Raw genomic sequence first — 48,978 nt, 5'->3', positions numbered from 1 at the left:
CAACCCGCCCGACCCGCCCGACGGGGTGCAGCTGCCGCAGCTGCGCCTCGACCTCGGCGGCCGCCGACGGCGACAGTCCGGCGAGGTAGGCGTCGTAGCGCTCGGTGGCGATGGACCCCAGCGCGACGGCGTTGGCGCGGATGCCGCGGCCGCCGTACTCCACCGCCAGCGCGCGGGTCAGCCCTTCAACGGCCGCCTTGGCCGTGGCGTACGGCAGCGAGCCGGGGACCGCTCGCTGCGCCTGGTGCGACGACACGTTGACGATGGCGCCCCCCTGCCCGTGGGCGAGGAAGCGGCGCACCGCCGTGGTGCAGCCGACCACCACGGGGTCGAGGTTGAGCGCGATGAGCCGCGACGTCTCGGCCGCACCCGTCGAGTGGACCGACGCGTCGCGGAACACCGCCGCGTTGTTCACCCAGCCGGCCAGCGGCGCGGCCGACTCCGCGAGGTCGGCGGCGTGCCAGGCGACGCCCTCGTCGGACGCGCTGCCGGCGACCGCCAGCGCCCGGGGGCCGGCCGGGTGGTCGCGCAGCCAGCCGAGCGCCGTCGGGTCGAGGTCGAGCGCCACGACCGTGCCGCCGGTCTCGAGCAGCCGTTCCACGACGGCCCGGCCCACGCCGCGGCCGCCGCCGGTCACCACATACGAGCGGTCCATGCGTCCACCCTGCCACGAGGGCCCGACGGTCACGGCTCACCCGCCGCGACCACAGCGGTAGCCGCGCGATCACCCGCCCCGGCGGCTCACCGCCAGCCCGCCAGCACCGCGTCGACATCGGCACGCAGCCGATCGACCAGTGACCCGTCCGGACGCATCGCCCAGTCGACCTGAGTGCCGTGGACCAGCGCCGCCAGCACGCGGGCGACCACGTCGGCCGGCGGCGCTCCAGCAAGGCCACCCGCGCCGACGGCCTCCGCCGCCAGGTCGGCGAGCACGCCGCGGACCAGGTCCCGCTGCTCGGCGACACCGGCACGCAGCGCCGGGTCGGCGAGATCGGCACCGAGCTGAGCCAGATGGTTGGCGGCGGTCGCGGCGTCGGCGACCTGCTCGGTGCCCACGAGTGCGGCTGCGCGCAGCACTTCGACCGGTCCGGCCCCCGCGCGGGCCGCCGCGGCGCCGGCCGCCCGCATCCGGCCGGCCAGACCGGCGTTCTCCGTGGCCAGCATGGTTTCGAGCAGCCGCTGCTTGGACCCGAACCGCTCGGCGACAGTGGCCGTCGCGACCCCCGCCTCCTGCGCCACCTGGGCGAGAGTGAACCGCGGGCCGTGCCGCCCGATGGCCCGGCCGCAGGCGGCCATCAGCTGCTCGTCGGTGACTTTGCGCGGCCGTCCCACGACCGTTATTGAATCACAGTTCGGAAACGAGCTACTATCCGAATGTGAATTCGGAAACGAGACGGAACACGTTGCTCCTCGCCGTGCTCTGCGCGGCGCAGTTCGTGCTGATCATCGACGTCGTCATCGTCAACGTCGCGATCCCCGCCATCCAGGCCGATCTCGGCATCCCGGCGCGGTCGCTGCAGCTGACCGGCGTCGCGTACACCGTGACGTTCGGCAGCCTGCTGATCCTGGCCGGCCGCCTCGGCGACCTGTTCGGCCGGCGCCGGCCGCTGGTCACCGGGCTCACCGTGTTCACGGTCGCGTCCCTGGCCTGCGCTCTGGCGGCGGACGGCTGGCAGCTGTTCGCCGCCCGGGCCGCGCAAGGCGTGGGCGCCGCGTTGGTGTCGCCGAACGCGCTGGCGCTGCTGGTCGGCAGCTACCACGACGACCGCGAGCGCCACCGGGCGCTCGGGGTGTGGGCGGCCGTCGCGTCCGCCGGCGCGGTCGCCGGGCAGCTGCTCGGCGGAGTGATCACAGAGGCGGTGGGCTGGCGCGGCATCTTCCTCGTCAACCTGCCGATCGGGGCGGCGGCGATCGTGCTGATGCTGCGGGTGGTGCCGGCGACGGCGGCCGCCTCCGGCGGCGCACGGCGACGGCTGGACGTCACCGGCGCGGCACTGCTGACCGTGGTGCTCGGCGGCGTGAGCCTGCTCCTGGCCGACGTCGTCGAGCTGCCGGCCGCGGGCCTCGCCGCCGTCGCCGTCGTGCTCGCGGCCGCCGTCGTCGCCCTGGTCCGCACCGAGCGGCGGCACCCGGATCCTGTCGTTCCCGGGTTCCTGCTCCGTGCCCGGCCGGTCCTGGTGGCGAACGCATCACTGCTGCTCAGCGCCGGCGCGCTGGGCGCCACCTTGTACGTCGCGTCGGTGGTGATGCAGACGTCGATGGGCTACGGGCCGCTGCACACTGGGCTCGGGTTCGCGCCGATCACCGTCATCGTGCTGCTGGTGTCACCGCAGGCCGGAGCCCTGATCGAACGCTTCGGAGCGCCGCGGCTGCTGGTCGCCGGCGCGGCGCTCGGCGTCGCGGGGACGGTGGTGCTCGCGGCGGGCGCGGGTGTCGCCGACGACTACTGGACCGGCGTGCTCCCCGGGCTGGCTCTGCTCGCGATCGGCAGCGGCCTGTCGTACGCGCCGACGTTCGCGCTGGCCACTGCCGTACCCGCGGAGCAGCACGGCCGCGCGTCCGGGCTGGTCAACACCGCGCAGGAGATCGGGTCGGCGGCCGGGCTGGCGACCTTGGGCGCGCTGGCCGCGGCCGCGGCGTCCGGCGGCGCGCTGGTCGAACCGGTGGTCGGCTACGGGGGCGCCGCGGCGACGCTCGCGGTGGCCGGGCTGCTCGCGCTGACCCTGCGCGACGGTCAGGACGGCGGCGCCGGTGGCTCCAGGAAGACCACGGGGATGACGCGGTCGGTGTTGGATTCGTAGAGCCGGTAGCCCTTGTAGGCGGCGAGCACCCGCGGCCACCAGACCGCCCGCTCCTGCGGCGTCGCCGTCCGGGCCCGGGCCGGCCACCGCCGGCCGCGCACCTGCACGGTGACGTCGGGGTGCGCGACGAGATTCGTGTACCACTGCGGATGCTGTGGCCGGCCGCCCCATGACGCGATGACCACCAGGTGCTCGTCGTCGTGCAGGTAGAGCAGCGGGACGGTGTGCGGCCGCTCGGTCCGTGAGCCGGTCGTGGTGAGCAGCAGCATGTCGTTGTGGACGAGGCGCCGGCCCAGCACGCCGCGGGTCGCCCGGTACAGCCAGATGTGCAGCCGGGACAGTCGCCGGGCGGTCACGTCGCGCACGGCTGTATCCCTTCCCTCGTGGGCCTCGCCGCCGTCCGGGACCTCGCGGTCGGCTTCGGCTAGGTGTCGTAGACCTCGTCGAGCGGCACGGCGGGGTTGGCGAGCTTGACCTCGTCGACCGGGTTCCCGGACCGGATCAGCGCCTTGATCGGCTCACCGACGTCCCACACGTTGACGTTCATACCCGCGACGACCCGGCCCTCACGCAGCCAGAACGAGACGAACTCGCGCGCTGCGACGTCGCCGCGGTAGGCGACCTCGTCGTAGTTGTCCGGCGTGACCAGGCCGTGGAACTCCATGCCGAGGTCGTACTGGTCGGTGTAGAAGTACGGCAGCTCGTCGTAGACGGCGTCGCCGCCGAGCATCGTCGACGCCGCGACCGCCGGCTGGTTGAGCGCGTTGGCCCAGTGCTCGACCCGGATGCCCGCCCCGAGCAGCGGGTGGTCGGCCTCGGCGATGTCGCCAGCGGCGACGATGTCCGGGTCGCTGCTCTGCAGGCGGGCGTCGACGACGACCCCCGAGCGCACGCGCAGCCCGGCCGCGGCGGCCAGCTGCAGGTTCGGAACGGCGCCGACCCCGACGACGACGGCGTCGGCCTCGAGGCGGCCGCCGTCGGCGAGGACCGCGCCGCTGACGCCGTCGCCGTCGACGGTGAACCGCTCGATGCCGACGCCGGTCCGCAGCGTGACGCCATGCGCGGTGTGCAGGTCGGCGAAGACGCGGGCCAGCTCCGGGCCCAGCGGGCCGAGCAGCGGCAGCTCCTGCGCCTCGACGATGGTGACCTCGACGCCGGCCGTGCGGGCGGCCGCGGTGACCTCGAGGCCGATCCAGCCGCCGCCCACCACGAGCAGCCGCCGCACCGACCCGACGGCCGCCTTGATGGCGTCGGAGTCGGGCAGCCTGCGCAGGTAGTACACGCCGGCGGCGTCGGCGCCGGGGATGCTCAGGCGGCGCGGGCTGGAACCGGTGGCCAGCAGCAGCTTCGCATAGCGCACGGTGCCGCCGTCGTCCTGGACGACGGTGTGGGTGCGGGGATCGATCTCGACCACCGTGGTCCCGAGCCGCAGGTCGACGTCGTGCCGGGCGTACCAGCCCTCGTCGTGGACGAACGCACTGTCGCGTTCGTCGTTGCCGAGGAGGTAGCCCTTGGACAGCGGTGGGCGCTCGTAGGGGCGGTCAGGCTCGTCGCCGATGAGCACGAGCGGGCCGTCGTAGCCCTGTTCGCGCAGCGCCTCGGCGCCCTTGGCCCCGGCGAGTCCGCCGCCGACGATGACGAATGGCTGCTCGGTCACCCCGCCACGCTACCGGTCAACCGCTCGGCCAGGACGGCGGTTCCCGGAGCATGTCGGCCGCCCGGTCCCGGCCGGACGGTGACGGCGTCGTCGGTCAGCTCGCCTCCGCACCGGTCGCAGGCGACCACCGGGGTGGTCCGGTGGCCGCAGGTGTCGTGCACCAGGAGCATCGGCGGGCCGTCCGGGGCGAGGTGCCGGTCGCCCCACGCCATCAGCGCCAGGACGACGCCGTAGAGGTCGCGGCCGGCGTCGGTGAGGTGGTAATCGTGCCGCACCGGCGCCCGCTGGTAGACCTCACGGACGACCAGCCCGGCGTCGACCAGCCGGTCCAGGCGGTCGGCCAGCACGTTCGTGGCGACGCCGAGGTCGCGGCGCAGCTCGTCGTAGCGGGTGAGGCCGAGGAAGAGGTCGCGCAGCACGAGCAGCGCCCATGGATCGCCGACGACGCCCGAGGTGCGGGCGATCGAGCAGGCGACGGAGGCGAACCGTTCTCTGTCCACGGCTCGAGCCTAGTCACTTGCGGTTCGCAAGTGATGACTTCTAGGGTGGCTTGCAATTCGCAAGCGAGGAGGTTCCCGGTGTACCACACGATCGTCCGGGCCAAGGTGCGCCGGCTCTGGGCCCGCATCGCCGAGACCGGGGACTACCGGCTCGCCGTCGCGCAGGCGGCGCCGGACGTGCGGTTCCGCTTCGTCGGCGACTCCTCGTTCGGCGCGGACCTGCGTGGGCGCGACGAGTTCGCCCGCTGGTTCGCCCAGGCGGCCGAGACGCTGCCCGGCCTGCGGCTGCGACCGACCGAGATCGTCGTCAAGGGCTGGCCGTGGAACACCACCGTGGTGGTGCGGCTCGCGGTCAGCGCGACACTGGCCGACTGCAGCGCGTACACCAACGAGGGCGTGCAGTGGGTCCGGATCCGCTGGGGCCGCATGGTCGACGACTACGTGCTGGAGGACACGGCTCGGCTGGCGGCCGCGCTGGAGCGGCAGCGGGCCGCGGCCGGGTGAGCGTCGACGACGGAAACCCGCCGGACATTGTCGGACCCGGCTGATTCACTGCGGTCATGACGACTCTTCCAGACACCGCTGAGCTGTTCGGGTCGCTGCATCGCCCCGGGTCGCCGTTGCTGCTGCCGAACGCCTGGGACCCACTCAGTGCCCGGCTGGTGGAGGCCGCCGGTGCGTCCGCGGTGGCCACCACCAGCGCCGGGGTTGCGTGGGCCCTCGGCACGGCCGACGGCGACCACATCGACCGCGACAGCGTGCTGGCGCTGACCCGCCGCATCGTGGCGGCGGTGAGCGTCCCCGTCACCGCCGACGTCGAGAGCGGGTTCGGCGCCAACCCCGACGAGGTCAGCGTCACCGTCGACGGCGTCCTTGCCGCCGGCGCCGTCGGCGTCAACATCGAGGACGTCCACCCCGACGACCCGAGCGCGCTGCGCGACCCACGCGCGCAGGCCGAACGGCTGGCCGCCGCCCGTGCGGCCGCCGACGCCGCCGGCGTGCCGTTCTTCGTCAACGCCCGGATCGACACCTATTTGCGGTCCGTGGGCGACCCGGCCGATCGGTTCGCCGACACCGTCGCGCGGGCGCGGGCCTATCTGGCGGCCGGTGCCTCCGGCATCTTCGTCCCCGGCGTCGTCGACCTGCCGACGGTAACCCGGCTGGCCGCAGAGATCGACGGTCCGCTCAACGTGCTCGCCGGCCCGAGCGCTCCGCCGGTCGCCGAGCTCGCGGCCGCCGGAGTGGCCCGCATCAGCCTCGGCTCGTCCGTCGCCTCGGCGGCGTACGCGGTCGCCCAGCGGGCCGCGCGGGAACTGTTCGCAGACGGCACGTACACCTCACTGGAGGGCGGGCTCGCCTACGGAGAGCTGAACGCACTGATGTCGTGAGACCGGCGGGTCGATCATTCAGGGCTCTCCGACCGATCCGTGGGTCATCTCACCTGTGAGCGGCTGCGGTGGATGACGACGGTCGAGGCGTCGCGGCGTTGGTGACGTGACCGTGCCAGTGTCGTGGGCTGTTCGGTGCTGTCGGTGACGCGGTGTTGCCGGTCTCGCCTTCTACAGAGCGCGTGACACGTTGCCGGTTCGCCGGGTGGCTCGCCGCGTTGGCCTGGGAGGTTCGTTCCCTTGGCCGTCCCCTGCTGCCCATTCTCTTGGCCGCGCGCGGAGTGGGCTCGGATTCGTGGGCGTCTGTCACGCCGGAACGGGCCGGCGTACGTCGCCCCCAGCGCCAACCACCGACAGTCTCTCCCCCGTTGATCTTGGAGTTGTTCGGCCATCGTGGGGCGATATGTCCGATAGATGGCCGAACAACTCCAAGATCAACGAACGGGGCGGGGGAGCGGGAGAACGCCTAGTGAAGGGTGGCGCGCACGGGAGCCCTGTTCAGCGCCGGTAGAGCTCCGGGTTGAGCGGGCTGGCCGCTAGGTCACCCGGCTTCAGTCCCGGGAACGACGCCGCGAGGTCGCCTGCCTGGTTCTCGTTGACCGGCTCGGCGACCACCATGTCGGCGTCGATGTAGATGATGGTCATCACGCGGCGCGGGTCGGCGGCGACGTTGGGGCCGGCGTGGTGGAACGTCCAGCCCAGGTGGAAGCTGGCGTCGCCCGGGGCGAACGGCTCGTTGACCACGGGCAGGTCCTGCTCGGCCAGCGCCACCTGCATGGCCGCCTCTGACTCGTCGCTGATCGGCAGGTCGCGGCCGAACTCGAACCGATGGCTGCCGGCGGCGAACGACAGCGGCCCCAGCTCCAGCGGGGTGTCCTGCAGCGGCAGCCAGATCGTGCCGCACCGGTCGGTCGACAACGGCCAGTAGTACTGGTCGGCGTGCCAGGGCGTGATCCCGCCGCCGGGCTCCTTGTACAGCGCCTGGTCGTGGTAGAGCCGCACGCCCTCGACGCCGAGGAGGTCGGCGGCGATCCGGGCCAGCCGGCGCGAGTACACCAGCTCTCGCACCAGGTCGCTGTGCCGCCACAGGTTACCCACCTGCAGGAACGCCTTGTCGTACGTCGATCGCTCGGCCATCGGCAGGTGCATGGTGTTCAGTTCGATCACCTTCGCGGTGATCTCCGGCTCGAAGTGCCGGACGACGTCGGGGTCGAACACGCCGGGCAGGTGGACGAAGCCGTCCCGCTCGAACGCGGCGATCCGGTCCGGCGCGAGGTCGTAGGGGGTGTCGAGGGCGGTCGGCGACGTGGTGGTCATCGGTCCTCCAGGGAGCGGTACGGTCTCGGCTGGGCCCACGTCCATGCTCCGGGCCCGCGCCCGGCCACACCACGTCACCGATGACGACTTCCGGTACTCTCACGCTCGGTTCGGGCGGCGGGATCGCCGTAAGGCGCTCGCACCGTATCGTCGAGCCCATGCGTCCCGCTCTGGAGCACGTCGGCACCACGGGCGGCCTGTCCTGGAAGCGGCACCTCTACCGCACGTCTGCGTTCCGGTTCAGCTGGCACTTCCACCCGGAGATCGAGCTGACGCTGATCACCGCGGGCTCGGGGACGCGGTACGCGGGCGACAGGATCGAGCCGTACGACCCCGGCCAGCTCACCCTGCTCGGTGCCGGCGTGCCGCACGCGTTCGTGTCCGCGGCGCCGGGACGCCACGAGGCGGTGGTGATCCACTTCCGGCCGGACTTCCTCGGCCCGCGGCTGTTCGACGTGCCGGAGTTCGAGGCGGTCGGTGCGCTGCTTGCCGCCGCCGGGTACGGACTGGAGCTGCCGGCACCGGAGCCGACGATCCACCGGCTCGTCGCGCTGACCGGGCGGACCGGCGCCGACGGCACGCTCGGTCTGCTGGACGTACTGGTCGGGCTGGCCGACGGCGGGCCAGGACGGTCGCTGGCCAGTCCCGGCTACCGCTCGCCGGACCGTCCGGACGGCCGCCGCCGGATGGACGACGTGTTCGGGTTCCTGCACGCCCGCTACGGCGAGCCGATCGCCCTCGGCGACGTCGCCGCCGTCGCCCACCTGTCGCCGGCCGCGTTCAGCCGGTTCTTCCGCCGCGCGACCGGCCGCACGTTCACCGCTTACCTCACCGAGCTCCGCATCGGCGCCGCCTGCCGGCTGCTCACCGAGAGCGACCGCGCCGTCGCGGACATCGCCGCGTTCTGCGGGTTCGGCAACCTCTCGAACTTCAACCGGCGCTTCCGCGAGCTCAAGGCGATGACGCCGCGCGAGTACCGCGCCCGCTTCGGCTGACGGCGGCGCGTGTCGGTGCCGGATGGCACAGTGGAGGTATGTACCGCGAGCGACCGTCCACCATCGCGCACGCGGTGGTCTGGTCCTCGACCGTGGCGACGGCCGAGGAGCACCGGGTGCTGCCCGACGGCTGTCTCGACCTGCTGTGGTCCGGTGGCCGGCTGATGGTGGCCGGGCCCGACACCGTCGCGCACTTCGCGTCGTGGCGGCCCGGCACGCCGTTCGTCGGGCTGCGGCTCGGCTCCGGGGTCGGCCCGCGGCTGCTCGGCCTGCCGGCGCATGAGCTGCGCGATCAGCGGGTCCCGCTCGACGCGCTGTGGTCCGGCGCCGAGGCGCGCCGGTTGGCCGAACGGCTCGCCGACGCGGCCGACCCGGGCGCGCTGCTGGAAGAGGTCGCCGTGGCCCGTCTCGACGACGCGCCGCCGGCCGACCCCGTCGTGGAGCGGGTGGCATCGCGGCTGGGGCAGGGCGCCACCGTCGGCGCCGTCGCCCGCGAGGTCGGGCTGAGCGCGCGGCAGCTGCACCGGCGCAGCCTCGACGCGTTCGGATACGGGCCGAAGACGCTGGCCCGGATCCTGCGGCTGAACCGCGCGCTCGAGCTGGGCCGGTCCGGCACGCCGGCGGCCGACGCCGCGTATGCGGCCGGGTTCGCCGATCAGGCGCACCTGTCCCGCGAGGTGCGCTCGCTGACCGGCGTCACGCTCATGGCGCTGGTCGCCTAGCCCAGGCCGGCCGCGAGGTTCCAGGCGGCGGCGAGTCCCACAAGGGGTGAGGAGCCTAGCCGCCCGGCAGGGCGGCGTAGAAGTCGACGCCGTTGCCGTCGGGGTCGTGCACGACGGCGTAGCGCTGGCCCCAGAACGCGTCCCACGGCTCCAGGTGGCCCTTGGCGCCGGCGGCGATCATACGCTCGTAGGCGGCGTCGACGCTCGCCGGGTCGCCGCAGTCGAAGGCGAGACTGCCATGACCGCCCGTGGTCGGGGTGAAGCCCGAATCGAACGAGGCGATGGTCTCGTGGGTGTCGAGCAGCAGCCTCACGCCCGGCGCGAGCGGGATCTCGACGTGCGGCTGGGCCTCGGCGCCGTCGGGCACCTCGAGACCGAGGGACCGGTAGAACTCCACCGAGCGGGTCATGTCGGCGACCGCGAACCCGATGGCGGTGAAACGTGGCTGTGTCATGCCCTCGACGTTACGGGCCGCCGCTCGTCGCCGTCTTGAAGGAATCGGACGCCGCTACGCTGACGGCTGTGGCGCACCCGCGGATGTACAGCGACGACGACCCGTACCTCGCCGAGCTGCGCGCGGCCTGCCTCCGATTTCCCGAGGCGGTCGAGGTCGAGGCGTGGGGCCGGCCGACCTTCCGTGCTGGGAAGAAGATGTTCGCCGTCTTCGAGGGCAACGACGCGCACCCGTTCGGGCTGATCTTCAAGCCCGACCCGGCGGACCGCCCGGCATTGCTGCAGGACCGGCGCTTCTACGTGCCCGCGTATTACGGCCCCAGCGGCTGGCTGGCCCTCGACTTCACCGCCGCCGACGTCGACTGGGCCGAGGTCAGCGAGCTGCTGGACGGCTCGTACCGGCAGGTCGCGCTGCAGCGGATGCTCAAGGCGCTGGACGCTCGCTGAGCCGGCGCCGCGCCAGAGGTAATGTCGAGGGCGTGGCAGTGCGTATCGAGCAGGTCGATCTGCCGGGCATCGGGGTGCGGCACGACGTGCTGACGGAGTCCGGCCGACGGGTCAGCGTCCTGACGCAACGCTCCGGCGAGCGCACGCTGGCCGTGTTCGACGTCGATGACCCCGACTCCTGCCGCGACCCGATCACGCTCACCGACGACGAAGCCGAGGCGCTGGCCGAACTGCTCGGCGCGTCGGTGATGCTCGGCCAGCTCTCGGCGCTGCGCGACGCCGCCGGCGTGTACACCGAGCAGATCGTCATCGCGGCCGATTCGCCGTTCGTCGACCGGCCGCTCGGCGACACCCGTGCGCGCACCCGCACCGGCGCGTCCATCGTGGCGCTGCTGCGGGACGGCAGCGTCATCCCGTCGCCGGGCCCCGAGACCCCGCTCCAGGCCGGCGACAACGTGGTCGCGGTCGGCACCCGCACCGGCCTGGACGCGCTCACCCGGCTCATCGCCGACGGCGCGAACTGACCTCCGCCCCCTGATGGCGGAGACCACCACGCTGCTGATCGAGATCGGCGCGCTGCTGCTGGCCATGGGGTTGCTCGGCCGGGTGGCCGGCCGTTTGGGGCTGTCGCCGATCCCGCTGTACCTGCTGGCCGGGCTGGCCTTCGGGCAGGGCGGGCTGCTGCCCTTGTCGGCCAGCGAAGAGTTCTTCGAGGTGGGCTCCGAGGTCGGCGTGATCCTGCTGCTGGTCATGCTGGGCCTGGAGTACTCGGCCGGTGAGCTGCTGACGAGCATCCGCAGGTCGGCGCTGGCCGGGGTGTTCGACGCCTTGCTCAACGCGCTGCCCGGTGCGGCGTTCGCGCTGTTGCTGGGCTGGGGTCCGGTGGCCGCCGTGGCCCTGGCCGGCGTCACCTGGGTGTCGTCGTCGGGCGTCATCGCGAAGGTGCTGCGCGACCTGGGCCGGCTGAACAACCGCGAGACCCCGGTGGTGTTGTCGATCCTGGTCATCGAGGACCTCGCGATGGCGTTCTACTTGCCGGTGCTGTCCGCGCTGGTGATCGGCGCCGGGCTGGCCGAGGGGGCCCGGACGCTGGCCATCGCGGTGGCCGCGGCGGTGGTCATCCTCTACGTCGCCCTGCGATACGGCCGGATCATCTCGACGTTGTTCTCGCCACGGCAGCGTGAGGCCCTGCTCCTGGGCGTGCTCGGGCTGACCATGCTGGTCGCCGGACTGGCCGAGCAGGTGAACGTGTCGGCGGCCGTCGGGGCGTTCCTGGTCGGCATCGCGATCTCCGGTCCGGTGGCCGAGCACGCGTCCGAGCTGCTGACGCCGCTGCGTGACGTCTTCGCGGCGGTGTTCTTCGTGTTCTTCGGGCTGACCACCGACCCGGCCGACATCGGCCCCGTCCTGCTGCCGGCCCTGGCGCTCGCCGTCGTCACGACGGCGACGAAGGTGCTCACGGGTTACCTCGCGGCCCGGCGGGTCGGGATCGCCGAGCCCGGACGGTGGCGTGCCGGGCTGGCGCTGGTGCCGCGCGGCGAGTTCGCCGTGGTCATCGCCGGCCTGGCCGTGAGCGCCGGCATCGAACCGACGCTGGCGCCGCTGGTGACGACGTACGTGCTCATCACGGTCGTGAGCGGGCCGCTGCTCGCCCGGGTGACCGACAGTGCGCGGTTCCGGGCCGCGCTGCGGCAGCGGGCGCTCAGCCGAGGGCGGGAAGCAGTACCGCCGCTCCCTTGACGGCGCCGGTGGCGAGGTCGCTCAGCGCCTGGTCGGCGTGGCCGAGCGGGTACGGCGTAGTGGTGACCCGCAGCCGGTGCTCGCCGGCGAAGCGCAGGAACGCCCGCGCGTCGTCGCGGGTGTTGGCGGTGACGCTGCGCAGCTGCCGCTCCTGGAACAGGTGTAGCTGATAGTTCAGCGGCGGCACGTCGGTGAGGTGGATGCCGGCGACGGCGAGCGTGCCGCCGCGGTCGAGCGCGGCCAGCGCGGCCGGCACGAGACCGCCGACCGGCGCGAACAGGATCGCGGCGTCGAGCGGCTCCGGCGGCGGGTCGGCCGCGCTGCCGGCCGAGGTCGCGCCCAGCTCGAGCGCCAGCCGCTGCGCCGCCGGGCTGCGGGTGAAGACGTGCACAGTGGCGCCCTGGGCCAGGGCGACCTGGGCGGCGAGGTGGGCACTGGCGCCGAACCCGTACACCCCGAGCCGGCCGCCGGGTGGGAGATCGGCGCGGAGCAGCGCGCGGTAGCCGATGATGCCGGCGCACAGCAACGGCGCCAGCTCGACGTCGTCGTAGCCTGACGGCAGCGGCAGCGCGTAGGCGGCCGGGACGGTGGCGTACTCGGCGTACCCGCCGTCGGCGTCCCAGCCGGTGTAGACGGAGTTCGGGCAGAGATTCTCCGCATCCCGCAGGCAGAAGGCGCAGGTGCCGTCGGTGCCGCGCAGCCAGGCGATACCGACGCGGTCGCCCGGCCCGAACTCGCCGGCGCCGGGCGCCGTCACGACCTCGCCGACGACCTCGTGACCGGGGACGATGTGCGGACGGTGCACCGGCAGGTCGCCCTCGGCGACGTGCAGGTCGGTGCGGCAGACGCCACAGGCCAGGACACGGACCAGGAGTTCGCCGGGGCCGGGGACGGGGATCGGGTCGTCGACGAGGGTCAGCGGCCGGGTCGCCATCGGGCCGGGCGACGTCACCCGCCAGGCGCGCATCGCCGTCAGTCGAGCGACAGCAACGCGCCGACGTCGACGCTCAACGGGACCGGGTGCTCGACGGCGACGACGCCGGACCCGCGCGCGACCTCCTTGTACGCGCCACCGACCAACTTGTAGGCGACGAACCGGCCGTCGTCCTCGGCTGCCGGATCGATGATCCAGTACGCCGGGATACCCGCGTCCTGATACTCGGACAGCTTCATGACCCGGTCAGCACGACGTGACCCTGGCGAGACGATCTCCACCACAGGCAAGACCTCAGAGCGAGTCATACCGCCACGATACGCAGATCGACACCCTCACGCACTTGCCCGAATCCGCCGGCCCGGTTGCCCGAACCGGCGGATCCGCGGCTCAGGAACTTGCCCTACCGATCAATTCCCCAGGCCGACGTGGGAACCGGGCAGGAGGACATCCGCCTTGGCCGGCAGGTGGTCCGACGCGTCCGTCGACACCACGGCGGCGGTCCGCACGATCACGTCGTCGGACGTGAGGACGTAGTCGATGCGGGCGTTCGGGTCCTCGGCCGGGTAGGTGTTGCCGTCGCCGACGCCAGCGGCCTCCCAGGTGTCGACGAGCTCGTCGACCAGCGCCTGGATCTCCGGCGCCTCCGGCCGCGCGTTGAGGTCGCCGAGCAGCACGACCGACTCGTCCGGCTCGCCCATCAGCTGCTCGATCGCCGCGACCTGTTCCAGGCGCTCGTTGGCGTCGTTGTGCTGTAGGTGGGTGTTGTAGACCGTCACCCACACGCCGCGCACGTTGATGCGGGCGCGCAGCAGGCCGCGCTGCTCGTGCCCCTCGTACCTGGGCAGGAACGTGTTGTCCCATTCGCGGATCGGCCGCTCGCTCAGGATCGCGGTGCCGTACTGGCGGCGCGGCTGTCCCGGCTGCAGCGGATCCTGGTCGAGGTTGGCGCCGTAGACGACGTGCATGTCCAGCTCCTCGGCGAGCCAGGCGGCCTGGTCGACGAAGTCGCTGCGCTCCCCCCAGTGCCGGTCGACCTCCTGCAGGCCGACGACGTCGACGCCCTCGGTCTTGATGACGTCGGCGACCCGCTGCAGGTTCAGCAGATTGTCCGTGCCGACACCGTGGTGGATGTTGAAGCTCATGACGGTGAGCGGCCGGTCGCGGGGCGACGGGTCGGCCGACGAAGCGGGCAGAGCGGTCCCGGCCATCAGTCCCAAGACTGCCAGAGTGGCGGGCAGGGCGGTGCGGAGAATGCGCATGGTGGGGTCCCTTCGACGTCACGGCGCGTGACGTCGAGCTTTCCCGCCTCTGATGACTTCTAGACAAACCTGCCGCAAACGGTCAGTCGAGCAACCCGTCGATCGGCTCCCCGGAGCGAACCTGCCACGTCGGCACCCGCAGCACCCGGGTCACCGGCGGCAGCCCCGACTCCGGCACCAGCCCGGTCAGCAGCCGGCGCCGGCGCAGCAGCAGCCGCAAGTGCCGGGCGGCGTCCTCGCCCGGCCAGCCGCGGTCGAGCAGCACGGCGGTGCTGCTCGACGGGGTCCGCACCAGCACATCGACGCGGTAGCCGTCGACGACGGCGTTCGGCTCGGCCTCGGTGTGCCCGGCCGCGGCCAGCCGCTGGCACAGCAGCTCGACCAGCGGGTCGGTGAAGACGGCCGACTCCAGCGGCGCCGCCGGGTTGGGGCGGACGTGGAAGGACCGAACGGCGGACATCCGGGCCAGCAGCGCCGGCAGCCCGGCCTGCCGCGACCAGAACCCATGCTGCCCTACGGTGACGACGTGCGCACGGGTGCGGCCGAGCGCCGCGCTCCACAGCTCCGCCTGGCCCTGCGCCCAGCGGACCGTCTGCTCCGGCATCCCCTCACCGGCGACCAGCGACAGCACGACGGCGTCGCAGTCGACCGGGTCGCCGTCGGCCACGCAAGACACCGGCACCGGCTCGAACCGGAACAGCGATCGCAGCTCCTCGGCCTGCGCCCGGAACGGGGTGACGACGGCGACCGTGGCGTCGTCCGGGAGCTGGTCGCGCAGCTCCTTGACCGCCCACACGACGCGGTCGATCTCGGCCTGGTTGCGCCAGGACCCGCCGTTGGTGCCGCGTTCGGGCGTGCCGGTGACGTCCTCCCAGAGCAGCAGCGTCGCGTCGCCGGTCTCGGCGTCATGCGCCCGCGGCAGCGCGCCGACGTCGGTGACGACCGTCAGCCGGCCCTCGTAGAAGTGCTCATCGATGATGCGGGCGATGCCCGGGTGCGCGCCGTTGTGCTCGTCGAGCAGCAGCGGCTCCTCGACGTTGGGCAGCGCGGCATCGAAGACGGAGTCGCCGCGGAACGACAGCCGCCGCTCGGCGAGGAAGCCGGCGCTGAGCCCAGCGCCGCGGCGGGCGCGGCGCAGCCGGTGGTCGCTGAGCGCGGGTGCGCGCAACCGCTGCCGCGGGTCGCCGACGACCAGCGCGCGACGGGCGCGGAACAGTAGCGGCAGCGCGGCGGAGACCGGGCAGTGGTGCGCGTCGTCGATGACCACCAGGTCGAACATGCCTGGCTCCAGGGCCAGCTGCCCGGCGTCCTGCGGCGTGACGGCCCAGCCGCCGAGGTGGCTGAGCAGCTCGCGGTGGCTGACCTGGCGGTTCCGCCCGCCAGGCTCCAGCGCGATGCGACGCGCCTCGAGCCGCTCGCGGGCGGTGCCGGCCTGCTCCGCGACGACGACGGTGAGCAGCTCCGTGGACAGCTCGGCCACCCGTGCGGACAGCTCGCGGCCCTCGAGGTCCAGGGCGTCGTCGCTGACGGCGAGCACCTCGCGCCGGTCCTCGCGCAGCCGCTCCTCGGCCCGCGCGAACAGCAGCAGCGAGTCGAAGGCGACCGGGTCGAGCAGCGGCTCGCGGGCGGCGTCGGCGTCCGTACCGGCGTCGGCGATGGCGCGCAGGAAGGCAAGCACCAGGTTGCGCCGGCGCAGCCCGCCCATCAGGTGGGTCTCGGTGAGCGTCCGCGCCCGTTCGATCCAGTCGGCCAGCCCGGCGTCGTCGCCGCGCCAGGCGGCGGCCAGCACGTCGACCGGCACCCCCAGCCGCTCGGCCGCGGTGGTCCGCGCGGCGGTGGTCTTGCGCAGCAGCGTCTCGAGGTCGTTCCGCTCGACCAACCGGTCGCGCCAGGCCCGGACCTGCGCCTGGGCGGCAGCGAGCTCGGCGGCGACGGCGCCGCGGATGCGGCCGCGCGACTCGTCCTTGGTCGAGCGGAGCAGCTCGCGGACGATCTGCTTCTCCTCGGCCCGAGCCTGCGCGTCGCCGGTCTTGATCAGCAGGCCGGTGGCGAGCGTGCCGCACCGGTCGGCCAGCCGCTGCAGCGCGGCGTCGTCGGCCGAGGCGACCAGCACCTTCTGCCCGGCGGCGACCGCGGTGGCGACGACATCCACGAGCAGGTCGTCCTTGCCGGTCCCCGGCGGCGCCGTGACGACGGTGAGCGGCCGCGACATGGCCGCCGTCAGCACGGCCTCCTGGCTCTCGTTCAGCTCGACCGGCAGCACGGGCGCGACGGCGGTGCGGGTCGTCGTCCGCCAGCCGACCGGCTTGCCGAGGAACTCCAGCGCAGTGCCGGGCACGTCGGGCAGCCGCTCCCCCAGCTCGGCGAGCTCGGCGGAGACGGCCTGCTGCGCGGCGCGCTCGGACTCCACGTACAGGACGCAGGCAGTGTTGTGCACGCCGGTGCGGTTGGCGGTCTTCTGGTCGACGGCGCCGAGCACCGCCGGGTCGAGCCGGCTCAGCTCCTCCAGGCCCAGCCGCTTCAGCAGCTGCCGGATCGCCACCAGCAGCTGGTCGCGGTCGCCGGGCTTCCAGCTCTGCCGCCAGGCCGCCAGAACGCTGGCCGCCTCCTGGTCGTCCAGGCAGGCCTGCAGGATGCCGGTGTGCGGGAGCACCGGCCCGATCGGACGCAGTGCGGCGGCACCGCGGGCGTCGACGGTGACCTCGGCCCGGCGGACCAGCAGCGGCGCGACCGTGGACTGCGCCAGCGGGTCGCCCGAGTTCCGGCGGCCGGCGCCGGCGAGCGTGACGACCGGGTACCCGTACCAGACGTCACGCTCCTTCCAGTCGAACGTGTCGACGCCGGCCGGCGCGAGCGTCGTCGCCTCGGCGCCGCTGATCAGCACCTCGGCGCCGTCGGTCATCGGAAACCAGTCGATGGACTCAGCGCCGCGCACCGGCAGCGCCTCAGGCGACGGCGCCTCGGCCAGGCAGGCGCGGTAGTAGGCGATGACCTCGCGCCAGCCGGGGTCGGCGACCTGGTCACCGTGGTCGCCGCCCGGCGCACCGGCGCCGCCGGCCGCGTCCGCGGTCCCTGGCGTGGCGACGGCGACGGCCCCGCCCTCGCCGGCCGGCGTGCCGCGGCCGTCACGGCTCTCGCGCCGGCCGGTGCCGTCGAGCAGGCTGAGCGCCCGCACCGCCGACCGGGCGATGACGTGGTTGCCGGTGACGGCCAGCGTCGACGTGGCCGGCAGCTGCTCGGCCGGCACGCCCTGCGCGGTGAGCTTCGCGGTCAGGTACATGGCGAGGTCGTCGGCCGTGACCCACGGACCCAGGCCGTCCTTCACCCGGCCGGTGCGCAGGCCCTCGACGATCTCGCCGGTGAACCGGGACGTGCCCAGCTGCGGGATCGGCTCGGCCATGGCGGCCGCGGGCTGCGGGGCCGGCGATGCCGAGATGACGTAGACGCCGGCCGGCTCGAGCATGACCTGCCGGCGCTGGACGGCGAACCGGTCGGTCTCCGGGCCCGGCAGGCACGCGTCGAGCAGCACGACCTTGCTGGCCGCCCGGCACTCCTGCAGCTGGTCGCGAAGGAAGTCGGCCGGGACGGCGGTGCGCTCGAGGTCCGCGGGATCGGTGTCGGCGGCGGCGAGATAGAGCCGTCCGTCGGCGCCCGACACCTGCGCGTAGCCGGTCAGGTACACCAGCACGGTGTCGGCCAGCGCGCGCTCGTCGAGGAACGTCTCGACCGCCCGCATGATCTCGCCGCGGCTGCCGTCGGCGACCACCTCGCACGTGTCGACCATGCCCACGTCGGCACGCTCAAGGACCTGCCGCAACTGCCGCAGCCCGGCCGCCGCCGTCGGCAGCAGCGGATAGCCGGCGTGGTCGTGGACGGCCGTGCCGATCAGCAGAGCGGCACGGTCGCCGGCGGGCAGCCGGCGGCGGTCCGGCATGGCCGGAGTGGCGGCCGGCTCCAGGGCAGACGGGAAGCGCAATGACGCCTCCGGCGTACGCCGCGGCGGCGCCGGAAGCGTCACCGTGGCCGGACGGACGGCCACGAATCGGTTTCGGGCGGGCTCGGTCCGCACATGCATCGACGGCTCGTTCATCAGGCTCCCTCGCGTCTGGCCTGCCGGCGGCGAACACCCCGTTCACCAGCGGTTCTCTCGCAGACTAGGTACGCATCGCGACGTATGTCGGATCTTGGAGCAATATGGTCCGAACACCCGATGGAGTACTCGGACGAGAGGATCGTGGTGATCTAGAAAACAATCGCGTATAAGCCCGTCGACTTATTCGATCATCTTCTCCGGCCGCGAGTTGATCACGTCAAGCACGGGTGTTCGCTTCACCAGGCATGCATTGCTCGTAACCGCGAACACGCCTAGCCCGACGGCCATCGGACCCGTCGATCAGGGGACGAGCGGCCGGCGGCGCCTGGTCTGGCGGGCGGCCCAGTGATCGATGACCGGCCGGGTCCACAGCGGCACCCGCTGGTTCAGCGTCACGACGGGCGGCGGCATCTGGTGGCGGGCGTGGTAGGCGTTGACGGTGCTGCGGGTGACGCCGAGCACGCGGGCGATCGTCGATGCCGTCAGGAGGGCCGCCGGATCGAGCTCCGGCGCCCAGAGACCCACGACGACCGTGGAGCGGGCCAGGATCTCGTCCACCGGCACGCCCACTGTGGGCGACGCGGCGTCGAGCGTTCCCAGCGGGATACACCAGCGCAGCTCCGGGCGCGCGTCGGGACCCTCCAGCCAGTCGCGGTCCAGCAGGACGAACTCGCCGTCGTCCCGGGTGACCCGCGGGGCGCCTGCGTAGCGGCGGCCGAACGTCACGTCCTCGGCTCCCGGGACCGGCCTCCTGGTGGCCGTGTAGACCCAGGTTCCAGCGGTGCGCAGGTAGTTGCCGCCACCGGCGACGAGCTCGGCATCGGGCCAGGTCAGAGGGCGCAGAGCGGTCTCCAACTCGGCTCCGGCGTCGAGCATGTGTGCCTCCTGCCACTACAGCCATTGGTTGTATATCGGGCAAAGCCCGCTTACAGTAGCCGCCGATGACCGCAGACAGGAAGGGCCCCGAGTGAGGAGACGATCTCTGGGGCCGATCGTGGCCGCAGCTGTCACCGCCGGATGTCTCACCTGGGGAATGACGTCCTCGACGGCAGCGCCCGATCTCCGAGCAGCGTCCACCGTTCCCTCGGTCGAGGAGGCTCAGGCCGACCTCGAGGCCGCGCAGGCGGCGTTCACCGAGGCGCAGCAGGCCGAGCAGGCCGCCCAGCAACGCGCCGAGCAGGCCAGCCAGGCCGCCGCCAACGCCCGGACCGTTGCCGAGCAGTCGGCCGCCCGTGCTGAGCGGGCGCGTGGCGAGAGCACCGCCGCCGCCGCGGCGGCTGAGAACGCCCGCGAGACGCTGGGCCGGCTGGCCGCGCACGCGTACATGAACAACTCCGAGCTCACCGGCCTCATGCAGCTCGGCATCGCCGACCCTGACGAGTTCCAGGCCCGGTCGACCGGCGTGTCGGAGCTCATGCGGGTCCAGGACGGCGTGCTCGCGCAGGCGGCGGAGTCGCGTGCCAACGCCACCGACGCCGCCAGCCGGGCCGACGGCCACGCGGCCGCAGCGGCGGAGTCCGCCGCCGCCGCCACCGAGCTGGCCGAGCAGGCCACCGCCGCTCTCGACGATGCGTCGGCGGCGACCGCCGCAGCCAGCGAGCAGCTGCAGCAGATGCGCGAGATGCACGCCGAGGCTGAGCGCGCGGCCCAGGAGCGCGAGGAGGCCGAGAACCAGCCCGACCGCGGCGACCGCGACGAAGGCTCCACCGAGGCACCTCCACCTAGCGGCGACGGCGTCTTCCAGCGCCCGTCGAGCGGCAGCGTCACGTCGCCGTACGGCATGCGGGTGCACCCGCTGACCGGTGTGTACAAGCTGCACAGCGGCACCGACTTCGGGGCGTCGTGCGGCTCTCCGGTGTACGCGGCCTATCCCGGCACCGTCGAGTCGACCGGTTACGAGGGCGCCTACGGCAACCGCATCGAGATCGCGCACGGCGAGATCGACGGCATGGACGTCACGACGACGTACAACCACCTGTCGGCGTTCAGCTCCAGCCCGGGGCAGACCGTGGCGGCCGGCGACCTCATCGGCCGGGTCGGCACCACCGGGTCGTCGACCGGCTGTCACCTGCACTTCGAGGTGCTGGTGAACGGCGAGTTCACCGACCCGATGGCGTGGCTGTCCTGACCACCGGCGGCGATTCCCCTTTCCCTTCCGGGACTCGCCGCCGCGTTGGGACCTCGCGGTCGGCGGAACCCCGCTAGCCCAGCTCGCGCAGGGCGTCTTGGATACCGCGGTGGATGGTCGGGTACGCGTAGATCATGTGCCGCAGCCGCTCGACCGGCACTCTGCCGTGCACCGCGACCGCCAGCGCGCCCAGCACCTCACCGCCGGTCGGCCCGGCCGACGTGGCGCCCACAAGGACACCCTCGCCGGCGTCGGCGACCAGCTTGATGAAGCCGTCGTTGCCGGCCTTGTGGATCCAGCCGCGTGACGTCGACGGGACCTGCGTGCTGCCGGTCCGTACGTCGAGTCCCTGGTCGCGCGCCTGCGCCTCGGTGAGGCCGACGGCGCCGATCTCGGGGTCCATGAAGGTCACCCGGGGCAGCGCGCGGTAGTCGGCCGGCGGGCCGTCCTGACCGAGGATGTCGCGGGTGACGATGTCGGCCTGGTACGTGGCCAGGTGCGTGAACGCGCCGTGCCCCGTGACATCCCCGACGCCCCACAGCTTCTCGCCGGCCCGGAGGTGGTCGTCGACCTGGAGGAACCGGGCCGACGGGTCCAGCCCGACGGTATCGACGCCGAGAACCGACAGGTCGCTGTGGCGCCCGACCGCGACCAGCAGCTTCTCGCCGCTCAGCTCGGTGCCGTCGTCGAGCGTGACGGTGAACTCCTCGCCGTCGTGCCGCACCCCCCGCGCCCCGGCGCCTACCCGGACGTCGACGCCGTCGGCGGCCAGCACGCGGGCGGCCAGCTCGGAGGACTCCGGCTCCTCGATGGAGACCAGCCGGTCGGCCATCTCGATGACCGTGACCCGCACGCCGAACCGGACCAGCGCCTGCGCGAACTCGAGCCCGATGGCGCCGCCGCCGAGCACCAGCAGCGAGGCCGGCAGCTCCTTGGCCTGGACGGCGTCGCGGTTGGTCCAGTACGGCGTCTCCGCCAGACCGTCGATGGGCGGCACCGTCGGCGCCGTGCCAGTGCCGATGACGACCCCGCGGCTCGCGTCGTACACCGTCCCCCCGACCTCGACCCGGCCCGGACCGGAGAGCCGGCCCCAGCCGCGCACGAACAGGCCGCCCTTGCCGGTGAGGCGATCGACGGCGACCTGGTCGTTCCAGTCGTCGGTGGCCTCGTCGCGGATCCGCGCGGCCACCGGGCCCCAGTCCGGCCTGACGTCGGCGTGGCCAGACATGCCGTCGACCCGCCGCGCCTCGGCCAGCAGATCGGCCGCTCGGATCATCATCTTGGTCGGGACGCAGCCGTAGTAGGGGCACTCGCCACCGACCAGGTGACCCTCGATGCCGACCACGTTCAGACCCGCCTCGGCGAGCGATCCGGCGACCTGCTCGCCACCGACGCCGAGCCCGAGTACGACCACATCGACCTGCTCGCTCATCACACCTCCAGTCGTTGCCGCCGAGCCTATGTCGATTCCGGGGCGCCTCGTTCGTCAACGGTGATAGACAGCCACCGAGACGGAAGGACGAGGCGTCATGAAGTACATGCTCATGCTGTTCGAGCCGGACACCGACTGGGACGCGGTTCCGGAAGCCGAGCGCACGGCGGCCCTGGACGAGCACGCGGCGTTCATCGCCTACCTGGACAGCCGCGGCATCGAGCACTCCGGCGCGGCGCTGCGGCCGTCGACGACGGCCACCACCTTGCGGCCGGCCGGCCCTGATCAGGACATGCTGGTGACGGACGGCCCGTACGTCGAACTGAAGGAGAACCTCGCCGGCTTCTACGTCGTCGAGGCCGCCGATCTCGACGACGCCGTCGAGATCGCCCGGCGCTGCCCGACCGGCACCGGCACGGAGATCCGGCCGCTGTGGGACGCGACGAACTGACCGACGCGGTCGCCGACGCGCACCGCCGTGGCTGGGCGAGGGTCCTGGCCACGGTGGTGCGCGTCACGCGCGACCTCGACGCCGCGGAGGACGCTGTCCAGGAGGCGTTCGCCGCGGCCGTCGAGCTCTGGCCGGTCCAGGGCGTGCCGGACGACACGACCGCCTGGCTGACGACCGTCGCCCGCAACCGCGCCCTCGACGCGCGGCGGCGCGAGCGGACGCTGGCCCGCAAGCTGCCGCTGCTCATCGTGCCCGGCGAGGACGCACCGATGGACATCGAGCCGATCGAGGACGAGCGGCTGCGGCTGGTCTTCACCTGCTGCCATCCGGCGCTGTCGCTGCCGGCCCGGGTCGCGCTGACCCTGCGGCTGGTCTGCGGCGTGCCGACGCCGGACGTCGCCCGGCTGTTCCTGGTGTCGCAGCCGACGATGGCGGCCCGGCTGACCCGGGCGAAGAAGAAGATCCAGGCCGCCGGCATCCCGTACAAGGTCCCGGCGGCGCACGAGCTGCCGGACCGGCTGCCGGCCGTGCTGGCCGTGGTGTCGCTGCTGCTCACCGAGGGCCACACGGCGTCGCGCGGCGAGTCGCTCGGCCGGCCGGAGCTGGTCCGGACGGCGACGGAGCTGGCCGAGGTGCTGGCCGACCTGATGCCGGACGAGGCCGAGGTGCTGGGCCTGCTGGCGACGGTGCGGCTGGCGGCGGCCCGGAGCGCGGCCCGGCTGGACGGCGGCGGGCTGGTTCTGCTGGCGGACCAGGACCGGTCGGCGTGGGACCGCGGGCTGATCGAGCAGGGCTGTGAGCTTGCCGCACGGGCGATGCGGCGGTCGATGCCGGGGCGTGCCGGCCCGTACGCGCTGCACGCGGCGATCGCGGCGGTGCACTCGGAGGCACCGACGTACGAGGCGACCGACTGGGCGCAGATCGTCGCGCTCTACGACCTGCTGCTGGCGACGGCGCCGTCACCGGTGACGGAGTTGGCCCGGGCGGCCGCGCGGTCGCACGTCACGGGGCCGGCGGCGGCGCTGGACGAGGTGACGGCGCTGGCCGCCGACCCGCGGCTGGGCGAGTACTACGGGGTGCCGGCGCTCCGGGCCGACCTGCTGCGGCGGCTGGGCCGGAATGCGGAAGCGGCGGCCTCCTACGAGGAGGCCGCCGCGTTGACCGCCAACGAAGTGGAGCGGTCCTACCTGCTGACTCAGGCGGCCGAGCTGGGCGGCAGGGGATGCCGGCAGGGGTAGGCTCGGGCGTCCGAGCGAGGAACGAGCGAGGCGGGCGGGGACGGCATCCCCCGCCGCTCAGCTGGCAGCCGAGCTCGCGCGGTAGCGCCGGCGGAACTTCTCCACCTGGCCCGCGGAGTCCAGGATCCGCGTCTTGCCCGTGTAGAACGGGTGGCTCGCGGACGAGATCTCCACATCGACGACCGGGTAGGTGTTCCCGTCCTGCCACACGACGGTCTGCTCGGTGCGGGCGGTCGAGCGGGTCAGGAACGCCATGCCGGCGTCGGCGTCGCGGTAGACCACCGGGCGGTAGTCGGGGTGGATGTGGTTCTTCACGACAGCCTCCTTCTGATTGTCGTTCTCAACAACGCGCCACGAGGCCGGGACATTCCCGCCCGCGCCGCCGGCCGGTATCCTCGATGACGTGCCGACCTACGAGTTCCGCTGCCGCGCCTGCGGCTCCACCTTCGACGTCGTCCGGCCCATGGCCGACTCAGGCGCCGCGGCACCGTGCCCGGCGGGGCACGACGACACCGTGAAGCTGCTCACCACCGTGGGCCTGGCCGGCAGGGCCGACGCCGCACCGTCGGGTGGCGGCACGGGCTGCTGCGGCGGTGCCTGCGGCTGCGGCTGAGCCCGCCCGGCCCCGCCTCCTCGCGAAACCCCCTTCCCCGGCATCGCCGTACGTGCTTAACTGAGATTGATTCTCAGACTCGAAGCACGCGAGGTAACCATGACGGCTTCCCGACCGCGCCCGGGCGGCGCACAATGGGTCAAGGCTGACAACGGCGTCGGACCTCGGCTGAGCACGCGGCCGACCGGCGCCTCGTCAAGGGGGGCCGAGCAATGAACGTCCGTGAGAGCACCATCGTCATCAACTGGGCCGACGAGGCCGAGTGGCTGTGTGCCGCCGTGGCCGACGACGCCGCCTGGTACGCGTCCGTGGCCCGCGAGCTGGCCCGGCCGAGCGACCGGCTGGCCGTCGACATCGGCTGCGGCGGCGCGGGCATGGCCGTCGCGCTGGGTGCCGCGCTGCCGCCGGCCGCGTTCGTCGTCGGGGTCGACGGCGACGGCGACGTGCTCGACGCCGCGCGCCGGCGGATCGTCGAGGCCGGTGTGGACGACGGTCACATCCGGCTGCTGCGTGCCGACCTCGACACCGACCTCGCCGTCCTGCCCGTGGTCGCCCGGGGCGCGGACATCATCTGGGCGTCGTCGTCGATCCACCACCTCGCCGACCAGCAGGCGGCCATCGACGCGCTGGCCGCGCTGCTGGCGCCCGGCGGCCGGCTGGCGCTGGCCGAGGGCGGCCTGCCCGCGCGGCACCTGCCGTGGGACGTCGGCGTCGGCGAGCCCGGACTGGAGGTGCGCCTGGCCGCCGCCGAGGACCGCTGGTTCGCCCGCATGCGCGCCAGCGTCCCGGGCAGCGTCCCGATGCCATACGGCTGGCTCACCGCACTGCGCCGCGCCGGCCTCGTCGACGTCACCACCAAGACGTTCCCGCTCGAGCGGCCCGTGCCGCTGTGCGAGGCGGACCTCCGCTCGGTGCTGCTCAGCCTCCGCCACCGCGTCGACCGCGCCCACGCCGACGGTGAGCTGCGGCCGGCGGACAAGGCGGCCTGGGACCGCCTGCTCGACCCCGGCGACGACGCCTGGCTCGGCCGCCGCGACGACGTGTACTCGCTCAGCGCGCGCAGCGTGCACATCGGGCACCGCGCCGCCGTCTAGTCCCTCGGATGTCGTCGGGCCGGGCATGTCCGTAGGTACGGTCGCCCTGGCTCGGCGCCTAGCGCCGACGATATCGAGGAGGCCTCCGGCCCCCTCTCATCGCCGGCCTACCCGGCCCTCCTAGGCTGGTCCGCATCGCCCACGGCGAACGGCGGGAATTGAGTGTGGTCGACTCAAGTTATAGGTGTCAGACCTGGTGATCCCAGGTACTTGACCACGAAGGAGAGTCGCCATGAGCACCACACTCGTACCGTTCGCCGACGTCGACCGGCTGTTCCGCAGCTTCTGGGACGCGCCCGTCCCCGCCGGCTCCGTCAAGGGCTTCGCTCCCGCCGCCGACGTCGCTCGTGAGGGCGACGACCTGGTGGCCCGCTTCGACCTCCCGGGCCTCGACCCGGAGAACGACGTCACCGTCGAGGTCGAGGGGCGCCGGCTCGTCGTACGCGGCGAGCGGAAGGACGTCCGCGACGAGAACGGCAACGGCCGCCGGTTCCGTGAGGTCCGGTACGGCAGCTTCCGCCGTACGGTCGCACTGCCGGTCGCGGCCGACCCGAGCGCCGTCGGCGCCGGCTACGACGCCGGCGTCCTGACCGTGACGGTGTCCGGTGTGTACGCGGGCACCTCGCCCACCCGTATCGAGGTGCAGCGCGCCGCCTGACCACAGCGGCGAACACACGGCAACGGCCGGGGTGGTCCACACGGACCGCCCCGGCCGTTTCGCGTCCCCGGGTCCCGGCGGGGCGCGGCCTGCGTCAGGGCTCGATGGCGACGACGGAGTCGACGCGGAACGGCGTGCCCTGCTGGCACGTGGTCATGACGCCCTCCTCGACCGCGCCGGTGACCTGCACCTCGCGGCCGGACGCGATGAGCTCCTGGTCGCCGCCCAGGAGCAGGTAGCCGTCGAGCAGCCAGCAGCCGGACTCCACACCCGGCACCGGGAATCCGGTCAGCTGGGTGACGCCCGGCGTCGTCGTGGGCTGAGGGACCGGGGTGTCGGACGGGGTCGGCTGCGGCGTCGTCCCCGGATCGGTGGGGACGCTGGTCGGCGGGTCCGTGGGGTCGTCCGTCGGCAGGGTCGGCTCGCCGGTGGGCAGCGTCGGCGTGGCGCTGGGTTCGCCGGTCGGCGTGGACGACGACGTCGGGTCGTCGCCGCCGGTCGCCGGAACGTCGTCGCCGCACCCCGCCAGCAGCAGGATCGCCGTCAGCGCGGCGGCTGTCAGCACCCGGTTCTCCCTCACGATGATCAGACGTCCGGCGCTCGGCGGCGGTTCCGCGGTCCGCCGCGGCCGCCGCCCCAGGAGTGCCCTATGTCCTAGGGTGAAGGGCGTGATCTGGACCGTCTCCACCGACGCCGGACCCATCGTCGTCCGGGAGCAGATCGAGCCCGACGACGAGCCCGGGATCCTGGAGCTCTTCGCCGCCTGCGACGACTGGTTCGAAGCCGTCAACGGCACGCCGTCGGCCCCCGGCGACGTGCAGAGTCTGTTCTACGCGCTGCCCGAGGGAGCGTCGTTCGAGGACAAGCGGCTGTTCACGATCCGCGACGGCGACAAGATCGTCGGGCTGATCGACGCCGTGCTGGGGTTCCCGCACCGCGGCGCGGCCGCGGTCGGCCTGTTCCTGATCGCGCCGTCGCACCGCCGCCGCGGACTCGGCACCGCAGTCGCGAACGTCCTGCTCACCGAGGCCCGCGAGGGCGGCCTCGACACCGTCACGGCGTCGGCGCACGACACCTGGCCGACCGGGCAGGCATTCCTGCGCGCGCTGGGCTTCACCATCGGCCCGCCGGCCGAGCCGTCCGGAAACCGCGTCAGCGCCTCCGGCGAGGCGCCGGTTCGCCGCGCGAGCCTGTCGATCGGCGCCTGAGCCGCCCCGGGCGTTCGGCGGCGGACCGGTGTTCGTACCCTGGGCAGCCATGAACTGGTTGGCGCCTCGGCGGAGAAGGCTCATCGCTCAGCGGGAGCTCTCGTCGCTCGCTGCACTGGTCGGCATGGAGACCAGGTCGCAGTGGGCGCCGGGACTGCTCGCCGAGGTCGACCAGCACGCCGCCGCCGTCCGCGACATCCTGATCCTCGGCGACCACGGGCTGGGCCCGGTGGAACTGGCCGATTACGCACGCGGCGTCGAGGACGTCGCCCGCGACCGCGGGTGGCGGCCCGGTGGCCACGACTGGGTGACCCTGCGACTGGCCGGGGTGTGCCTGCTGGCCATGACCGACGGGGTCATGGCCAGCATCTCGGACGGCGACGCCGCGCTCTCCTGAGCAGCGCCGTCACCGGTCTTACGGGTAGTCGCGCGGCGGCGCGCCCGGGTACCGGCCGGTGTCCGGTTCCATGCCGGTGGGCCGGCCGGTGCCGGCCGGAGGCGCGCTCGTCGTCGACGGCGTCCCGCTGGGCGGCATCTCGGACGGCGGTACGCCGGCCGGCGTCTCGTGCGCACGCAGCGCGTCCTCACGGCCTCGCTGGTAGGCCTCACTGCGGGACCGCGCCTCGGGGATCTCCCGTTCCGCACGGCTGAGCCAGCGCTCCCAGCGCTGCTCCATCGGCCGCAGCATTCCGCCACCGACACCGACGATGATGACGCCGGCAACCGCGGCCAGCACGGCGATCAGCACCGGAGTGGTCACGGTCGTGGCGACTCCGACCTGGTTCAAGGCGGCGATCACACCGAGGGCGATGACGAAGACCTGCACGATCTTCGCGACCAGCCGGCCGTAGCTCAGCGAGCTCAGCGCGCTGCCGACGAGGTCGCCGAGGGCGCTGGCGACCGCCGTCGCCACCACGACGATCACGACCGCGACGACCGCCTGCGGCAGCCAGGCCACGATGTCGGACAGCAGGTCGCTCACCGGGTTGGGCCCGAAGACGCCGAAGGCCATCTGCAGCGCCAGCAGGAGCACCGCGTAGTAGACCAGCGTCGCGATCAGGCCGCTGGCGTCGTACTTCGACTGCGCCAGAGCCCTTCTGACACCGCCGCGCTCCACGGCGCGGTCGAAGCCCACCCGCTCGAGCACGACGTCGACCAGCTTGCGCAGCCCCTTCGCCACGAGCCAGCCGATGAGGAGGATCACCAGGAACGCGGCGAACCTCGGCAGGAACGTGATCACGGCGTCGAGCGCGTCGTTCCACGATTGCGTGATGTCCATCCGGCTCACATCCTTCCGGGCTCGGCCGGCCCGCCGCCCTTCGGCGGCCGGTCCCATGCCCTACCGGCACCCGGGGTGCTTACCCGCCGAGCGAGATCCCACGCGCCTCACATGCGTCGTGGTGAGCGAGCCGCCGAAGCCGTACCGCAACCAAGGGTTGCGCATCTCTTCCGACTTGGCCTACAGTCATACGCAACCAAGGGTTGCGAGAGAACGGGACAGCACGATGGAATACGGCAGCATCGAGCGGGAGATCCACATCGAGGCCACGCCCGAGATCGTCTACGAGGTCATCAGCACGCCCGAGCACCTGCGGGAGTGGTGGCCCGACGAGGCGAAGCTCGAGCCGGTGGCCGGCGCCACCGGGACGGTGACGTTCGGCGATCCGTCCGCTCCGGACGCCAAGGTCCAGCCGCTCACCGTCGTCGAGGCCGAACCGCCGCGGCGGTTCGCCTTCCGGTGGGCCTATGACGAGAACGTGGCCGCCGCGCCGGGCAACTCGCTCCTGGTGACGTTCGACCTGGTCCCGTCCGGCGCGGGCACGCTGCTGCGGTTCACCGAGTCGGGGTACCGCGAGCGCGGCTGGGAGGGTGCCGTGCTCGAGGAGAGGTACCGCGAGCACCTGACCGGCTGGGACTACTTCCTGCCCCGCCTCGTCGGCTACATCGACCGACTGGTGTCTGCGCCGTGACCGAGGCGATCGACGACGAGCTCTGGTCGGCGGTCGGCGACCCGACCCGGCGACGGATCCTCGACCTGCTGCTGGCCGGCGGCGGCGGCACGGCGACGACGCTGAGCGATCGGCTGCCGGTCACCCGGCAGGCGGTCGCCAAGCACCTCGGCGTCCTCGACCGGGTCGGCCTGGTGCATGGCACCCCGTCCGGCCGCGAGCGCCGCTACGACGTCGACGAGGCCCAACTGGCCCGCGCGGTCGCACAGCTGACGTCCGTCGGCGCCACCTGGGACGCCAGGCTCGATCGCATCAAGCGGATCTCCGAGGCGATCCAGCGCCGCCGTCAGGGCTGACCTCGACAGACCGACCACACGCCGTCACGACCGTGGCGGCGCCACCCAACCGCGCCCGAAACGCGGGCGCCCACGAAGGAAGAGGTATCGAGATGGTGGACATCCTGCACCGCGTCGGCGCGACGGCGTCGCCCGACGCCGTCTATACGGCCCTGACCACGATCGACGGGCTGGTCGGCTGGTGGACGGAGAAGACGAGCGACGCCAGCGACGACGTGATCCGGTTCCGGTTCGACTTGCCGCAGGGTGAGGACGGCTTCGACATGAAGGTCCTCGAGACCGTGCCCGGGAAGCTCGTGCACTGGGAGGTCGTCGCCGGCCCCGAGGAGTGGATCGGGACACACGTCCGGTTCGACCTCAAGCAGGAGGACGACTACACGATCGTGCTGTTCCGGCACGAGGGCTGGAAGGAGCCGGTCGAGTTCATGTACCACTGCAGCACGAAGTGGGCCACGTTCCTGATGAGCCTCAAGGAGCTGGTCGAGACCGGCACCGGCAAGCCGGCGCCGGCCGACGTCCAGATCAGCAACTGGCACTAGAGCTGCAGCGCTCGGGGCGGCGACGCCAGGAGCTCCGCGTCCTCCCAGTCCATGCCCGGCACGTCGACGTACAGCTCGATCTCATTGCCGTCCGGGTCGGCGATGTAGAGGCTGTGCGTGACGACGTGGTCGGTCGCGCCGAGCACCGTCGTGCCGGCCTCCTGCAGCGTCCGCAGCGCTTCTCGCAGCTCGTCGTCGGACGTGCCGATCTTCAGCCCGAAGTGGTACAGCCCGACCCGGCGCCCGACCGGCAGCGCCGCCGCGGCCGGACCCACCTCGATGAGCAACAGCTCGTGGTGGGTACGGCCGGACGGCGCGTTGAACATGGCGAACGGCATCGGCAGCGGGCCGGCGCCGTCACCGCCGGGCTTCGGGAGCACCTGCCGCCAGCCGAGCACGTCGCGGTAGAACGCGACCGAGCGCTGGATGTCCCGCACGTACAGCACGATGTGCCCGAGCTCCCTGACCTCCACGGTCTCTCCTCCTCGCCGGCCGCCCGTCCGGGCGGAAAGTTGAACGCTCAACCATCATCGTATGCTGTGCGTCGTGAAGTCGACGCGGTGGCTGAGTGACGACGAACAGAAGGTGTGGCGGACCTACCTGCTGGCCAACCAGCTGCTGTGGGCGGCCCTGGACCGGCAGTTGCAGCGCGACGCCGGCATGCCGCACGCCTATTACATGATCCTGGCCATGCTCTCCGAGGCGCCGAACCGCGAGCTGACGATGTCGCAGCTGGCCCGCATGGTCGGCTCGTCGCCGAGCCGCCTGTCGCACGCCGTGTCACGGCTGGAGCAGACCGGCTGGGTGCGCCGCCGCAAGCACGACACCGACGGCCGCACCACGGTCGCCTCGCTCACCGATGACGGCTTCGCCGTCCTGGCAGCGGCCGCGCCCGGCCACGTCGACGAGGTCCGCAGCATCCTGTTCGACCCGCTCACCCCGGAGCAGGTCGAGCAGCTCGGTGAGATCGTCGCGGCGATCGTCGCTCCGCACAACGGCCGGGTCCCGCACGTGTGAGATGCTCACGACGGCGGCAGCCACAGCCGGCCGACGACGCCCCCGAACCACGCCGACTCGACGCGAGAGAGGGCACCGACCATGCGAGACATCGCCGTGTTCAGTGGCAGCGCCCACCCGGAACTCGCCACCGAGATCTGCGCCCAGCTCGGCGCCGCCCTCAACCCGGTCCGCATCCAGCGCTTCGCCAACGACTGCCTCGAGGTGCAGTTGCAGGCGAACTGCCGCGAGCACGACGTGTTCCTGATCCAGCCGATCGTCCCGCCTGTGCAGGAGCACCTGGTCGAACTGTTGCTCATGCTCGACGCCGCCCGGGGCGCCTCGGCCGCGCGGATCACCGTCGTCATGCCGCACTATGCCTACGCGCGGTCGGACAAGAAGGACGCTCCGCGCATCTCCATCGGCGGCCGGCTGATGGCGGACCTGCTGGTCACGGCCGGCGCGAACCGCGTGCTGGCGATGACGCTGCACTCGCCGCAGGTGCACGGGTTCTTCAGCGTGCCGGTCGACCAGCTGCACGCGCTGCGCGAGCTGGCCGCCCACTTCCATGGGCGCGACCTCTCCAACACCGTCGTCGTCTCGCCCGACCTCGGCAACGCCAAGCCGGCGTCGGCGTTCGCCCGCATGCTCGGCGTCCCCGTCGCGGCCGGCGCCAAGCAGCGCTTCGCCGACGACAAGGTGACGATCACCGCGATCATCGGCGAGGTCGAGGGCCGCGACATCATCGTGCTCGACGACGAGATCGCGAAGGGCAGCACGCTGATCGAGCTGATGGACCGGCTGCGCGAACGCGACGCCCGCTCCATCCGCATCGCCTGCACGCACGGCCTGTTCGCCGGCGACGCTCTGCGGCGGCTCGGCGACCAGCCCGACGTCGAGGAGATCGTCTGCACCAACACCGTTCCACTCGCCGACGGCACCGGCCACCCGAAGCTGACGGTGCTGTCGGTGGCCCCGCTGCTGGCCGAGGCGATCCGCCGGATCCACAACGGCGAGTCGGTCAGCGCGCTGTTCCACGACACGTGAGAGGCAGCTCACCCCCAGCACCGGTACCAATCCGGGCATTTCCCAGACGGCGGCCGAACCCGCCCTCCATACTCAGTGCTCATGACGAGGAGTCAGTTCGAGACCATGGCGGGCTTCGCCGACCCGCTCACCGCTGTCACCCGCCGGGGCAAGCTCGTGCTCGCCCAGCGCGAGGGGTTCCTCGAGCTCGACGCCGCCGGTGAGCGGTTCGAGCTGCTCGGCCCGTTCGACAGCGCCGCCGAGCTGGGCGACGACGTCGAGATCACCGGCGTCGTGGCCCCGCAGGGTCGAGGGGCCCGCGAGACCCCGGCGATGCTGGTGCGGCACGTCCGCCGGCTCTGACCGTCCCTGAGAGAGCGGGCGGCCAACCGGCCGCCCGTTGCTGTGACGTCTCTCGTCTATTCCGGCAGGCCGGTCTCGACCGGGTGGCCGGCGCGGATCCACGCGTTCGTTCCGCCGGCGACGTTACGAACGTCGTAACCCTGCGCGTCGAGGTAGTCGGCCACCTGCGCGCTGCGCCCGCCGACCGCGCACACGATGTACACGGTGCGGTCGCGCGGGATGTCTCCGATCTGCTCGATGACCGAGCCCATCGGGATCAGCTGGACGCCGGGGATGTGCGCCTCGACGTACTCGCCCGGCTCACGGACGTCGACGATCGTGGCGCCGCCGTCCTTCCACTGCGCCGCCAGTTCGTCGACGGAGACCTCGGCTGCGCTCACGGGACGCTCACGAAGATGTGCGAGGCGTCGGCGGCGGACAGCTCGACGGTCTCGGTGCTGCGCACCTGCACGCCGTTGTCGGTGGTGGTGGCCCGCACTGTGCGGCCGGGGACGATCTCGGCCTCACGCAGGCTGGCCAGCAGCTTCTCGTCGACCTGCAGCGGCTCGCCGATGTGCCGGACGGTGACCTCGGCGCCGTTGACGGTGCCGGCCTGGCGCAGCTGCCGGACGCCGGCGCGGAAGTCCTCGACGACGATGGCGCTGCCCAGCTCGGCCAGGCCGGGGATCGGGTTGCCGTAGGGGTCGGCGGCCGGCTCGTGCAGGAGGTCGACCAGGCGGCGCTCGACCGCCTCCGAGACGACGTGCTCCCAGCGGCAGGCCTCGTTGTGCACCAGCTCCCAGTCGAGCCCGATGACGTCGACCAGCAGCCGCTCGACCAGGCGGTGCTTGCGCATGACCCGCATGGCCAGCAGCCGGCCCTTCTCGGACAGCTCCAGGTGACGATCCTCGTCGACGTGCAGCAGGCCGTCGCGCTCCATGCGGGCGACGGTCTGGCTGACGGTGGGACCGGACTGGTGCAGACGCTCGGCGATGCGCGCGCGAAGCGGGACGATGCCTTCCTCTTCGAGCTCGAAGATCGTCTTGAGGTACATCTCTGTCGTATCGATGAGGTCGCTCACCCGACGGCTCTCCTCGCATGACTCATGAAATTCGGCTGGCCCTCCGGCCCGTGGTGCCGTCGGTTGCCCACAACCCGCCGGGGTCGGGTTGATACGTCGAGCTTATCGCGACCGCGTCTCGTTTCCGGTTTCGATGGGCTCGGCGCTCCGGACCGAGACGCCGGGCGTCAGCTCGTGGGAGACTCACCGGGTGCCGGTGGTGAGCGTTCTGAGCCTCAAGGGCGGCGTCGGGAAGACGACCGTCACGCTCGGGCTGGCAGGCGCGGCCGCCGCACAGAAGCTGCGCTGCGTCGTCGTCGACCTCGACCCGCAGGCCAACGCCACGACGGTTCTCGCGCCCGACGGCGTGCAGTTCACCGCCAACGACATCCTCACCGGCGACCGGCCGGTGGCCATCGGCGACGCCCTCGCGGTCAGCGGCTGGGGCGAGCCGGTCCGCGTTCTGGCCGGCGAGCCCGCGCTCGAGCGGCGCAACCATCCGCCCGACGGCCACCCCGGCCGGCACCACGTGCGCGCCGCGCTCGCCGGCCTCCGCGACGCCGACCTCGTCCTCATCGACTGCCCACCCAGCCTCGCCGAGCTCACCCGCAACGCGCTGGCGGCCAGCGACACCGCGCTCATCGTCACCGAGGCGACGGCCTTCGCGCTGGCCGGCGCCCAGCAGGCGCTCGACGCCGTCGACGCTGTCCGCAGCGCGCACAACCTGCGGCTGCGGCCGGCCGGCATCGTCGTCAACCGGTTCCGCGTCGGCGCCGCCGAGCACCGGTTCCGGCTCGACGAGCTGATCGCCGCCTACCGCGACCTCGTCATCGACCCCGTGCTGCCGGAGCGCTCGGCCGTCACCCGGGCCCAGGGCGCCGGGGTGCCGATCCAGCGCTGGCCGTCCCCGGGTGCGCGCGAGGTCAGCCGCGTCTTCGCCGGCTACCTCACGCTGCTGACCACGGCCAGGACCGGAGCCGGCCCGTTCTCGAAGGGGGCCTCCCGATGAGCTCGTCGCTGCCCCCGCCGCGGCCCGCCCTGGTCCGCGGCCGCGACGGCACCGTCCGCCCGGCCGCGCCGCACCTCTCCTCGCTGGCCGTCGACGAAGCCGCCCTCGCCAAGGCGGTCAAGAAGCACAAGAAGAAGGCGCACACCGGCGACGACGCAGACCTGGTGGTGACGCTGTCCAAGCGCGACCGCAAGCGGCTGCGGCGCAAGGCCGAGTCCTACGGCTGGACGGCCGAGGAGGCCGCGGCACACGTGCTGCGCGCCTGGGCCGACGGATAGCCCCAAAGCCGACCGCGAGGTTCCAAGCGGCGGCGAGTCCCACGAGGAAGAGAGAACCAGGCCGGGATTCACGGTCCTGCAGATCCCCGTGCCGGCCGTGGAGTCGTTCGTCCGGGGCCGGTTCGAGCACTACGACCGCGCGTATCTCTCGGCCGATCCCGCCTTCACGCACGCGCACATCACCGTGCTGGCGCCGTTCCTGCCCACGCCGGACGCCGCGTCGCTGGAGGCGGTGGCGGCCATCCTGGCGGCGACGGCGCCGGTCGCGTTCACGCTGCGCCGGCTGGAGACGTTCCCGAACGGCGTCATCTACCTCCCGCCGGAGCCGGCCGAGCCGTTCCGGGCGCTCACCGAGCGGTTCGTCGCGGCGTTCCCGCAGTGTCCGCCGTACGGCGGCCAGTTCCCCGACATCGTCCCGCACCTCACCCTCGACTGGCGCTCGGCCGAGGTCTCGGTGGAGTCGACCCGGGACCGGCTGGGCGACACCGTCCCGGTGAGCTGCGTGGCTGACCGCGTCGACCTCGCGTGGTACGAGCCGCACCGATCTCGGGTGCTGACCAGCTGGCGGCTGGGCGATTCTCCCTTTCCCGTGTAGGACTCGCCGCCGTCTGAGACCTCGCGGCCGGCCTCGAGGCTAGCCCTCAGAGCTGGATGGCCTTGAGCTCGGTGAACTCCTCGACACCCGCCCGGCCCATCTCGCGGCCCGTGCCGGACTGCTTGTAGCCGCCGAACGGCGCGAGTGGGTTGAACGGCGCGCCGTTGACGTAGACCTGCCCGGCCGCGAGCCGCCGGGCGACATCGAGGGCGTGGTCGCGGTCGCCGAAGACGGCGGCGCCGAGGCCGTAGATCGTCCCGTCGGCGATCTCCACGGCCTCGTCCTCCGAGCGGTACGGAATCACGCTGAGCACCGGCCCGAAGATCTCCTCCTGAGCGACGACCGACAGCGGGTCGACCCCCGCGAAGATCGTCGGCCGGACGAACGCGCCCCGCTCGAAGCCGGTGACCCGGCCCGGTCCGCCGTAGACGAGGTCCAGGCCGTCGGCGACGCCCCGCTCGATGTAGGCGTTGACCCGCTCCCACTGGGCCTGCGACGCCAGGGGCCCGATGCGGGTGTTCTCGTCCCACGGGTCCCCGACCGTGTAGGCGGCCGCCTCGGCGACCAGTTCGGCGACGACCTCGTGGTGCCGGTCGGCCGGCACCAGCAGGCGCGTCCACGCCCCGCAGGCCTGGCCGCTGTTCGTCCAGGCGTACCGGAGCGTCTCGGCGACGGCGTGGTCGATATCGGCCTCGGGCAGGACGATGTTCGCGGTCTTGCCGCCCAGCTCCAGGGCGACCCGCTTGAGGGCGCCGCCGATCCAGTGCCCGTCGATGTCGAGTTCGTGCGGTGCGGGGATGAGGTCATGCGTGACGGTCATGCTTCCACCCTGCGGCGGGTCCGCCGGGCGAACCATGCTCTGTCTGTCCCCCTCAGACGGTGAGCAGCCGGACCTTCTCCTCGCTGTTCGAGCGGGGCTCGACAGTGAAGATCGTCAGGACCTGCGAACGGTCCGGATCGAAGAGGTTGTCGCCGCGGACGTCGACGACGCCCAGCTCTGGATGGAGGATTCGCATCGGCGGGCACACGGCGTCGGCGACCGGGTGGGTCGCCCAGATTGCGGCGAACTCGGCGCTGCGGCGGCGCAGCTCGCTCACCAAGGCTGCCGCCGTCGACCGGGGCCCGGCCGCCGCGGTGGCGGCCGCCAGGCCCGTGACCAGGTTCCGGGAGTGCCGGTCGTGGTCCGCGGCCGGCGTGCGTAGCCGCGCGTCCGGGTCGGTGAACCACCGGTAGGCACGGCTGCGCGCGGCGCCGGTGTACCGCGACTCGCCGCCCAGCAGGGCCCGGGCCGCGGGCGTCTGCAGCAGCGTCCGGCCCACCGGGTCCGACACCATCGCCGGCACGTCGCCGAGCCGATCGAGGACCCGGCGCATGCCGGGCGCCACCTCGTCCGGGCTCTCGGTCCGCGGCGGGGCGGCCCGCCCGGCCAGCTCGAACAGGTACTCGCGCTCGCCGTCGGACAGCCTCAGGGCGCGCGCCATCGAAGCCAGCACCTGGCCAGACGGTACCGGTCCCCGGCGCTGCTCCAGCCGCGTGTAGTAGTCCGTCGAGATGCCGCTGAGCAGTGCGACCTCGTCACGCCGCAGGCCCGGGGTGCGCCGCTGCCCCACGCCCGGGCGCAGCCCCACGTCGTCGGGCCGGAGCGCCGCCCGGCGCGAGCGGAGGAAGTCGGCGAGCTGTGCGCGTTGCATCGCTGTCCTCAACGGCGCTGTGCCCGGCCCGGATTCCTGCGGTCAGACCCACTCGCCGCGCGCCATGACGGCGTCCACCGTCAGGTCCGCGTCGAGCACGACGAGGTCGGCATCGAGGCCCGGGGCGAGCGCGCCGGTGCGGCCGTCGATGCCCAGCAGCCGGGCCGGCGTCGCCGACGTCGCGCGCACAGCCTCCGGCACGGTGAACCCGGCCTGCTCGACGGCGAACCGGAACGCGTGGTCCATGGTCAGGGTGCTGCCGGCGATCGAGCCGCCGTCGACCAGCCGGGCGACCCCGTTCTCGACCCGCACGGCGAGCTCGCCGAGCAGGTACTCGCCGTCGCCGATGTCCGTCGCGTCCATGGCGTCGGTGACCAGGGCCACGCGTTCTGGACCGGCCGCGTTGCGGACCAGGCGAGCGACCGCGGCGTGCAGGTGGACGCCGTCGAGGATCAGCTCGACGGTGATCCGGTCGTCCTCCAGGAGCGCGACGATCGGGCCCGGGTCGCGGTGGTGGACCGGCGCCATAGCGTTGAACAGGTGCGTCGCGACCGTCGCCCCGGCGTCGATGGCGCGTTTCGTGATGTCGTAGCCGGCGTCGGTGTGCCCGACGGCGGCGACGGCCCCCGCGGCGACGACCGCACGGACGGCGTCCAGGCCGTGCTCCAGTTCGGGGGCTAGCGTGACCATGCGGACGGTTCCTCGGCCGGCGGTCAGCAGGCGCTCGACGGCGGCCGGCTCCGGGGTGCGCAGGGCGCGCTCGTCGTGGGCGCCCTTGCGGGCCGGGGAGATCCACGGTCCCTCCAGGTGGACGCCCGCGATCAGCCCGTCGTCGGTCAGCTCGGCCAGCGCCCGCACATCGTGCTCCAGCGCGGCGTATTCGCCGGTGACCAGGCTCGCGACGACGGACGTGGTGCCGTGGCGGCGGTGCGTGGCGACGAAGGTGCTGATGGCCTGCGGGTCGGCGCCGACGACGGTGCCACCGCCGCCGCCGTGCGTGTGCATGTCGACGAAGCCGGGGACCAGCCAGCGTCCCACGAGGTCGCGGTCCGCGGGGCGTGGCGGCGTGCCCAGGCCCAGCGCGGCGATGCGGGCGCCGTCGACCTCCAGCCAGCCGTCCTCCACTACGCCGTCCGGCGCGACCATCACCGCACCGGCGATCACCGTCATGCGCGTTCCTCCCGGCTTCGTTCCGTGTCGGTCCGCACCGTATCGCGTGGGCCTCCGGCCCCTCTCGTCGCCGGTATGCCCGGCCCTCCTAAGCTCGGTCGGCATGACGGTGACGGTGCAGTCGCGGTTCCGCGGTCCCACCACGTCGGGCAACGGCGGTTACGTGGCGGGCGTGCTGGCCGCGCGGCTCGGCGCCGGGCCGGTCACCGTCACGCTGCGCACGCCGCCACCACTGGAGACGCCGCTGTCGGTGCGTTCCTCTCTCGACGGCGGTCTGGAGCTCGCGGACGGCGACATGCTGGTCGCCGTGGCCGGCGCCTCCGGCTCTGAGGGTGACCTGGTCGCCGTCCCGCCCGTCCCCGTCGCCGAAGTCGCGGAGATTTCCGCGCGCTACCCCGGGTTCTCGGCCCACCCGTTCCCCGAGTGCTTCGTCTGCGGCCCGGCCCGCTCCCCCGGCGACGGCCTGCGGCTCTTCCCCGGCCGCGTCGGCGACGGCCGGACCGCCTGCCTGTGGTCGGTCGGCGACGACGTCGCGGGCGCGCCGGAGTTCGTCTGGGCGGCGCTGGACTGCCCCGGCGGCTGGTCGGCGCCGATCGAGGGCCGCCCCATGGTGCTCGGCCGCATCACCGCCCACGTGTCTGATGTACCGGCGGCTGGCGAGTCGTGCCTGGTCATGGGCGGCTTCGTCGGCACCGAGGGGCGCAAGACCTGGACGGACTCCACCCTCTACGGCGCTGACGGCCGCGTGCTCGGCCGCGCTCGGTCGACGTGGATCGCGATCCCCTGAATCTCTCCGTTTTGTTCCCTGGTTCACGTCGCGGAAAAGGCGTTGCCGCGGGGGCGTTGGCGGCATAACGTGGTGGGCACACGGAGAGGAGGTGGTCCAGTAGATGAATAGCTATCGGACTCGTGAGGTGGCTGCTCGCTAGCAGCCCTGCTCGTCGCAGGACTTGGGGGTGACCCCCGCGTTCGCCGGCTTGGTTGCTGGCAACTACCGAGCAGTCACCCGACCCGTGGGCTCCCGGCGCTGGTCCGTCCGGGCCACGTTTCGCGACCGTGTGTCGCGGAGGCGTGGAAGTAGCCCACGGGTCGTTCCATTTCTGGGCCTTTTCGTACGCCACATTTGCCGGCCGTCCCCCGGCCACACCTTCCGCGCGTCACCACGTTTTCTGGAGCATCACCACGATTGCAATCGTGGTGATGGTGCAGGAATCCTGGTGATGTAGGCGATCCTTGATGATCATGGCTGTCCACAGACCGGGGCCAGAGGAGGCCAGCCCACCCGTCACCACAGCGACGGCAGGCCCGACGAACGTCAGGGAGCCAGCCGTTCCACCACCCACTTCTCGCCGTCCCGGCGATACCGCAACCGATCGTGCAATCGAGCGATCCCGCCCTGCCAGAACTCCACCGTCTCGGGCACCACGCGGTACCCGCTCCAGAAGTCCGGCAGCGGCACCTCGTCGGGATACCGCTCGGCGATCTCGGCGGCCGCCGCCTCCAGCTCCTCCCGGGTCGCGATGACCGACGACTGCCGGCTGGCCCAGGCACCGATCTGCGACTCCCGCGGCCGGCTCCGCCAGTACGCCAGCGTGGCCGCCCGGGACACCGTCGACGCCGAGCCGCAGACGAGGACCTGCCGCTCCATGGCGATCCACGGGAAGCACAGCGACACCCGCGGGTTGCCGGCGATCTCCTTCGCCTTGCGGGAGCCGGTGTTGGTGAAGAACACGAAGGCGCCGTCGTCGATGCCCTTGAGCAGCACGGATCGGCTGCTGGGCTGGCCGTCTGGGCCGGTGGTGCCGAGGACCATGGCGTTCGGCTCGGTGATGCCCATGGTGACGGCGTCGTGCAGCCAGGCGCGGAACTCGTCGAACGGGTCGGGCGCGAGGTCGCGCTCGAGCAGCCGCCCCGCGGTGTAGCGCCGGCGCATCCGCGGCAGTCCTTCCTCCACGCCCTCCACTCTGTCACCACCTCCAGACAGAACGCGCGTCCCGCGTCGCCCACCACAGGGACGTGGCCAAGGCCACTGTGGGAAACCGCACATTCACATTGTCGCAACTTGTGGAGAGCCACCAGTTGCGGGGCATGATGGACGTGGGGGCCCGCGAGCGCACCACGAATGGAGATGTCAATGACCGAGGTCAAGCATGGCCTTGAGGGTGTCGTAGCGTTCGAGACCCAGATCGCCGAGCCCGACAAGGAAGGCGGTGCGCTGCGCTACCGCGGGGTCGACATCGACGACCTCGTCGGCCGGGTGCCGTTCGGCAACGTGTGGGGTCTGCTGGTCGACGGCGCGTTCGATCCCGGCCTGCCGCCGGCCGAGCCGCTGGAGCTGCCGGTCCGCACCGGCGACGTCCGGGTCGACGTCCAGAGCGCGGTCGCCACGCTGGCCCCGTTGTGGGGCTTCAAGCCGCTGCTCGACACCAGCGACGAGGACGCCCGCGACCAGCTGGCGCGCAGCGCGTCCACCGCGCTCTCGTTCGTCGCCCAGTCGGCGCGGCACGCGGCCGGGCAGGCGCCCGTGCCGGACGACGTCGTGGCGCAGGCCGGCAGCATCGTCGAGCAGTTCATGGTGCGCTGGCGCGGCGAGCCCGACCCGCGGCACAGCGCCGCCGTCGACGCGTACCTGACGTCGGCCGCCGAGCACGGCATGAACGCGTCGACGTTCACCGCCCGGGTGGTCGCGTCCACCGGCGCCGACGTCGCCGCGTCGCTGTCCGCCGCCGTCGGCGCGATGAGCGGCCCGCTGCACGGCGGCGCTCCGTCGCGAGTGCTGGCCATGATCGACGAGATCGAGCGCACCGGCGACCCTGTCAGCTACGTCAAGGGCATCCTCGACCGCGGCGAGCGGCTCATGGGCTTCGGCCACCGTGTCTACCGCGCCGAGGACCCGCGGGCCCGCACGCTGCGCCGCGTCGCCCGCGAGCTGGGCGCACCGCGCTACGAGGTCGCCGAGGCGTTCGAGAAGGCCGCGCTCTCGGAGCTGCACGAGCGCAAGCCCGACCGCGTCCTCGCCACCAACGTCGAGTTCTGGGCCGCCATCGTGCTCGACTTCGCCGAGGTCCCGGCGAGCATGTTCACGTCGATGTTCACGTGTGCCCGCACGGCCGGCTGGTGCGCGCACATCCTCGAGCAGAGGAAGACCGGCCGGCTGGTCCGCCCGTCGGCCATGTACGCGGGCCCGGGCGCCCGCACCCCCGACACGGTGCCCGGCTGGGACCCCGCCTGGGCCGCCTGACCAGCACCAACGTACGCCGCAACGCGCCGGTCCGTGTCAGCTGACGGACCGGCGCTCGCATGTCCGCGTTCATGCGGCACAATGGCCTATCTGACAGTGTCGTCACACTTCCGTAACCCACCGGACACCCGACACGGAGCGCAGCCATGACCGACACTGTGCAGATCCCCGACGACCTCAAGCCCGCCGACGGCCGGTTCGGCTCGGGCCCGAGCAAGGTCCGTCCCGAGGCGCTGGCCGCCCTCGCCGCCCAGGGTGGGGCCGTCCTCGGCACGTCGCACCGGCAGGCGCCGGTGAAGAACCTGGTCCGCCGGGTCCGCGAGGGCGTCGCGGCGCTGCTGAACCTGCCCGATGGCTACCAGGTCGTGCTGGGCAACGGCGGCACGACGGCGTTCTGGGACGCCGCCGCGTTCGGCCTGGTCCGCCAGAAGGCGCAGCACCTGTCCTTCGGCGAGTTCTCGTCGAAGTTCGGCACCGTCACCAAGACCGCGCCGTGGCTCGACGAGCCCAGCATCGTCAAGGCCGATCCGGGCTCGCTGCCGGCGCCGGTCGCCGAGGACGGCGTCGACGTCTACGCGTGGCCGCACAACGAGACCTCGACCGGCGTCATGGCGCCGGTCCGCCGGGTCGACGGCGCCGCCGAGGACGCGCTCCTGCTCATCGACGCCACCAGCGGCGCGGGCGGCCTGCCGGTCGACCTCACGCAGGCCGACGTCTACTACTTCGCGCCGCAGAAGAACTTCGGCTCCGACGGCGGGCTGTGGATCGCCGCGTTCTCGCCGGCCGCGCTGGCCCGGGTCGAGGAGATCGCGGCCACTGGCCGGTACGTCCCCGCCTTCCTCGATCTGCCGACCGCCATCGACAACTCCGCCAAGGACCAGACGTACAACACGCCGGCCGTCGCGACGCTGTTCCTACTGGCCGACCAGCTCGACTGGCTCAACGACAACGGCGGCCTCGAGTTCGCCGTCGGCCGCACCACGGCGTCGTCGAGCCACCTGTACAGCTGGGCCGACAAGACGCCGTACACCACTCCGTACGTCAGCGACCCCGAGGCCCGCTCGCTGGTCGTCGGCACCATCGACTTCGACGACAGCGTCGACGCCGCCGCGGTGGCGAAGGTGCTGCGGGCCAACGGCATCGTCGACGTGGAGCCGTACCGCAAGCTGGGGCGCAACCAGCTGCGCGTGGCGATGTTCCCGGCGGTCGATCCGGCCGACGTCGAGGCGCTGACGGCGTGCATCGACTTCGTCGTCGAGAAGCTCGGCGCCCAGGAGGGCCGGGCAGACCGGCGATAAGAGGGGGCCGAAGGCCTCCTCGACATCGTCGGTGCAAGGCGCCGAGCCAGAGTGACCGTACCTGGGCCATGCCCGGCCCGACGACATCCGAGAGATCAGGTCACCAGGACGGTCGCAAAACAACGCCCGGCCGCGGTTGGTGTCAGCGGCCGGGCGCGTCGTTGGTTCCGTTCACTTCCGGAACCTCATTCCCCCGTCGTGTTCCTAATCAACCATAGATCTCCGCGATCATCCTGGGGATCATCCGTTCGGTCCTCTGACGGTCATCCGCGCGGTCAGCATTTCACGGTAGTAGTCAGCCGATTTGCGCTGGCTAGCGGGCCTGCCGGCACCGTTTCCGCGCAGGTTGATCATCTAGTCACGCCGTTGGTCACTATCAGGTGAATTCGCGGCGCCGACCAGCGCGGCGGCCGCTGCAGGGCGGCGCGTAGTCTGAGCCGGACGACCCGCGAAGGAGGCGACCACGGTGCGGCCGAAGACCACCCGGCAACTGGTGACCGCCGCACTGGTCCTCATGGTCCTCATGGTGGCGGTGGCGGCCCTGCTCTGACGGCGTCAGCGGCGGCCGGTCAGCGGGAAGCGGGCCAGCGCCTCGTACCGCGGGCCGTGGCCGGGACCACCGGGCCGCGACCGGAACAGCGTCACGGTGTCGGCGGTCCACTCCGGCCCCGCGTACGGCGCGAGCCGCTCGACGTACGGCCGCAGGTCGGCGGCGCCGCGGGCCCGGGCCAGCGTGACATGCGGCCGGAACCGCTGCCGCTCCTCGGACCCGACGCCGATCCGCCGGCCGGCGGCGCGTGCCGATCCCGCCAGCGCGCGCAGGGCGACGCCGTCGCCGTCGACCCCGGCCCAGAGCACCGCCCGGCCGAACCGCCCGGCGCCCGCGATGCGCGCCTGGGTGGCCGGGTGCCGGCGGGCCGCCCGCGCCAGCCGCTCGGTCAGCTCGGTCAGCCGGTCCTCGCCGACCTCGCCGTAGAACGCCAGCGTGAGGTGCCAGCCGGCCCGGTCGGACCAGCGCAGCACGTCGTCGCGCACCCCGTCGACGACGGCGGCCAGGTGCGCCAGCGCGTCACGGGGCGGCTCGACCGCGGCGAACAGGCGCATGCCACAACAATTCCATGGCACCAGCGGCATGGGCACTGCGACCATGACGCACCATGACGCGCTCGTTGCTGATGGAGGTCTCCAGGGCCGTGGCGGACGGCATCGCCGCCGCCGACCCCGCGCTGACCGGCGCCGACCCGCTGGTCCGGCCGAGCGACCGTGCGGACTTCCAGTCCGGCGCGGCGCTCGCGCTGGCCCGACGAGCCGGCCTGCCGCCGGGCGAGCTCGCGGCCCGAGTGGCGGCCGAGGTGAGCACGAGCACGCTGGCGGACGTGCGAGTGTCCGGCCCGGGGTTCCTCGAGCTCACCGTCGCACCGGACGCCGTGTGGCGGCGGGTCGCCGGCCGGGCGTCGCGGGCCGACCTCGGGGTGTCGCCGAGCGAGGCGGGACGCCGGACGGTTATCGACTACTCGGCGCCCAACATCGCGAAGGAGATGCACGTCGGCCACCTGCGCTCGACGATCATCGGCGACTGCCTCGCCCGGGTGCTCGGCCGGCTCGGCGCCGAGGTCGTCCGGCAGAACCACCTGGGCGACTGGGGCACGCAGTTCGGCATGCTCATCCAGTACCTCGACGAGCATCCCGAGGCGGCTTGGCGCCACGGTGAGCTCGCCGGCGACGTCTCGTCGGTCTCCGCGCTGAACGGTCTCTACCGGGCGGCACGGGCGCGGTTCGACGCCGACTCCGCGTTCGCCGACCGGTCCCGGGCTCGGGTGGTCGCGCTGCAGTCCGGCGACCCCGCGACCGTCGCCGTCTGGCAGGAGATCGTGGCGGAGTCCGAGGCCTCGTTCCGGCAGCTCTACGACCGGCTCGACGTGCTGCTGACCCCGTCCGACTCCGCCGGCGAGTCGTTCTACAACGACCGGCTGGGCGAGGTCGTCGACGAGCTGACGAAGGCCGGCGTCGCGGTGGTGAGCGACGGCGCGGTGGTGGTGTTCTCGGCGGACGAGCAGCGCCCGGACGGCGCACCGGTGCCGCTGATCCTGCGCAAGCGCGACGGCGGCTACGGGTACGACACCACCGACCTGGCGACGCTGCGGCATCGCGTGTCCGAGCTGCACGCCGACCGGATCCTCTACGTCGTCGACGCGCGGCAGGCGCTGCACTTCCGGCTGGTCGCCGAGACGGCGCGGCGGGCCGGCTGGCTACCGGACGGCGTCGAGGTGGCGCACGTTTCGTTCGGCACCGTGCTCGGCCCGGACGGGCGGCCGTTCCGGACCCGCGCCGGCGACACCGTCACGCTCGGCAGCCTGCTGGACGCCGCCGTCGGCCGCGCCCGGGCCGTGCTCACCGAGAAGAACCCGTCGCTCGACCTGGCCGAGGCGAGCCGGATCGCCGAGCTGACCGGAATCGGCGCGGTGAAGTACGCCGAGCTGTCGACGTCGCGGACCAAGGACTACACCTTCGACATCGACCGCATGGTGTCGTTCGCCGGCAACACCGGCGGCTACCTGCAGTACGCGCACGCCCGGATCGCCGCGATCCTGCGCCGCGCCGAGGGCGAGCCGGACGCCGTCGTCGACGTGACGGCGGGCCTGCACCCGGCCGAGCGGGCGCTGGGCCTGGCGCTGGACGGGTTCGGCGACACGCTGGCCGACGTGGCCGCGACGCTGGAACCGCACCGGCTGTGCACGTACCTCTACGACACCGCGCGGGCGTTCACGGACTTCTACGAGGCGTGCCCGGTGCTGACGGCGGCGGAGCCCGAGCGCGGCAACCGGCTCACACTGTGCCGGCTGACGGCGGCGACGCTGCGGGAGGGCCTGGGGCTGCTGGGCATCGCGGCGCCGGAGCGGATGTGACCGTCAGGCCACCCGGACCTGGGCCGGCTCGTCCGCAGGCATGGGCGCCGGCGCGGTGGTCACGACGACCAGTCCGGGCCGCGGCCGCAGGCGCGTCCGCACCACGACGCCGCTTCTCGGGGCCAGGATCAGCAGCGCGCCGATGGCGAACACTGCCGTCAGGATGCCGCCGCCGAGCAGCGACCAGCGCGCGCCGAACGCGTCGGCGACGAAGCCGATGACCGGCGCGCCGAACGGCGTGCCGCCCATGAAGATCATCATGTAGAGCGACATGACCCGGCCGCGGACGTACTGCGGCACCGTCGTCTGCACGTACGCGTTGGCCGCCGTCATCACCGTCATGGCGAGGATGCCGACCGGTATCAGCGAGATCGCGAACAGCAGGTACGTCGGCATCAGCCCAGTCGCGACTTCGAGCAGGCCGAACACCACCGCGCCGCCGACGATCAGCCGCCGTCGCGGCACCCGCCGCCGGGCCGCGACCAGCGCGCCGGACAGCGTCCCGATGGCCATGATCGAGCCGAGCAGGCCGTACTCGCCCGGGCCCTTGTCGTAGACGTCGGTGGCCATCAGCGCCATGGTCATCTGGAAGTTCATGCCGAACGTGCCGAGCCCGAACATGATCGTGACGACCATCAGCAGGTCCGGCCGCGACCACAGATACGACACACCCTCGCGCAGCTGCGAGAACGTGCCCGCGCGCTCGGCGTCGCGCTTCGGCCGGCCGCCGACGCCGCGGAGCAGCAGCAACGCGAGGATCGGCGAGACGAACGACGCGCCGTTGAGGATGAACACCCAGCCGGTGCCGATGAGCCCGATGAGGATGCCGGCGAGGCCCGGCCCGATCAGCCGCGCCGCGTTGAACGACGCGCTGTTGAGTGCGACCGCGTTGGTGAGGTCGTCCTTGCCCACCAGCTCGGAGACGAAGGCCTGGCGGGCCGGGTTGTCCAGCGCGCTGCCGACGCCGAGCAGGAACGCGAGCACGTAGACGTGCCAGATCTCCGCCAGCCCGGTGAGCGTCAGCACGCCGAGCGTCAGCCCGACCAGGCCCAGGAACGAGTTCGTGAGGACGAGAAGCCGGCGCTTGTCGAACCGGTCGGCGAGCAGGCCACCGAACGGCGCCACCAGCAGGAACGGCAGGAACTGCAGGCCAGTGGTGATGCCGACGGCCTGCGCGCCGCCACCGAGCACGACCAGCACCAGCCAGTCCTGCGCGATGCGCTGCATCCAGGTGCCGACGTTGGACAGGAACATGCCCGACCAGAAGAGCCGGTAATTGCGGTGTCGGAGCGAGTGGAACGTAGGACTCACAGGCCGGCCAGTTTCTCGAACACGGGCAGCGCAGCGCGCAGCCGCTCGCGCTCATCGGGGGTGAGGTCGCGCAGCTTGTGCGTCAGCCAGGCGTCACGGCGCTTGCGGTCGGCGGCGGTGCGCGCCTTGCCGGCGTCGGTGATGCGGACGTTGATGACCCGGCGGTCGACCTTGTCGGGCTCGCGGACGGCGAGGCCGAGCTCCTCCAGGCCCGAGACGATGCGGGTCATGGACGGCGGGCGGATGCGCTCGCACGCCGCCAGTTCGCCGACCGGCAGCGGGCCCTTGCGTTCGAGGATGCCCAGCGCGGACAGCTGGTTCAGCGTCAGGGAGTCGTCCTCGCGCTGGTTGCGGATGCGGCGGTTCAACCGGCCGACGGCGATGCGGAGGGAGCTGGCCAGTCCGGCCTGGGTACGCGGCTGCGCCGGGCCCGAGCGCGCCGGCTGGCTCTGGGGCGCGGTGTTCTGGGTGATCTTCGCGGCTGGCACTTTGGTTAGTCTAACTCATTACCTTTGCTAAAGGCCAGTGGCGTCTCATCGGTTTGGTGCTGGCGCACTCGGGACGGCTCGCGCTCGACGAACTCAGGTGATGCCGGACGATGGGCGCGGCGGCGGCTGCCGCCTTCCAGCAGAAAGCCGGGTTCTGCCGGGACCCGGCTGACCGTTCGCGCCGCTGGAGGTCTAGCGAGACACGGGGCAGGTGCGGACCAGCGTCAGGCGGTGTCGGACCGGCGGGCGCGGCGACCGCGGTAGCGGCTACCGCCCTGGGTGTCGTCGGCGTCGGCGGCGGGTGCGTCGTCCTCCGCACGTCGGCCGCCGAAGGTGGTGTCCAGCAGCGGCTCGTCGTCGTCCAGAGGGGTCGGGGCGGGGCGAACGGGCGCGTCGCCGAACAGCTCCGAGGCCGGCGGCGAGGTGCGCCGGGCCGGCCGCTCGGGCGGCTGCGGCGCCGGGCGGCGGTCGGGACCGGGTCGCGGCGCGGCCGCGGCCGGTCGCTGGCGTGCGGCCGGGCTATCCCCCGAGCCGGGTCGCGGCGCCGCGGCCGGGCGCTCGGACGCGGCCGGTCGCGACGACGGCGCCGCCGGACGCTCACCGGGAGCGGGCCGGGACGGTGCCGCCGGACGATCCGCTGCAGCGCTCGGACGTTCGCCGGGAGCCGGTCGTGGCGACGCAGCCGGTCGCGGCGGCGCGGCCGGACCGGGACGCTGCCCGGCCACCGGACGCTCGGCGGTCGAGGGGCTCGGGCGCGACGGCGCGACGGGCTGCTCGCCGGTCCAGCTCGGCCGGCCGTGCGTCGTAGTGTCGGGACCGGCGCCGCGCAGGTCTGGGCGGGCACCGGGTCGTGTGGGCGGCAGGTCGACGCGGGTGGCATCGGTGCGCGAGGTCTCGGGACGAACCGGCGGCAGGTTGCCGGTGTCGATCGGCCGGGTGACGGAGTCGGGAGCGGTCTGCGGTCCGGCCGGCCCACGGGCCGGGGGCGCGCCGTCGGCCCGTCGCGGCCCCTCGCCGCGCAGCGGCTCGTCCGGCATCGGCTCGTCGCGCGCGATCACCTCGCCGCGGGTCAGCACCTCGCCGTCGGCGGACTCGGCCGCCGCGCGGGCTGCCTCGGCCTCCTCGCGCTCGAACTCGATCGCGTCGCGCCGCTTGCGGGCGTACTCCAGGCCCAGCAGCCCGAGCCCGACGCCGGCGAGGCAGGTCCAGACCCACCAGCCGCGCCCCTCGGCCTGCAACGTGTCCATGCGCAGGGCCAGCAAGACGAACGCGACCGCCCACAGAACGGTGACGACCGCGACCGTGCGAACGCCGTCGACGTCGAGCGGCTGAACCTGGTCAGGCTCGACCGCCTCGACCTCTGGCTCCCCTGGGGACCGCCGTCGACGCTTCGCCATATTCCCAGGCTAGCTGCAAAGCCGACCGCGAGGTCCCAGACGGTGGCGAGTCCCACATGGGAAAGGGGGAATCACCCGGCCAGATCGATCGCGGTGAGCCGATCCACGGCCCGCCGTATTCGTTCGGTAACGATCTTCTGGCATCCTCACGCCCGAAACCGGCTGCGTCCGTCCCCCCGCCGAGCCGCCCGGAGG

The 48,978-nt window shown here is 72.9% G+C and carries 55 protein-coding genes and 1 pseudogene; 29 read left to right on the top strand and 27 right to left on the bottom strand.

The window, feature by feature from the left end:
* Both E1262_RS24310 and E1262_RS24305 read right to left on the bottom strand, forming a co-directional pair.
* Nucleotides 1-655: SDR family NAD(P)-dependent oxidoreductase (locus E1262_RS24310; protein ID WP_132106493.1), on the bottom strand; the 655-nt coding region annotated here is incomplete at its 3' end.
* Between the two features lie 86 nt (nt 656-741).
* Nucleotides 742-1,332 carry a TetR family transcriptional regulator gene (locus tag E1262_RS24305; RefSeq protein ID WP_132106491.1) on the bottom strand — a complete coding sequence of 197 codons (591 nt, stop codon included), beginning with the start codon at nt 1,330-1,332 and terminating at the stop codon, nt 742-744.
* Between the two features lie 44 nt (nt 1,333-1,376).
* On the opposite strand from E1262_RS24305, the gene E1262_RS24300 reads away from it, so the two are divergent.
* The gene (locus tag E1262_RS24300) at nt 1,377-2,801 is read left to right on the top strand and encodes an MFS transporter (protein ID WP_203454339.1); all 1,425 of its coding nucleotides are present in this window, start codon (nt 1,377-1,379) and stop codon (nt 2,799-2,801) included.
* Here E1262_RS24300 and E1262_RS24295 read toward each other — a convergent pair.
* The 3 genes from E1262_RS24295 to E1262_RS24285 are packed head-to-tail and all read right to left on the bottom strand — an operon-like array spanning nt 2,735 to nt 4,958.
* A complete protein-coding gene (locus E1262_RS24295; RefSeq protein WP_132106489.1) occupies nt 2,735-3,166 on the bottom strand; it encodes a nitroreductase family deazaflavin-dependent oxidoreductase in 432 nt (143 codons plus the stop codon). The two genes, E1262_RS24300 and E1262_RS24295, sit on opposite strands and share 67 nt — an antisense overlap.
* A gap of 59 nt (nt 3,167-3,225) precedes the next feature.
* A complete protein-coding gene (locus tag E1262_RS24290; protein ID WP_132106487.1) occupies nt 3,226-4,458 on the bottom strand; it encodes an NAD(P)/FAD-dependent oxidoreductase in 1,233 nt (410 codons plus the stop codon).
* Nucleotides 4,455-4,958 carry a winged helix-turn-helix transcriptional regulator gene (locus E1262_RS24285; RefSeq protein WP_132106486.1) on the bottom strand — a complete coding sequence of 168 codons (504 nt, stop codon included), beginning with the start codon at nt 4,956-4,958 and terminating at the stop codon, nt 4,455-4,457. The genes E1262_RS24290 and E1262_RS24285 overlap by 4 nt, the downstream gene beginning before the upstream one ends.
* Nucleotides 4,959-5,036: 78 nt before the next feature.
* Here E1262_RS24285 and E1262_RS24280 point away from each other — a divergent pair, with 78 nt between their 5' ends.
* Both E1262_RS24280 and E1262_RS24275 read left to right on the top strand, forming a co-directional pair.
* Nucleotides 5,037-5,462 carry a nuclear transport factor 2 family protein gene (locus E1262_RS24280; protein WP_162606052.1) on the top strand — a complete coding sequence of 142 codons (426 nt, stop codon included), beginning with the start codon at nt 5,037-5,039 and terminating at the stop codon, nt 5,460-5,462.
* A 56-nt stretch (nt 5,463-5,518) separates the two neighbouring features.
* On the top strand, nt 5,519-6,346 hold the full coding sequence (locus E1262_RS24275; RefSeq protein WP_132106483.1) for an isocitrate lyase/PEP mutase family protein: 828 nt from the start codon (nt 5,519-5,521) through the stop codon (nt 6,344-6,346).
* Between the two features lie 498 nt (nt 6,347-6,844).
* On the opposite strand, the gene E1262_RS24270 is transcribed toward E1262_RS24275, so the two are convergent.
* Nucleotides 6,845-7,663 (bottom strand): phytanoyl-CoA dioxygenase family protein, encoded by an 819-nt coding sequence (locus E1262_RS24270; protein ID WP_132106481.1) that lies wholly within the window; start codon nt 7,661-7,663, stop codon nt 6,845-6,847.
* A 158-nt stretch (nt 7,664-7,821) separates the two neighbouring features.
* On the opposite strand from E1262_RS24270, the gene E1262_RS24265 reads away from it, so the two are divergent.
* Both E1262_RS24265 and E1262_RS24260 read left to right on the top strand, forming a co-directional pair.
* Nucleotides 7,822-8,658, top strand: coding sequence for an AraC family transcriptional regulator (locus E1262_RS24265; RefSeq protein WP_162606051.1), 837 nt, complete (start codon nt 7,822-7,824; stop codon nt 8,656-8,658).
* Between the two features lie 38 nt (nt 8,659-8,696).
* Nucleotides 8,697-9,380 (top strand): helix-turn-helix domain-containing protein, encoded by a 684-nt coding sequence (locus tag E1262_RS24260; RefSeq protein ID WP_132106478.1) that lies wholly within the window; start codon nt 8,697-8,699, stop codon nt 9,378-9,380.
* Nucleotides 9,381-9,435: 55 nt separating this feature from the next.
* On the opposite strand, the gene E1262_RS24255 is transcribed toward E1262_RS24260, so the two are convergent.
* Nucleotides 9,436-9,834, bottom strand: a complete 399-nt coding sequence (locus E1262_RS24255) for a VOC family protein (protein WP_132106476.1) — start codon at nt 9,832-9,834, stop codon at nt 9,436-9,438.
* 83 nt (nt 9,835-9,917) lie between these two features.
* Here E1262_RS24255 and E1262_RS24250 point away from each other — a divergent pair, with 83 nt between their 5' ends.
* From E1262_RS24250 to E1262_RS24240, 3 genes are read left to right on the top strand one after another with little or no spacing between them, the layout of a single operon-like run.
* A complete protein-coding gene (locus E1262_RS24250) occupies nt 9,918-10,280 on the top strand; it encodes an MmcQ/YjbR family DNA-binding protein (protein WP_132106499.1) in 363 nt (120 codons plus the stop codon).
* 32 nt (nt 10,281-10,312) lie between these two features.
* A complete protein-coding gene (locus E1262_RS24245; protein WP_132106474.1) occupies nt 10,313-10,804 on the top strand; it encodes a cation:proton antiporter regulatory subunit in 492 nt (163 codons plus the stop codon).
* Between the two features lie 13 nt (nt 10,805-10,817).
* The gene (locus tag E1262_RS24240) at nt 10,818-12,020 is read left to right on the top strand and encodes a cation:proton antiporter (protein WP_132106472.1); all 1,203 of its coding nucleotides are present in this window, start codon (nt 10,818-10,820) and stop codon (nt 12,018-12,020) included.
* Here E1262_RS24240 and E1262_RS24235 read toward each other — a convergent pair.
* The 5 genes from E1262_RS24235 to E1262_RS24215 all read right to left on the bottom strand — a co-directional run bounded on the left by E1262_RS24235 (nt 11,983) and on the right by E1262_RS24215 (nt 19,185).
* Nucleotides 11,983-12,987 (bottom strand): zinc-binding alcohol dehydrogenase family protein, encoded by a 1,005-nt coding sequence (locus tag E1262_RS24235; RefSeq protein ID WP_132106470.1) that lies wholly within the window; start codon nt 12,985-12,987, stop codon nt 11,983-11,985. The genes E1262_RS24240 and E1262_RS24235 overlap by 38 nt on opposite strands.
* Before the next feature lie 5 nt (nt 12,988-12,992).
* On the bottom strand, nt 12,993-13,262 hold the full coding sequence (locus E1262_RS24230; RefSeq protein ID WP_132106468.1) for a Uma2 family endonuclease: 270 nt from the start codon (nt 13,260-13,262) through the stop codon (nt 12,993-12,995).
* 102 nt (nt 13,263-13,364) lie between these two features.
* The gene (locus tag E1262_RS24225; RefSeq protein ID WP_132106466.1) at nt 13,365-14,216 is read right to left on the bottom strand and encodes an endonuclease/exonuclease/phosphatase family protein; all 852 of its coding nucleotides are present in this window, start codon (nt 14,214-14,216) and stop codon (nt 13,365-13,367) included.
* A gap of 82 nt (nt 14,217-14,298) precedes the next feature.
* Complete coding sequence (locus tag E1262_RS24220; protein ID WP_132106464.1) at nt 14,299-18,306, bottom strand: AAA domain-containing protein; 4,008 nt, start codon at nt 18,304-18,306, stop codon at nt 14,299-14,301.
* A 303-nt stretch (nt 18,307-18,609) separates the two neighbouring features.
* Nucleotides 18,610-19,185, bottom strand: a complete 576-nt coding sequence (locus E1262_RS24215) for a helix-turn-helix transcriptional regulator (RefSeq protein WP_132106462.1) — start codon at nt 19,183-19,185, stop codon at nt 18,610-18,612.
* Nucleotides 19,186-19,342: 157 nt separating this feature from the next.
* On the opposite strand from E1262_RS24215, the gene E1262_RS24210 reads away from it, so the two are divergent.
* Nucleotides 19,343-20,437, top strand: a complete 1,095-nt coding sequence (locus E1262_RS24210) for a M23 family metallopeptidase (protein WP_132106460.1) — start codon at nt 19,343-19,345, stop codon at nt 20,435-20,437.
* Between the two features lie 73 nt (nt 20,438-20,510).
* Here E1262_RS24210 and E1262_RS24205 read toward each other — a convergent pair whose 3' ends face one another.
* Nucleotides 20,511-21,869 carry a dihydrolipoyl dehydrogenase family protein gene (locus tag E1262_RS24205; RefSeq protein WP_132106458.1) on the bottom strand — a complete coding sequence of 453 codons (1,359 nt, stop codon included), beginning with the start codon at nt 21,867-21,869 and terminating at the stop codon, nt 20,511-20,513.
* Nucleotides 21,870-21,966: 97 nt separating this feature from the next.
* Between E1262_RS24205 and E1262_RS24200 the strand changes: the two genes are divergently transcribed.
* Complete coding sequence (locus E1262_RS24200; protein ID WP_132106456.1) at nt 21,967-22,320, top strand: YciI family protein; 354 nt, start codon at nt 21,967-21,969, stop codon at nt 22,318-22,320.
* Nucleotides 22,302-23,558, top strand: coding sequence for an RNA polymerase sigma factor (locus E1262_RS24195; RefSeq protein WP_132106454.1), 1,257 nt, complete (start codon nt 22,302-22,304; stop codon nt 23,556-23,558). The genes E1262_RS24200 and E1262_RS24195 overlap by 19 nt, the downstream gene beginning before the upstream one ends.
* Nucleotides 23,559-23,615: 57 nt before the next feature.
* On the opposite strand, the gene E1262_RS24190 is transcribed toward E1262_RS24195, so the two are convergent.
* The gene (locus tag E1262_RS24190; protein ID WP_132106452.1) at nt 23,616-23,873 is read right to left on the bottom strand and encodes a type B 50S ribosomal protein L31; all 258 of its coding nucleotides are present in this window, start codon (nt 23,871-23,873) and stop codon (nt 23,616-23,618) included.
* An 88-nt stretch (nt 23,874-23,961) separates the two neighbouring features.
* Between E1262_RS24190 and E1262_RS24185 the strand changes: the two genes are divergently transcribed.
* From E1262_RS24185 to E1262_RS24175, 3 genes are all read left to right on the top strand, one after another.
* Nucleotides 23,962-24,171, top strand: coding sequence for an FmdB family zinc ribbon protein (locus E1262_RS24185; protein WP_132106450.1), 210 nt, complete (start codon nt 23,962-23,964; stop codon nt 24,169-24,171).
* A 212-nt stretch (nt 24,172-24,383) separates the two neighbouring features.
* The gene (locus E1262_RS24180) at nt 24,384-25,265 is read left to right on the top strand and encodes a methyltransferase (protein ID WP_132106448.1); all 882 of its coding nucleotides are present in this window, start codon (nt 24,384-24,386) and stop codon (nt 25,263-25,265) included.
* A 232-nt stretch (nt 25,266-25,497) separates the two neighbouring features.
* Complete coding sequence (locus E1262_RS24175) at nt 25,498-25,923, top strand: Hsp20/alpha crystallin family protein (RefSeq protein WP_132106446.1); 426 nt, start codon at nt 25,498-25,500, stop codon at nt 25,921-25,923.
* A gap of 94 nt (nt 25,924-26,017) precedes the next feature.
* On the opposite strand, the gene E1262_RS24170 is transcribed toward E1262_RS24175, so the two are convergent.
* Entirely contained in the window at nt 26,018-26,488 is a 471-nt protein-coding gene (locus E1262_RS24170; RefSeq protein WP_132106444.1) for a hypothetical protein, read from the bottom strand.
* 103 nt (nt 26,489-26,591) lie between these two features.
* On the opposite strand from E1262_RS24170, the gene E1262_RS24165 reads away from it, so the two are divergent.
* Nucleotides 26,592-27,131 (top strand): GNAT family N-acetyltransferase, encoded by a 540-nt coding sequence (locus E1262_RS24165; protein WP_162606050.1) that lies wholly within the window; start codon nt 26,592-26,594, stop codon nt 27,129-27,131.
* Between the two features lie 124 nt (nt 27,132-27,255).
* Entirely contained in the window at nt 27,256-27,528 is a 273-nt protein-coding gene (locus E1262_RS24160) for a DUF6401 family natural product biosynthesis protein (RefSeq protein WP_203454335.1), read from the top strand.
* Between the two features lie 18 nt (nt 27,529-27,546).
* Here the strand turns inward: E1262_RS24160 and E1262_RS24155 are convergent, their stop codons facing one another.
* Nucleotides 27,547-28,410: a mechanosensitive ion channel family protein gene (locus tag E1262_RS24155; protein ID WP_132106438.1), complete on the bottom strand. Its 864-nt coding sequence runs from the start codon at nt 28,408-28,410 to the stop codon at nt 27,547-27,549.
* A gap of 226 nt (nt 28,411-28,636) precedes the next feature.
* Between E1262_RS24155 and E1262_RS24150 the strand changes: the two genes are divergently transcribed.
* From E1262_RS24150 to E1262_RS24140, 3 genes are all read left to right on the top strand, one after another.
* Entirely contained in the window at nt 28,637-29,101 is a 465-nt protein-coding gene (locus tag E1262_RS24150; RefSeq protein ID WP_132106436.1) for an SRPBCC domain-containing protein, read from the top strand.
* Entirely contained in the window at nt 29,098-29,436 is a 339-nt protein-coding gene (locus tag E1262_RS24145; RefSeq protein WP_132106434.1) for an ArsR/SmtB family transcription factor, read from the top strand. The genes E1262_RS24150 and E1262_RS24145 overlap by 4 nt, the downstream gene beginning before the upstream one ends.
* A gap of 92 nt (nt 29,437-29,528) precedes the next feature.
* Nucleotides 29,529-29,975, top strand: coding sequence for an SRPBCC family protein (locus tag E1262_RS24140; protein ID WP_132106433.1), 447 nt, complete (start codon nt 29,529-29,531; stop codon nt 29,973-29,975).
* Here E1262_RS24140 and E1262_RS24135 read toward each other — a convergent pair.
* Nucleotides 29,972-30,448 (bottom strand): VOC family protein, encoded by a 477-nt coding sequence (locus E1262_RS24135; RefSeq protein WP_132106431.1) that lies wholly within the window; start codon nt 30,446-30,448, stop codon nt 29,972-29,974. The two genes, E1262_RS24140 and E1262_RS24135, sit on opposite strands and share 4 nt — an antisense overlap.
* Before the next feature lie 73 nt (nt 30,449-30,521).
* Here E1262_RS24135 and E1262_RS24130 point away from each other — a divergent pair, with 73 nt between their 5' ends.
* From E1262_RS24130 to E1262_RS24120, 3 genes are all read left to right on the top strand, one after another.
* Nucleotides 30,522-30,992 carry a MarR family winged helix-turn-helix transcriptional regulator gene (locus E1262_RS24130; RefSeq protein WP_132106429.1) on the top strand — a complete coding sequence of 157 codons (471 nt, stop codon included), beginning with the start codon at nt 30,522-30,524 and terminating at the stop codon, nt 30,990-30,992.
* Between the two features lie 81 nt (nt 30,993-31,073).
* Nucleotides 31,074-32,018 carry a ribose-phosphate diphosphokinase gene (locus E1262_RS24125; RefSeq protein ID WP_132106427.1) on the top strand — a complete coding sequence of 315 codons (945 nt, stop codon included), beginning with the start codon at nt 31,074-31,076 and terminating at the stop codon, nt 32,016-32,018.
* 81 nt (nt 32,019-32,099) lie between these two features.
* The gene (locus tag E1262_RS24120) at nt 32,100-32,360 is read left to right on the top strand and encodes a hypothetical protein (RefSeq protein ID WP_132106425.1); all 261 of its coding nucleotides are present in this window, start codon (nt 32,100-32,102) and stop codon (nt 32,358-32,360) included.
* A 56-nt stretch (nt 32,361-32,416) separates the two neighbouring features.
* Here the strand turns inward: E1262_RS24120 and E1262_RS24115 are convergent, their stop codons facing one another.
* Both E1262_RS24115 and E1262_RS24110 read right to left on the bottom strand, forming a co-directional pair.
* A complete protein-coding gene (locus E1262_RS24115; RefSeq protein WP_132106423.1) occupies nt 32,417-32,740 on the bottom strand; it encodes a rhodanese-like domain-containing protein in 324 nt (107 codons plus the stop codon).
* Nucleotides 32,737-33,420: an iron-dependent transcriptional repressor DtxR gene (locus E1262_RS24110; RefSeq protein WP_132106421.1), complete on the bottom strand. Its 684-nt coding sequence runs from the start codon at nt 33,418-33,420 to the stop codon at nt 32,737-32,739. The genes E1262_RS24115 and E1262_RS24110 overlap by 4 nt, the downstream gene beginning before the upstream one ends.
* Before the next feature lie 199 nt (nt 33,421-33,619).
* On the opposite strand from E1262_RS24110, the gene E1262_RS24105 reads away from it, so the two are divergent.
* The 3 genes from E1262_RS24105 to E1262_RS24095 all read left to right on the top strand — a co-directional run bounded on the left by E1262_RS24105 (nt 33,620) and on the right by E1262_RS24095 (nt 35,281).
* Entirely contained in the window at nt 33,620-34,408 is a 789-nt protein-coding gene (locus E1262_RS24105) for a ParA family protein (RefSeq protein ID WP_203454333.1), read from the top strand.
* Entirely contained in the window at nt 34,405-34,686 is a 282-nt protein-coding gene (locus E1262_RS24100) for a hypothetical protein (protein ID WP_132106417.1), read from the top strand. The genes E1262_RS24105 and E1262_RS24100 overlap by 4 nt, the downstream gene beginning before the upstream one ends.
* A 97-nt stretch (nt 34,687-34,783) precedes the next feature.
* On the top strand, nt 34,784-35,281 hold the full coding sequence (locus E1262_RS24095; RefSeq protein ID WP_203454331.1) for a 2'-5' RNA ligase family protein: 498 nt from the start codon (nt 34,784-34,786) through the stop codon (nt 35,279-35,281).
* A gap of 46 nt (nt 35,282-35,327) precedes the next feature.
* Here the strand turns inward: E1262_RS24095 and E1262_RS24090 are convergent.
* The 3 genes and pseudogenes from E1262_RS24090 to nagA form a co-directional block, all read right to left on the bottom strand.
* A pseudogene (locus E1262_RS24090) lies at nt 35,328-36,029 on the bottom strand (aldehyde dehydrogenase family protein); the annotation flags it as partial.
* A gap of 124 nt (nt 36,030-36,153) precedes the next feature.
* Complete coding sequence (locus tag E1262_RS24085) at nt 36,154-36,972, bottom strand: helix-turn-helix transcriptional regulator (protein ID WP_132106411.1); 819 nt, start codon at nt 36,970-36,972, stop codon at nt 36,154-36,156.
* Nucleotides 36,973-37,014: 42 nt separating this feature from the next.
* Entirely contained in the window at nt 37,015-38,142 is a 1,128-nt protein-coding gene (gene nagA / locus E1262_RS24080) for an N-acetylglucosamine-6-phosphate deacetylase (RefSeq protein ID WP_132106409.1), read from the bottom strand.
* A 103-nt stretch (nt 38,143-38,245) separates the two neighbouring features.
* On the opposite strand from nagA, the gene E1262_RS24075 reads away from it, so the two are divergent.
* The gene (locus E1262_RS24075) at nt 38,246-38,929 is read left to right on the top strand and encodes a hypothetical protein (RefSeq protein ID WP_132106407.1); all 684 of its coding nucleotides are present in this window, start codon (nt 38,246-38,248) and stop codon (nt 38,927-38,929) included.
* 528 nt (nt 38,930-39,457) lie between these two features.
* Here E1262_RS24075 and pdxH read toward each other — a convergent pair.
* The gene (pdxH, locus tag E1262_RS24070; RefSeq protein WP_238993039.1) at nt 39,458-40,096 is read right to left on the bottom strand and encodes a pyridoxamine 5'-phosphate oxidase; all 639 of its coding nucleotides are present in this window, start codon (nt 40,094-40,096) and stop codon (nt 39,458-39,460) included.
* A gap of 180 nt (nt 40,097-40,276) precedes the next feature.
* On the opposite strand from pdxH, the gene E1262_RS24065 reads away from it, so the two are divergent.
* Together E1262_RS24065 and serC are read left to right on the top strand one after the other, a co-directional pair.
* Nucleotides 40,277-41,383, top strand: a complete 1,107-nt coding sequence (locus tag E1262_RS24065) for a citrate synthase 2 (protein ID WP_132106405.1) — start codon at nt 40,277-40,279, stop codon at nt 41,381-41,383.
* Nucleotides 41,384-41,529: 146 nt separating this feature from the next.
* Nucleotides 41,530-42,681, top strand: a complete 1,152-nt coding sequence (gene serC / locus E1262_RS24060; protein WP_132106403.1) for a phosphoserine transaminase — start codon at nt 41,530-41,532, stop codon at nt 42,679-42,681.
* Between the two features lie 555 nt (nt 42,682-43,236).
* Here the strand turns inward: serC and thpR are convergent.
* Complete coding sequence (thpR, locus tag E1262_RS24055; protein WP_132106401.1) at nt 43,237-43,785, bottom strand: RNA 2',3'-cyclic phosphodiesterase; 549 nt, start codon at nt 43,783-43,785, stop codon at nt 43,237-43,239.
* Nucleotides 43,786-43,838: 53 nt separating this feature from the next.
* Between thpR and argS the strand changes: the two genes are divergently transcribed.
* Nucleotides 43,839-45,587, top strand: a complete 1,749-nt coding sequence (gene argS / locus E1262_RS24050; protein ID WP_132106399.1) for an arginine--tRNA ligase — start codon at nt 43,839-43,841, stop codon at nt 45,585-45,587.
* A 3-nt stretch (nt 45,588-45,590) separates the two neighbouring features.
* Here the strand turns inward: argS and E1262_RS24045 are convergent, their stop codons facing one another.
* The 3 genes from E1262_RS24045 to E1262_RS31835 form a co-directional block, all read right to left on the bottom strand.
* Nucleotides 45,591-46,898, bottom strand: a complete 1,308-nt coding sequence (locus tag E1262_RS24045; RefSeq protein ID WP_132106397.1) for an MFS transporter — start codon at nt 46,896-46,898, stop codon at nt 45,591-45,593.
* Complete coding sequence (locus E1262_RS24040) at nt 46,895-47,386, bottom strand: MarR family winged helix-turn-helix transcriptional regulator (RefSeq protein ID WP_238993037.1); 492 nt, start codon at nt 47,384-47,386, stop codon at nt 46,895-46,897. Before E1262_RS24040 ends, E1262_RS24045 begins: the two co-directional genes overlap by 4 nt.
* Nucleotides 47,387-47,610: 224 nt before the next feature.
* Nucleotides 47,611-48,783: a DUF2530 domain-containing protein gene (locus E1262_RS31835; RefSeq protein ID WP_132106395.1), complete on the bottom strand. Its 1,173-nt coding sequence runs from the start codon at nt 48,781-48,783 to the stop codon at nt 47,611-47,613.
* Between the last annotated feature and the right edge of the window lie 195 nt (nt 48,784-48,978).

This window comes from Jiangella aurantiaca (genome assembly GCF_004349105.1).
In the GTDB taxonomy this organism is placed as follows: domain Bacteria; phylum Actinomycetota; class Actinomycetes; order Jiangellales; family Jiangellaceae; genus Jiangella; species Jiangella aurantiaca.
This window is presented reverse-complemented; position numbering and strand designations above follow the sequence as displayed.

Excerpts from the sequence above, each read along its gene's own strand:
- E1262_RS24210 (WP_132106460.1), top strand. The coding sequence starts at position 19,343 with ATGACGTCCTCGACGGCAGCGCCCGATCTCCGAGCAGCGTCCACCGTT.
- E1262_RS24225 (WP_132106466.1), bottom strand. The coding sequence starts at position 14,216 with ATGCGCATTCTCCGCACCGCCCTGCCCGCCACTCTGGCAGTCTTGGGA.
- E1262_RS24160 (WP_203454335.1), top strand. The coding sequence starts at position 27,256 with ATGGAGACCAGGTCGCAGTGGGCGCCGGGACTGCTCGCCGAGGTCGAC.
- argS (WP_132106399.1), top strand. The coding sequence starts at position 43,839 with ATGACGCGCTCGTTGCTGATGGAGGTCTCCAGGGCCGTGGCGGACGGC.
- E1262_RS24240 (WP_132106472.1), top strand. The coding sequence starts at position 10,818 with ATGGCGGAGACCACCACGCTGCTGATCGAGATCGGCGCGCTGCTGCTG.
- E1262_RS24140 (WP_132106433.1), top strand. The coding sequence starts at position 29,529 with ATGGTGGACATCCTGCACCGCGTCGGCGCGACGGCGTCGCCCGACGCC.
- E1262_RS24180 (WP_132106448.1), top strand. The coding sequence starts at position 24,384 with ATGAACGTCCGTGAGAGCACCATCGTCATCAACTGGGCCGACGAGGCC.
- E1262_RS24265 (WP_162606051.1), top strand. The coding sequence starts at position 7,822 with ATGCGTCCCGCTCTGGAGCACGTCGGCACCACGGGCGGCCTGTCCTGG.
- thpR (WP_132106401.1), bottom strand. The coding sequence starts at position 43,785 with ATGCGCCTGTTCGCCGCGGTCGAGCCGCCCCGTGACGCGCTGGCGCAC.
- E1262_RS31835 (WP_132106395.1), bottom strand. The coding sequence starts at position 48,783 with ATGGCGAAGCGTCGACGGCGGTCCCCAGGGGAGCCAGAGGTCGAGGCG.
- E1262_RS24230 (WP_132106468.1), bottom strand. The coding sequence starts at position 13,262 with ATGACTCGCTCTGAGGTCTTGCCTGTGGTGGAGATCGTCTCGCCAGGG.
- E1262_RS24155 (WP_132106438.1), bottom strand. The coding sequence starts at position 28,410 with ATGGACATCACGCAATCGTGGAACGACGCGCTCGACGCCGTGATCACG.
- E1262_RS24100 (WP_132106417.1), top strand. The coding sequence starts at position 34,405 with ATGAGCTCGTCGCTGCCCCCGCCGCGGCCCGCCCTGGTCCGCGGCCGC.
- E1262_RS24255 (WP_132106476.1), bottom strand. The coding sequence starts at position 9,834 with ATGACACAGCCACGTTTCACCGCCATCGGGTTCGCGGTCGCCGACATG.
- E1262_RS24270 (WP_132106481.1), bottom strand. The coding sequence starts at position 7,663 with ATGACCACCACGTCGCCGACCGCCCTCGACACCCCCTACGACCTCGCG.
- E1262_RS24275 (WP_132106483.1), top strand. The coding sequence starts at position 5,519 with ATGACGACTCTTCCAGACACCGCTGAGCTGTTCGGGTCGCTGCATCGC.
- E1262_RS24235 (WP_132106470.1), bottom strand. The coding sequence starts at position 12,987 with ATGCGCGCCTGGCGGGTGACGTCGCCCGGCCCGATGGCGACCCGGCCG.
- E1262_RS24250 (WP_132106499.1), top strand. The coding sequence starts at position 9,918 with ATGTACAGCGACGACGACCCGTACCTCGCCGAGCTGCGCGCGGCCTGC.
- nagA (WP_132106409.1), bottom strand. The coding sequence starts at position 38,142 with ATGACGGTGATCGCCGGTGCGGTGATGGTCGCGCCGGACGGCGTAGTG.
- E1262_RS24075 (WP_132106407.1), top strand. The coding sequence starts at position 38,246 with ATGACGGTGACGGTGCAGTCGCGGTTCCGCGGTCCCACCACGTCGGGC.
- E1262_RS24175 (WP_132106446.1), top strand. The coding sequence starts at position 25,498 with ATGAGCACCACACTCGTACCGTTCGCCGACGTCGACCGGCTGTTCCGC.
- E1262_RS24215 (WP_132106462.1), bottom strand. The coding sequence starts at position 19,185 with ATGCTCGACGCCGGAGCCGAGTTGGAGACCGCTCTGCGCCCTCTGACC.
- E1262_RS24085 (WP_132106411.1), bottom strand. The coding sequence starts at position 36,972 with ATGCAACGCGCACAGCTCGCCGACTTCCTCCGCTCGCGCCGGGCGGCG.
- E1262_RS24125 (WP_132106427.1), top strand. The coding sequence starts at position 31,074 with ATGCGAGACATCGCCGTGTTCAGTGGCAGCGCCCACCCGGAACTCGCC.
- E1262_RS24205 (WP_132106458.1), bottom strand. The coding sequence starts at position 21,869 with ATGAGCGAGCAGGTCGATGTGGTCGTACTCGGGCTCGGCGTCGGTGGC.
- E1262_RS24200 (WP_132106456.1), top strand. The coding sequence starts at position 21,967 with ATGAAGTACATGCTCATGCTGTTCGAGCCGGACACCGACTGGGACGCG.
- E1262_RS24150 (WP_132106436.1), top strand. The coding sequence starts at position 28,637 with ATGGAATACGGCAGCATCGAGCGGGAGATCCACATCGAGGCCACGCCC.
- serC (WP_132106403.1), top strand. The coding sequence starts at position 41,530 with ATGACCGACACTGTGCAGATCCCCGACGACCTCAAGCCCGCCGACGGC.
- E1262_RS24120 (WP_132106425.1), top strand. The coding sequence starts at position 32,100 with ATGACGAGGAGTCAGTTCGAGACCATGGCGGGCTTCGCCGACCCGCTC.
- E1262_RS24065 (WP_132106405.1), top strand. The coding sequence starts at position 40,277 with ATGACCGAGGTCAAGCATGGCCTTGAGGGTGTCGTAGCGTTCGAGACC.
- E1262_RS24220 (WP_132106464.1), bottom strand. The coding sequence starts at position 18,306 with ATGAACGAGCCGTCGATGCATGTGCGGACCGAGCCCGCCCGAAACCGA.
- E1262_RS24260 (WP_132106478.1), top strand. The coding sequence starts at position 8,697 with ATGTACCGCGAGCGACCGTCCACCATCGCGCACGCGGTGGTCTGGTCC.